A 55,861-nucleotide genomic window follows, 5' to 3' on the forward strand; every position below is an offset into this window, starting at 1 on the left:
GAAGTTCTCCGCGATGACCTGCGCGTCGCGGTACTGCTTGGGGTGGACGGTGAGGATCTCGTTCATCTCAGCGTGTGCCGTCGCCTTCGGGGTCTGGGGGGTGGGCTTGCGGAGCGGGGTGACCGTCGCGCGGGGCTGCTGCGGGGTCTGCTCGACCGGCGGGACCGGCTGCACCGGGGAGACCGGGGCGCGGTGAGCTGTCGCGGGAGCCGCCTCGACGGTCTCGGCACGCTCGTACTCGACCTCTTCGTCGGCGAGTCCGAGGTACACCATCGTCTTCTTCAGCGGGTTGGCCATCAGTGTCCTCCGTGTTGTCGTCGCACCCACAGCTGGGTCACGACGAGGCTACGGGCGGGCGGGCCGATTGCCGGTGATTGCCGACCCGATTCGCAGGTGTGTCGCACCCTCCGCGATCGCCTCGGCGAAGTCGTTCGACATGCCGGCCGAGATCGCGCTCGCCGCGGGGTCGATCGAGCGCACCCGCTCCGAGATCCCGCGCAGCCGCGCGAAGGCCGGGCGCGGCTCCTCGCCGAGCGGAGCGACGGCCATCACGCCGCGCAGGGCGAGCCCGGGAGCCGCGGCCAGGGCCTCCGCCAGCGGCTCGACCTCGTCGGGCGACGCTCCCCCGCGGTCGAGGTCGTCCGTCAGGTTGACCTGCAGGAAGACGTCGAGCGGCGACTGCCCGGGCTCCGGCACGCCGGCGTCGAGCAGCGGGACGAGCGCGAGCCGGTCGACCGAGTGGATCGAGCTCGCGTAGCGCCTCACCTGCCGCGCCTTCTTGCTCTGCAGCTGGCCGATGTAGTGCCAGCGCGCCGGAGTGCCGGCGAGCTCGGCCGACTTCTCCTGCGCCTCCTGGTGGCGATTCTCCCCGAAGTCGGCGACGCCGAGCTCGAGCAGATCGCGCAGGAGGGCGACGGGGTGGTACTTGGTGACCACGATCGTGGTCAGCTCGGAGGGGTCGCGGCCGGCCGAGCGCGCGGCCTCGGCGACCTGCTCGGTCACCGAGGCCCAGCGCTCGGCCAGCTCGCGATCCACCACGGCGGCGACTACTTGAGGAAGTCGGGGATGTCGAGGTCGCTCTCGTCGTCGTCGAACGACGGGTCGGCGACGGGAGCCGGCGCGGCGACCGGCGTACTCGACCAGATCGACCCGGCGGACGGAGCCGCGACCGGGGCCGGCGCGGGCTCGCTCGACGCCTCCGCGGGCAGGCTCTGCTGCGCGCGCGGCTGGGCGACGGCGGCCGGGCCGGTCGCGCCGGGCTCACCGCCGTCGAAGCCGGCCGCGATCACGGTCACGCGCACCTCGTCGCCGAGGGTGTCGTCGATGACCGCACCGAAGATGATGTTCGCCTCGGGATGCACCGCCTCCTGGACCAGGCGCGCCGCGTCGTTGATCTCGAAGATGCCGAGGTTCGACCCGCCCTGGATGGACAGCAGCACGCCGTGCGCGCCGTCGATGCTCGCCTCGAGCAGCGGGGACGCGACGGCCAGCTCGGCCGCCTTGATCGCCCTGTCCGCACCGCGCGAGGAGCCGATGCCCATCAGCGCGGAGCCGGCGCCCTGCATGACCGACTTCACGTCGGCGAAGTCGAGGTTGATCAGACCCGGCGTGGTGATCAGGTCGGTGATGCCCTGGACACCGGCGAGCAGGACCTGGTCGGCCGTGGCGAAGGCCTCGAGCATCGAGATGCCGCGGTCGCTGATCTCGAGCAGGCGGTCGTTCGGCACGACGATGAGGGTGTCGACCTCGTTCTTCAGGGTCGCGACACCCGCCTCGGCCTGGGTCTGGCGGCGCCGGCCCTCGAAGCCGAAGGGCTTCGTGACGACACCGATGGTGAGCGCGCCGATCGACTTGGCGATGCGCGCCACGACGGGCGCGCCGCCGGTGCCGGTGCCGCCGCCCTCGCCCGCGGTGACGAAGACCATGTCGGCGCCCGCGAGCACCTCCTCGATCTCCTCCGCGTGGTCCTCGGCGGCGCGGCGGCCGACCTCGGGGTCGGCGCCCGCGCCGAGTCCGCGGGTCAGCTCGCGGCCGACGTCGAGCTTGACGTCCGCGTCGCTGAGCAGGAGCGCCTGCGCGTCGGTGTTGATCGCGATGAACTCGACGCCGCGGAGGCCGAGCTCGATCATGCGGTTGACGGCGTTGACGCCGCCACCGCCGATGCCGACGACCTTGATCACGGCGAGGTAGTTCTGGTTTGAAGTCACGTGTCCGGCCTCCGGGCTGAACCTTAAACCTGTAGTTGAGGCTTAAAGTTATGCTGAGTATGCATTTGGGGTGTGGGGTCGACGGTAGGCGGAGTGCGCTCCGCCCCGCGCCAGACACGCCCGCAATCGGCAAAGAGCCGCGCGGATCCGTCCGGCGCGCCGCTCATCGCCGGGCGACGACGGCGGCCTGGGGCGAGGAGACGTCGTAGGAGGCGACGGTCGCCGGATCGGTCGCCGCCATCAGCTTCTCGAGGACGACCGCCTTGAGGGCCGAGTCGTCCGAGCCGCCCCAGAAGACGACCGCGCCGTCGGTGAGCGTCAGCGAGACGTCGTCCCCCGTGGTCGCCGCGGCCGAGGCGACCTGCCCCTCGAGCGACTCCGGCAGGGTCAGCAGCACCCGCGCCGTCGTGCGGAAGGCGGCGCCGGACGCCGAGCCGGTCGGCGTGCTGAGCAGCGGGTACCCCTCCTGGGCGGCCGGTGCGGTCTCGATGACGACGCCCGCCGGGTCGACGAGGTCGAACTCGGCCCCGTCGGCGATCACGCCGACAGGGGTCCGCTCGACGACGCTGACGATCAGGGTGCTGGGCGGCCGCGTCTGCACGGAGTAGCTCCGCACCAGGGGGTAGCTGCCGAGCACGCGCCCGACGGCGGCGCGGTCCACCAGCGTGAGCGGCACCCCGACCTGGTCCGAGAGCGAGTTCTGGATGTCCTGGGCGCTGACGCGCTGCGTGCCCGTGATCTCGATCGTCTTCACGGCCATCAGCGGCGAGTACGCCGCGACCGCGACGACCAGGGCGAGGAGGACCAGCGAGCCGGCCGTGACGAGGGCGATCGTGCGCCGGCGGCGGGCCCGACGGGTGAAGCGGCGGACCTCGCCGCGCTCGAAGCGCCGGCGCTCCCGCCCCGCCTTCGCGAGGGCGCGGCCCTCCGAGCCGGGCAGCACGAGGCGACGGAACGGGGTGCGTGGCGTCCGCTCCGACTCAGCGGCCCCGGCGGAGCGGGGCTTCGCGGGCTCGGCGCTCTCGGGCGTCGCCTTCTCGGGCGTCGTTCTTTCCGGCTTCGCTCTCTCGGGCCTCGCCTTCTCGGGCGTCGGAGCCGAGGCCTCCGGTACCGAGGGGGCTGCCTTCTCGGCCTTCTCCGCCCTCGCCGCCTTCTCCGCCTTCAGGCGCTCGGCCTGCAGCTTCCCGGCCGCGCTGCGGGGCGCGGACGGCACGCGCAGCGGCGACGGCGTCATGAGCCGGATCGGCTCGGTGGGGTGCTCGTCGCCACCGGACGGACGCCGACCCTCCGGACGAGGATCCGCGGGCGCGGGACCCACCGGACGTGCGGGCGCGGGACGCGCTCCACTCGGCGGCCGCACGCCGTCCGGCCGCTTCATCGTGCGACCGGCGCGACCTCGCTCGCGCCGAGCGACTCGAGCAGCTGGGGGATGATCCGGTAGACGTCGCCGCAGCCGAGGGTGATCACGAAGTCGCCCTCGCGCGCGATCTCGGCGGTGCGCCGGGCCGCGTCCTGCCAGTCGGCGAGGAACGAGACGTGCGACGGGTCGGCGAACCTCTCGCTGACGAGCGCCCCGGTGACGCCGGGCTCCGGGTCCTCGCGGGCGCCGTAGACGTCGAGGACGATGGTCTCGTCGGCGTGCTGCTCCAGCGCCTCGGCGAACTCGCGGGCGAAGAGCCGGGTGCGGCTGTAGAGGTGCGGCTGGTGCACGGCGATGATCCGGCCGGTGCCCACGACGGTCCTCGCGGCCGAGAGGGCGGCGGCGACCTCGGTGGGGTGGTGCGCGTAGTCGTCGTAGACGCTCACGCCGCGCACTGCGCCGTGCAGCTCGAAGCGGCGCTCGGTGCCGCCGAACCCGGAGATCGCGGCGAGTGCGGGCGCGGGCTCGAAGCCGAGACCGACGAGCACGGCGAAGGCGCCGGCCGCGTTGATCGCGTTGTGGCGGCCGGGGATGCGCAGCCGCGTCGTGTAGCGGCGGCCCTCGTACTCGACGGTGAAGCCGACCGGGCCGACCAGCTCGAGGTCGACGACGCGGACGTCCGAGCCCTCGGCCTCGCCGAACGTCAGGACCTTCGGGCCGTCGATGCGGCGGGTCACGCTGACGGCGCCGGCGTCGTCGGAGGAGATCACGACCAGCTCGCGCGCATTCGAGGTGAAGGTGACGAACGCCTCCTCGAACGCCTCGAGCGAGCCGTAGTGGTCGAGGTGGTCCGGGTCGACGTTGGTGACCAGCGACACCGCGGTGTCGTAGAGCAGGAAGCTGCCGTCGGACTCATCCGCCTCGACGACGAAGACCTCGCCGGAGCCGGCCGCGGAGGAGGTGCCGAGACCCTCGATGATGCCGCCGTTGACGAAGCTCGGGTCGGCGTCGAGACCGAGCAGACCGGTGACGATCATGCCGGTCGAGGTGGTCTTGCCGTGCGCGCCCGCGACGGCGACGAGGCGCTTGCCGCGGACGAGCCAGGCGAGCGCCTGCGAGCGGTGCAGGACGGGCAGGCCGCGCTCCTTCGCCAGCAGGTACTCGGGGTTGTCCGGCCAGAGCGCCGAGGTGACGACGACCGCCTCGGCGTCGCCGAGGTGGGCCGCGTCGTGCCCGATCGCGACGGGGATGCCGAGCTCGCGGAGCTGCTCGATCGGGTGCGACTCGCGCACGTCGGAGCCGGTGACGCGGTGACCGGCGCGGTGGAACAGCCGCGCGATCCCGCTCATCCCCGAGCCGCCGATGCCGATGAAGTGGACCGAGCCGAGCTCGTCGGGGACGGTGATGCCGAGGTCGGGCTTGATCACGGGGCTCTCGCTTTCGGATGGTCGGCGCGGCGTGCGGGGTGCCGCAGGCCGGACGAAGAAATCAGTTTAACCGCGGAGGGATCAGTGCGGACGGAGACCGGACCCGATGAGGTCGACCAGTCGGCCGGAACCGTCCCGCACGCCGACGGAGGCGGCGCGGCGGCCCATGTCCGCCAGTCGCGGGACGTCCTGCAGGAGCGGCACCAGGTCGCTCGCGACCCAGGCGGGCGTGAACGCCGCGTCCTCGACGAGGACCGCGCCGTCCGCGTCGACGACCCCGCGCGCGTTGAAGCGCTGCTCGCCGTTGCCGACCGGGTACGGGACGTAGACCGCGGGCAGCCCCAGCGCGCTGAGCTCGCTCACGGTGGCGGCTCCCGCGCGGGAGACGGCGGCGTCCGCGGCGGCGAGGGCGAGGTCCATCCGGTCGCAGTAGGCGAGGAGGTGGTAGCCGGGGACGCCGGGGTCGGTGATCTCGGCGCGGTCGCCGGTGATGTGCAGCACCTGGAACCCGGTCGCGACGAGCGCGGCGGCACTCGCGTGCACGGTCGCGTTGATCCGCCGGGCGCCGAGCGAGCCGCCGGTGACGAGAAGGGTCCGGCGCGCGGGATCGAGACCGAAGGCGGCCATCGCCTCGTCGCGTGCGGCCGCGCGGTCCAGCTGCGCGATCTCGCGGCGCAGCGGCATGCCGACGACCTGCGCGTTCCGCAGCGGCGTGCCCTCGAAGGCGACGCCCACGAACGGCGTGAAGCGGGCGCCGAGCCGGTTGGCCAGGCCCGGCCGGGCGTTGGCCTCGTGCACCACGAACGGGACGCCGGCGCGGCGGGCCGCGAGGTAGGCGGGGGCGGCCGCGTAGCCGCCGAAGCCGACGACCGCGTCGATCCGGCGCTCGCGGAGGGTGCGGACGATGCCGTCGATCGTCGCGCGGAGGGCCGAGGGGAAGCGCAGGGCGGCGCCGTTCGGGCGGCGCGGGAAGGGCAGGCGCGGGATGACCGACAGCTCGTAGCCGCGCAGCGGGACGAGGCGGGCCTCGAGCCCCTCGGCGGTGCCGAGCACGAGGACCTCGTCGTGAGGGTTCCGCGCGCGGATCTCGTCGGCCGTGGCCAGCAGCGGATTGACGTGGCCGGCGGTGCCGCCGCCGGCCAGGAGGAAGCGGGTCATCGGGCCGCGGCCTTCCGGGCGGCGCGCGCGGCGGCGCCGTCGCTCGGGGAGGTCTGGTTCCGCGCGAAGGAGAGCACGACGCCGATGGCGAGGAGCGAGCTGAGCAGGGCGGTGCCTCCGGAGGAGATCAGCGGCAGCGGCACTCCGAGCACCGGGAGCACTCCGAGCACCACCCCGATGTTGACGAACGCCTGGCCGATCAGCCAGACCATGACGGCACCGGTCGTGATGCGGACGAACGGGTCGGTGGACGCGTGGATGATGCGGAAGAACGCGATGGCGAGGACCACGAACAGCGCGAGGACCACGATCGCGCCGATCAGGCCGAGCTCCTCGCCGATGATCGCGAAGATGTAGTCGTTGTCGGCCGCGGGCAGCCAGGACCACTTGGCCTTGGAGTTGCCGAGGCCGACGCCGAAGATGCCGCCGGAGGCCATCGCCCAGGTGCCGTGCACGGGCTGCCAGCAGGAGGTCTCGTACTGCTCCGACCCCGAGCAGTCGCCGAGGAAGGACATGATCCGGGTCAGCCGGTTCTCGCTGGAGACCGCGAAGAGCACGGCGCCCACCGCGCCGACCAGCACGATCGGGACGAGCACCTTCATCTGCACGTTCGCGTAGAAGAGCGCGGCCAGCACGATGCCGGCGAGGATCAGGACGGTGCCGAGGTCGCCGCCGCCGAGGACGAGGCCGATCGAGCCGCCCGCGACGATCAGGACGGGCATCAGCGCGTCCTTCCAGTCCTTCGGACCGCGGTAGCGGCGCGCGAGCAGCAGACCGAGCCAGAGCGCGAGCGCGAGCTTGATGATCTCGGACGGCTGCATCGTGAAGCCGCCGATGCGGAGCCAGTTGCGGTTGCCGCCGACCTCCCAGCCCAGCGGGGAGAAGAGCACGAGCAGCTGCAGGAAGCAGCCGGCGCCGAGCAGGAGCGGCGTGGCCTTCTTCCAGAACCGGATCGGCACCCGCGAGACGACGAGCATCAGCGGCACGCCGAGCAGGGCGAACCCGCCCTGGCGGAAGAACCCGCCGAAGGAGTCGTCGCTGCGCACGTAGGACGTGACCGACGAGGAGGACAGCACCATGGTCAGGCCGAAGAGAACGAGGAACAGGGTGGTGCCGAAGAGCAGGAAGAAGTTGGGCGATCCCGAGGCGAGGACGCGGGCGAGAACGATGCGCGCGGTGCGGAGGCGACCGTGCTCCCGGCCCTGCTCGTCCCCGGGCGCCTCAGTGCGCGAGCGGCCCGGGCTGCGGTTCGTCGTCGGAGCGGTCATCGGCTCCCCCTCCCAGATACGTCGCCACGGCGGCCGCGAAGAAGCGGCCCCGCTCCGCGTAGTCGCGGAACTGGTCCATCGACGCCGCGGCGGGTGCGAGCAGGACGACGTCGCCCGTGCGGGCGAGCACCGCGGCGGCCTCGACGGCCGCCTGCATCACCGCCCCAGTGTCATCCGGGACCACCTCGGTCACGGGGAGGGCGGGCGCGTGTCGCCGGAATGCCTCGAGGACCTCCGCGCGGTCCGCGCCGATGACGACGGCACCGCGCAGCCGACCGGTGTGCGCGGCGACGAGCGCGTCGATGTCGACGCCCTTCAGCAGCCCGCCGACGAGCCAGACCACGGACGGGTAGGCCCGGAGCGAGGCGTCGGCGGCGTGCGGATTCGTCGCCTTGGAGTCGTTCACCCACACCACGCCGGAGCTCTCCGCAACCACCTGGATGCGGTGGGCGTCGAGCTCGAAGGTCGCCAGAGCGCGGCGGACGGCGCCCGGCTCGATCCCGCAGGCCCGCGAGAGCGCCGCGGCCGCGAGCACGTTCTGCACGATGTGCGGGGCGGCGAGTCCGCGGGCGGCGAGCTCGTCGACCGTGGCGATCTCGATCGCGCTGGTGGCGCGGTCCTCGAGGAAGGCCCGGTCGCAGAGGATGCCGTCGACGACGCCGAAGTCGCTCGGCCCGGGGACGCCGAGGCCGAAGCCGATGGCGCGGGCGCCCTCGATCACCTCGGCGTCGACGACCATCTGCTCGGTGACGGCGTCGGCGCGGTTGTAGACGCAGGCGACCCGCGTGTTCGCGTAGACATTCGCCTTCGCGTCGCGGTAGGCCTCGAAGGAGCCGTGCCAGTCCAGGTGGTCCTCGGCGATGTTGAGGCAGGCGCTCGCGAGCGGCTCGATCCGGCCCAGGTAGTGCAGCTGGTAGCTGGAGAGCTCCACCACCAGCACGTCGAAGCCCTGCGGATCGCGGACGGCGTCGAGCACCGGGATGCCGATGTTGCCGCACGGCGCCGCGCGCAGCCCGCCGGCGACGAGCATCGTCGCGGTGAGCTGGACGGTCGTGGTCTTGCCGTTGGTGCCGGTCACCAGCACCCAGTCGGCCGGAGTGCCGTCGGCCCGGACGACCTTGTCGCGCACGCGCCAGGCGAGCTCGACGTCGCCCCAGAGCGCGATGCCGGACTCCCCCGCCCACGCGACGATCGGGTGAGTCGGGGCGAAGCCGGGCGAGACCACCACGAGCTCGGGGGCGAACGACGCCAGCTCCTCCGGCACGCGGTCGAGCCGCTCGGCGCGGTGCAGGCGCGCGCCGATGACCTCGAGCAGGCGCTCCCGCTCCTCGTCGGTCCGGTCGGCCAGCACGAGGACCTCGGCGCCCAGCTCGGTCAAGGTGTCGGCGACGGAGAAGCCGGTGACGCCGAGCCCCAGCACTGCCACGCGGAGACCGCGCCAGTCGGAGTGCCAGCTGGTCAGGGAGTCGGGGCGGGCGGACTGCGCGGGATCGGTCATGCCAGGGAGAGCCATTCCAGGTAGAAGAGCCCGACGCCGGCCGCGACGAAGATGCCGGCGATGATCCAGAAGCGGACCACCACCGTGATCTCGGCCCAGCCCTTGAGCTCGAAGTGGTGGTGGAGGGGGCTCATCAGGAAGATGCGCTTGCCCCGGGTGAGCTTGAAGTAGATCCGCTGCACGATCACCGAGCCGGTGACGATCACGAACAGGCCGCCGATGAGGATGACGAGCAGCTCGGTGCGGGTGAGGATCGCGAGGGCGGCGAGCGCGCCGCCGAGGCCCAGCGAGCCGGTGTCGCCCATGAAGATCTGCGCGGGCGAGGTGTTCCACCAGAGGAAGCCCACGAGGGCGCCCGAGATCGCCGCCGCGATGATCGCGAGGTCGAACGGATCGCTCACCTGGTAGCACTTGTCGGCCACCTCGGGGTTCAGCTGCGCGTCGAAGCACCACTGGTTCGACTGCCAGAAGCCGATGATGACGTAGGAGCCGATCGCGAGGATCGACGAGCCGGTCGCCAGGCCGTCGAGTCCGTCCGCGACGTTGACGCCGTTGGACGTGCTCGTGACGATCACGCAGATCCAGAGCACGAACAGCCCGATGCCGATCCAGCCGAGCGTCGCGAAGTCGAACGGCAGGTCGCGGATGAACGAGATCGACGTCGAGGCCGGCGTCAGTCCGTTGGAGTCGCGGACCATGATCGCGATGACCGCGAAGGCCGCCGCGACGATGATCTGCCCGGCGATCTTCGCCCAGCCGCCGAGGCCGAGGCTGCGCTGGTTGCGGGTCTTCAGGAAGTCGTCGATGAATCCGACGAAGCCGAGCCCCACCATCATGAACAGCACCAGCAGCGCCGACGGCGCGAGCGCCCGGTTGCCGAAGAGCGAGCCGAGGAAGTATCCCGCCACAGTGGCGATGATGATGACGATGCCGCCCATCGTCGCCGTGCCGTGCTTGACGTGGTGCGACTTCGGCCCGTCCTCGCGGATGAACTGCCCCCACTGGAGGCGGTGGAACAGCCGGATGAACAGCGGCGTCAGCAGCAGCGTGAAGGCGCCGGAGAAGGCTCCGGCCAGAAGGAGTGCTCTCATCGGTGGCGCTCTCCCAGTCGGTCGCCCAGGAATCGCAGCCCGGCGGAGTTGGACGACTTCACCAGGACGGTGTCGCCGCTCCGAAGATAGCCGTCGAGGAGGTCGTAGGCCTCGTCCGCGGTCTCGACGAAGACGGACTCGCCGCTCCAGGAGCCCTCGCGCTCGGCGGCGACGTGGATCCGCCGCGCCTTGGCGCCGACCACGACGATCTGCGCGATGTTGAGCCGGACGGCGAGAAGGCCCACGCGGTCGTGCTCCTCGTCGGCCCACTCCCCCAGCTCGCTCATCTCGCCGAGGACCGCGACGGTGCGCCCCTCGGGCTTCGCGATCTGGGCGAGGGTCCGCAGGGCGGCGGCGGTGGAGTCGGGGCTGGCGTTGTAGGCGTCGTTGACGACCGTGACGTCGGCGCCGCCGAGCACCTGCATGCGCCAGCGCTCGGCGAGGGTGACCGTGCCGAGGGCGTCGACGACCGCGTCGAGCGGGACGCCGACGGAGAGCGCCGCGGCGGTCGCGGCCAGCGCGTTCATCACGTGGTGCTCGCCGAGGACGCGGAGGAACAGCTCGGCGCGGGCGGCCTCGCGGCCCTCCCCTGCGGCGACCTCGATGGCGAACCGGGTGCCCTCGGCCGTCGGCTCGATGTCGACGGCGCGGACGTCGGCCTGCTCGCCGTGGCCGAACCACAGCACGCGGGCGGCGGTCCTCGCCTGCATGGAGGCGACACGGCCGTCGTCGGCGTTGAGCACCGCGACGTCGTCCGCGGTGAGATCGGCGACCATCTCGGTCTTCGCCTCGAGCGTGCGCTCGATCCCGCCGAACTCGCCGGCGTGAGCGAGGCCCACCGCGAGGACGATCCCGACGTCGGGCTTGGCCATCCGGACGAGGCGGCGGATCTCGCCGACCGCGCTCGCACCCATCTCCGCGACCAGGTACCGCGTCGACGGCGACACCTTCAGCATCGTGATCGGCGCGCCGACCTCGTTGTTGAACGAGCCCTGCGGCGCGACGGTCTCGCCGTGGCGCTCGAGGATCGTGCGGAGCAGGTTCTTGGTGGTCGTCTTGCCGTTGGAGCCGGTGACGGCCAGGACGGTGAGGTTCCCGAGGGCGCGCACGCGGCGGACGACCTCGGTCGCGAGGGCGCCGAGCGCCTCGACGGAGTCGTCGACGAGCACCTGCGGCACGTCCAGGTCGAGCGGGCGCTCGACGATCAGCAGCGCGGCGCCGCGCTCGACGGCGACCGGAGCGAAGAGGTGGCCGTCGGTGTGCTCGCCGCGCTTGGCGACGAAGATCCCGCCGGGCGCGATCTCGCGGGAGTCGGTCTCGGTCGCGCCGTCGACGACGGTGCTCGCGTTCGCGGAGGAGCCGGCGAGGTGCAGCCGACCGGAGACGGCCGCGGCGATCTCGGTGAGGGTCAGGGCGATCATCTAGAGCCAGCCCGCCTCGCGCAGGGCCTGCCGGACGTCGTCTCTGGCCGAATACGGCATGTGCACTCCTGCAATCTCCTGGTGGTCCTCGTGGCCGGGTCCGGCGTAGAGGATCGCGTCGCCCTCGTCCGCGAGGGCGACGGCCGCCCGCACGGCGGCGCGCGGGTCGGGGATCTCGTGGATCTCCCGGCCGGGCACGGCCTCGGTCGCCGCGCCGACGAGGACGGCGCGGATCGCCGCCGGGTCCTCCCAGCGCGGGTGGAAGTCGGTCACGACGACGACGTCCGACAGCTCGGCGGCGATGCGCCCCATGTCGGCCCGCTTGGTGGTGTCGCGGTCGCCGTCGGCGCCGAAGACCATGATCAGCCGTCCCGGCGTCAGCGCCCGCAGCGCCTCGAGCGCGTTCGAGAACGCGTCCGGGGTGTGGCCGTAGTCGACGTAGACGCGCGGGCCGCGGTCGCCGGAGACGCGCTCGGCGCGCCCCGGGATGTAGACGTCGAGCGCGCCCTCCTCGAGGGTGTGCGCGATCGCCTCGAGATCGAAGCCCGACTCGACGAGCATGACGATCGCGAGCGCGGCGTTCGCCGCCATGTACCAGCCGATCAGCGGGATGCGCACCACGACGGAGCGGTTCTCCGGCCCCTCGAGGTGGAAGGTGGTGCCGTCCGCTGTTCCCTCGACGACCGTCATCGACCAGTCGGCCGGCGTCGTCGGTGCGACACCGACGACGGGCGAGCTGGCGAGCGTGGTCACGGGGATGCGGCTGCGCTCGACGAGCTCGCGGCCCCAGCTGCTGTCGACGGTGACGACGCCGCGGCGGGCGCGGTCCGGTCCGAACAGGTCCGCCTTCGCCTCGAAGTACTGCGCCATGTCGGTGTAGTCGTCGAGGTGGTCGTGCGTGAGGTTGGTGAAGCCGACGACGTCGAAGACGAGGCCGTCGATCCGGTGGCGGGTGAGCGCCTGGGCGGACACCTCGATCGAGACCGCGCGGACGGCGGCCTCGCGCATGCGCGCCAGCAGCCCGTGCAGCTCGCTCGCCTCGGGGGTGGTGAGGGCGCTGACGACGGCCACGTCGCCGATCCGGCGCTCGGCGGTCGAGCTGAGCCCGGAGACGACGCCGAGGCGGCGCAGCAGCGCGTCGAGGAGGTAGACGACGCTGGTCTTGCCGTTGGTGCCGGTCACGCCGAAGAGCGTCGGGGTGTCCTCGCGGGTGCGGTGGATCCAGGCGGCGACGGCGCCCAGGGCGGCCCGCGGATCGGGGGTGACCAGGACGGGCAGACCGCTGGCGGCGGCGAGCTCGGCGCCCTCGGGATCGGTCAGAACCGCGACCGCTCCTGCGGCGGCGGCACCGACGGCGAAGGCGGCGCCGTGCGCGGCGCGGCCGGCGACGCCGACGTAGAGGTCTCCCGGCTCGACGCAGCGCGAGTCGAGGGTGACCCCGCTGACCTCGACGCCCTCGACGCCGCGGACCGGGCCGAGCGAGAACTCGGCGACCAGCTGCGAGAGCGCGCGGGGCGCCGGGTGCTCGGGCCGGAGGGAGGTCTGCGGGCGAGTGTCGTGCAATGCCCGCCCTCTCTCTCCTGCTGGTGCTGTCTCTCGTGCCGGTGCTGTCTCTCGTGCCCGCGCCCGTGCTGGTTCTGGTCTGCTCGGTCGTGTCCCGGGGAGGGCGGTCACCACGTGGTGGGGTACTCCACCGGCGGGACCGTGGACGGCTCCACCCGGTTGGTCTTGAGCACCTGGGTCATGACCTGCTGGAACACGGGGGCCGTCGCCTGGGACGTGTTCATCTTAACCGGATCGGCGATGGTGACCGTCACGACGTACTCCGGGTCCTCCGCGGGCGCGAGGCCGGCCAGCGAGACGGTGTAGCTCGACGAGTAGCCGCCGTTGCCGTCCGGCTGCTGCGCGGTGCCCGTCTTGGTGGCGATGTTGTAGCCGTCGACGTGGATGTCGTTCGCGAGCCAGCCCTGGTTGTAGTGGGTCTGCAGCATGTCGACGACGTCCTTGGCCGCACCGGCGGAGACGACCTGGGTGCCGGTCGTGTCGGGCACGTCGATCACCGAGCCGTCCGGCGTCGTGCAGCCCTCGACCAGCTGCGCGGGCAGGCGGACGCCGCCGTTGCCGAGGGTCTGGTAGATGCCCGCGACCTGGACCGCGGTCGCCGAGACGCCCTGGCCGAACATGGTCGTGTAGTTCGTCTGGCCGTCCCAGTCCGCTGAGTCGGCGAGGAGACCGCCGGACTCGCCGGGGAAGTCGACGGCCGTCGAGGCGCCGAGGCCGAACTTCTTCAGGTAGTCGTAGCGCTGCGAGGCGGAGAGCTTGGAGCCCATCATCGCGATGCCGACGTTCGAGGAGTCCTTGAGGATGCCGGTCAGCGTGTAGTTCGTCGGCGTGTGCGCGAAGTCGTCGCTGAACGAGGCGCCGTCCTTCTCGAACGTGTCGGGGACGACGACCTGGCTGGTCGGGCTCGCGAGGCCCTGATCGATCAGCATCGCCGCGGTCATCGGCTTGAAGGTCGACCCGGGCTCGAACGGGCTCTGGAAGGCCCGCGAGCCGCGGTCGTCCGGCGCGCTGGCCGACACGTTGTTGGGGTCGACCGTCGGAGTCTCGGCGACGGTCAGGAGCTTGCCGGTCTTGACCTCCTGCACCACGACGATCCCGTAGCTGCCGCCCACCTCGGCCACGCGCTGAGCGAGCACCTGCTGCGAGTAGTACTGCAGATCGGCGTCGATGGTGAGCTCGAGCGTCCCGCCGTCGACCGCGGGGGTCTCGGCCACGGTGCTGCCGGGGATGCGGACGAAGTCGGCGCTGCGCTCGTAGCTCTCGGAGCCGTTGGCCCCGGCGAGGCAGGCGTTCTCGGCGTACTCCATGCCCTCCTGGGCGGCGCCGTCGCCGCCCACGTAGCCGACGAGGTTGCCCGCGACCGCGCCGTTCGGGTAGGTCCGGCCCTGCTGCGTCTCGAAGTAGGTCCACGGGATGTCGAGCGCGACGAGCTTCTGGTACGCCTCGAGGTCGAGCCCTTCGGAGAGGACCAGGTAGTTGGCCTTCGGGTCCTTCGCGACCGCGTCGCTCACCGCGGTCACGATCTGCGGGACGGTCTGCCCGGTGATCGCGCCGATCTCGGAGGCGGCCTGCTCGACGCTGACCACGACCTCCTGGCCGTCGGGCATCTCGCGGAGGAACTCCGCGACGTTCTTCGGCGAGGTCGTCAGCCGGTACCGCGTGGTGGCGTCGGCGAGCACCGTGCCGGAGCGGTCGACGATCGACCCGCGGGTGCCGTAGGTGATGACGCTGTTCGACTGGTTCTGCGCCGCCTCGTCGGTCAGCTCGTTGGCCCGGACGACCTGGATGTCGACCAGCTTGCCGATGAAGAGTCCGACGACGGCGGCGATGACGAGGAAGGTGACGGCGGTGCGTCGCCTGCTCGAACGGTGATGTCTCACGGCGCTAGGGGCCCTTCGGTGCGTGGTCGGAGCGGCTCAGTGCGTGCTCGAGTGGATCAGTGCGTGATCGGGGCGGGCAGCTCGCCCTGCAGCGGTGCGACGGCGGTCGCGGAGCCCGCGGCGGCAGCGGCCGCCGGCGGTGCGATCAGCGCGTTCGGCACCGCGGAGGCGGCCGCGGTGGTGCCGACCTCGCTCGCGGCGGCGGTGGCCGGGTCGCCCAGCACCGCGCCGTCGGAGAGGCGGAGGTAGACGGGAGCGGTGTTCGCCACCATGCCGAGACCCTGCGCGGCGGTGGCGAGGTTCTGCGGCGAGCTGAGCGTGTCGACCGCGTCCTGCTTCTCCGCGTTGCCCCGGGTCAACGTCTTCTGCTCGCCCTGCAGCGTCGCGATCTGGTACGCGCCCTCGGAGAGGCCGACGCTGACCAGCAGCTGGATCACGATGATCGCGAAGAGGCCGGCGACGGCGACGATCCCGTAGACGAGCTTCGGCCGGGCCTGGCGCTCGGGAGCGGGGACGGCCTCGATCCGGGGTCGCCGCGCCGGCTCGGCGGGCTGCGCCGGTCGTGCGGTGCTGCGGTCGATGACGGGGTCGATGACGGCGGTCGCGCTCATGCGGTGCTCCTGATCCTCTCGGCCGCGCGCAGACGCACGGGTGTCGCTCGGGGGTTGGCGGCCTTCTCGTCGTCCGAGGCGAGCTCGGCGCCGCGGATGACGAGTCGGAACTCTGGTCGGTGCTCGGGCAGCTCCATCGGCAGGCCGACGGGCGCCGTGGACGAGGAGGCGGCCTGCAGGGCGCGCTTGACGATGCGGTCCTCGAGCGACTGGTACGCCTCGACGACGATGCGCCCGCCGACGGCGATCCGGCCGAGCGCGGCGGGGATCGCCCGCTCGAGCACGGAGAGCTCCTGGTTGACCTCGATGCGCAGCGCCTGGAAGACGCGCTTGGCCGGGTGGCCGTTGCGCTGGATCGCGACCGGGGTCGCCGCCTGGATGATCTCGACGAGCCGGCCGGAGCGCACGATCGGCGCCGACGCGCGCGCCTCGACGATCTTCTTCGCGTAGCGGGCCGCGAGCCGCTCCTCGCCGTACTCGTGGAAGATCCGCCGGAGCGCGATCTCGTCGTAGTCGGCCAGGATGCTCGCCGCGGTGAGCGGCGCCGTCGCGTCCATCCGCATGTCCAGCGGGGCGTCCTTGGAGTAGGAGAAGCCGCGCTCGGTCTCGTCGAGCTGCAGCGAGGACACGCCGAGGTCGAAGAGGGCCCCGTCGATCGTGTCGATGCCGAGCTCGTCGAGGACGTCGGGCAGCTCGTCGTAGACGGCGTGCACCAGGTCGACCCGGGCGGAGTGCGCGGCGAGCCGGGCGCCGGCGAGCTGGAGCGCCTCCTGGTCGCGGTCCAGACCGACGAGGTGCAGGCGCGGGAAGCGCTCGAGCAGCGCGAGCGAGTGCCCGCCCATGCCGAGCGTCGCGTCGACCAGCACGGCGCCGTCGCGCTCCAGCGCCGGAGCCAGCAGCTCGACGCAGCGCTCGAGCAGCACGGGGAGGTGCCGCTCCTCGGTCGGGCGCGCGTCGGCGCGGGTCGTGTCGTCGGGGCGCACGTCGGCGCGGTGCGCAGGGGTGCTCTCGGTGTTCTCTGCCATGGCGGTCCCGCCGTCCCGTTCCTGCCGTCCGATCCCCATCCAGCTCACGACCGGACACCGGGGAAGGTGCGTCCGGGCGCCGAGTGGCTGGGAGTCGCGCGGCAGGAGCTAGAACAGGCCGGGGATCACCTCCTCCTCGGTGTCGGAGAACACGGACTCCTGCTCGGTCAGGTAGCTGTCCCAGGCGTCCTGGGCCCAGATCTCGGCGCGATTGCCCGCACCGATGACGGTGAGGTCGCGGTCGAGACCGGCGTAGGCCCGCAGCGGCGCCGGGAGGGTGATGCGGTTCTGCTTGTCCGGCGTCTCGGCGCTGGCGCCGGAGAGGAACACGCGCAGGAAGTCGCGGGCCTGCTTGCTCGTGACGGGCGCCTGGCGGATCTTCTCGTGCATCGCCTCGAACTCGCGCTGGCTGAAGACGTAGAGGCACCGCTCCTGGCCGCGCGTGACGACGACTCCGGAGGAGAGCTCGTCGCGGAACTTGGCGGGAAGGATGACGCGGCCCTTCTCGTCGAGCTTGGGGGAATGAGTGCCGAGGAACAACGGACTGCCCCCACTTCTCTCCGGCCAAGGTTGGTGTGGGCCCCACAGTACTCCACTTCCCCCCACCCACAACCCTCCCGACCGTCCCGGCGCGCCGCGATCGGGCCGTCGATCCGCGCCGTTGCAGGGATCGGCCGCGGTGGAGCGCAGTGGAGGGCAATCGCACTCGCGGGGAGCGTCCGGGCACGAAAAAAGGGCCGATCCGTGAGGATCGACCCTGGGGTGGTGCGGGGTGGAGGACCCGCGCCGTGGAGCTCTAGGAGCGGCCGTCGCCGCGGTTGTCCCACCGGTCGTTCAGACGGTCCATGAAGTTGGACCCCTGGCCGCCGCTCGCCGAGCGCGGCTTCGAGGGCCGGCCCGCCTCGGGGATGCCGGACGTGGTGGAGCCGCCGGGTGCCGGACGCATCGCGACGACGACGCCCGCGAGCATCAGCGCGAAGCCGCCGACGCCCACGAGGGGCTGTCGGACGATGACGCCGGTGACGAGCACGCCGAGGCCGACGATGGCGAGGAGGATGCCGAGCACGAGGGCCCGGTAGTTGGTGCCGCCCCGGCCCTTGCTGACCGCCGCGACGAAGTCGGCGTCGTTCTGATAGAGATTGCGCTCCATCTCGTCGAGGAGCCGTTGCTCGTGTTCCGAAAGCGGCATCGGGACCCCTTCAGGGAGTGGCGTCGACCCGGCGGGGACGGCACCGAGGTGGGCGGGCGGTCTGCTCGACCGGGCTGGTGGCGCTTCAGTGTAGACCGAGGCCCGCCGAGGCGCCAGGCGCCATCGGTGCATAGGCTGGTCGGGTGAACCACAGCACTCGTCTGGTCGATCGCGTCCAGTTCCGAATCGATGAATTCCTCACCGGGCGCACGCCAATTCTGCGCTCCATCGGAGAGGACGTCTCCGCCCTCGGCGACCTTTCGCGGGACTTTCTCAGCGGGGGCAAGCGCTTCCGGGCGCGCTTCTGCGAGGCGGGCTGGACGGCGGTCTCCGCGGTGCCGAGCGACGTCCACCGGAGCGCGTCCGATCCGATCGCGCGCGTCGGCGCGAGCCTCGAGCTCTTCCACGCCGCGGCGCTCGTCCACGACGACGTGATCGACAACTCCGACACCCGCCGGGGGGCGCCGGCGGCGCACCGCCGGTTCTCCGCGCTGCACGAGGACGGCGGCTGGTCGGGCTCGGCGGACGAGTTCGGCCGCTCCTCCGCGATCCTGCTCGGCGACCTGCTGCTGGTCTGGTCGGACGAGATCTTCGCGGACGCCGAGTGGGCGCTCGAGGACCGCACCGCGGCGGCGCGGGCCCGAGCGGAGTTCAACCTGATGCGCACGGAGGTGACGCTGGGCCAGTACCTCGACATCCTCGAGGAGAGCGCGTGGGTCCGCCACCCTGAGCACGAGCACCTCGAGCGCTCGGAGCGCGTGGTGGTCTTCAAGAGCGCCAAGTACAGCATCGAGGCGCCGCTCGCCATCGGCGGCTCGCTCGGTGGCGGCGACGACGCCCAGATCGACGCGCTGCGCGGATTCGGCCTGCCGCTCGGCATCGCCTTCCAGCTGCGCGACGACGTCCTCGGCGTGTTCGGCGACCCGGTCGTGACGGGCAAGCCGGCGGGCGACGACCTCCGCGAGGGCAAGCGGACCGTGCTGCTCGGCCTGGCCCGCGCCGCGGCGTCGTCGAGCGAGCGCGACGAGCTCGACGCCGTCGTCGGCCGCACCGACGCGAGCGCCGACGACATCGCCCGGGCTCAGGAGATCGTCGCCGGCTCCGGAGCGCTCGACCGGCTCGAGGAGCGCATCGCCCGCGAGGTGGCGGCGGCCCTGGCCGTGCTGCCCGACGCCCCGCTGCGCGAGGAGGGCGTCGCGGAGCTGCGCGAGCTCGCCGACCGCGTCACCGCGCGCACGGCGTAGGACCTGAGGTCGCGGGCGGCTCAGCCCTGTCCGGTCAGGCCAGCGCCTGGGCGACGCGGCGCACCTCGGCCTTGCGGCCGGCGAGCAGCGCCTGCACGGGACTGGTGCCGAGGCTGTCCTCGTCCGCGAGCAGCCAGTCGATCGCCTCGTCGTCCGAGAAGCCCTGGTCCGAGAGCAGGATCGCCGTGCCGCGGATCTCGCTCAGCGGCTCGCCGTCGCGGAGGAAGACGGAGGGGACGACGAGCCTGCCGTCGCGGCGCGTGCCGAGCAGGTGGCGCTCCTCGAGGAGGCGGCGCACCCGGCTGACGCCGAGACCGGTGACCTCGACCAGGTCGGGAACGGTCAGCCACTCGATCTCGGGAGTGGACGGGGAGGCGGAGGCAGCGGACGAGTCGGTCACCCGTCAAGAGTGCCACGAGCCGCCTCCGCGTTGCACGCCGGTTGTCCGGAGGGTCTTGCCTAGACTCGTCGCGTGACCACCAGCCAGCTCGACCCTCTCCTCGGCCGTCTCGTCGACGGCCGGTACGAGGTGCGCTCCCGCATCGCGCGGGGCGGCATGGCCACCGTCTACCTGGCGCACGACCAGCGCCTCGAGCGCCGGGTCGCCATCAAGGTCATGCACGGGCACCTCTCCGACGACGCGACGTTCAAGAACCGCTTCGTCCAGGAGGCGCGCTCCGCCGCGCGCCTGGCCCACCCGAACGTGGTCAGCGTCTTCGACCAGGGCCAGGACTCCGACATGGCCTACCTGGTGATGGAGTACCTTCCCGGCATCACCCTGCGCGACCTGCTCAAGGAGCGCGGACGGCTCACGGCCCAGCAGGTCGTCGACATCATGCACTCGGTGCTGTCCGGGCTCGCGGCCGCGCACCGGGCGGGGATCCTGCACCGCGACCTCAAGCCGGAGAACGTGCTGCTGGCCGACGACGGCCGGATCAAGATCGGCGACTTCGGCCTCGCTCGGGCCGCGAGCGCGAACACCGCGTCCGGTCAGGCGCTCCTCGGCACGATCGCCTACCTCTCCCCCGAGCTGGTGACCCGCGGCACCGCCGACACCCGCAGCGACATCTACGCCATCGGCATCATGATCTACGAGATGCTCACCGGCGAGCAGCCCTTCACGGGCGAGCAGCCGATGCAGATCGCCTACCAGCACGCCAACGACTCGGTCCCCTACCCCAGCGCGAAGGTGCCCTCGGTGCCGACCTCGCTCGACGAGCTCGTGCTCTGGGCGACCGAGCGGGACCCGGACATGCGCCCGCGCGACGCCGGCGTGATGCTGGCGCAGCTGCTCGAGGCCGAGCGCCTGATGGGCATCACGCCGACCGACCGCCGCGGCGCGGACACCCAGGCCGTCACCCCCCTTCCGGTGGCGGAGCCCGCCACCGCGCTGCTGTTCGACGAGGCCGTCACGGGGCACACCTCGGTGATCGAGGGACCGCCCGCGGAGCTCGAGCAGCGCGACGACGACGACGCGGTCGCCCGCCTCGCGACGAAGCGCCGCACGCGCCGCCGACGCGGCGTGCTGCTGACGGTGATCGTCCTGCTGCTCGCCCTCATCGGCGGCGGGACCGCCTGGTGGTACGGCGAGGGCCCCGGCGCGATCGTGAACGTGCCGGACGTGGTGAGCCGCTCGCAGGACGAGGCGACGGCCGCGCTGGTCAGCCAGGGCTTCGAGGTCTCGCCGCAGCAGGCGAACGACCTGACCGTCCCCGCCGGCACGGTGCTCAGCACCGATCCGCCCGGCGGCCAGGGACTGCACAAGGGCGACGTCGTCACCCTCGTCGTCTCGAGCGGCCCGCGGCAGCTGCCGGTGCCCGCGCTCGCCGGCGTCTCCGAGGAGGAGGCGACGGCCGCGATCCAGGCCGCGCCGTTCACAGTCGGCGACGTCACCCGGATCTTCGACGCCGACGTCCCCGCCGGCGTCGTCGTCTCGGCGTCGCTGCCCGACGGCGGCGAGCTGCCCGCGACGATGTCCGAGACCAGCACGATCGCCATGGTCGTCAGCCTGGGCGCGATCCCGAACGTCGTCGGCCTCACGGTCGACGAGGCGACGGCGGCCGCGAAGGACGCCGGGCTCGCCCTCGACCGCGAGCGAGAGGACTGGAGCGACACGGTCGCGGCCGGAGTGGTCCTCACGCAGATCAATCCCGAGGCGCCGGCGACCACCGGCGACACCGTCTCCGTCGTCGTCTCGAAGGGCCCGCAGCCGGTCGCCGTCCCCAACGTCGTCGGGATGACCCGCGACCAGGCGAAGGCCGCGCTCAGCGCCGTCGACCTGAAGTGGAGCTACGGCCTGACCACCCCGCTGATCGACCAGGTGCCGGACGAGGTGACGAAGGTGACCAACCAGTCCGACAAGGAGGGCGCCCTCGTGCAGCGCGGCACGACGGTGCAGCTCTCGATCACGATCTCCATCTGACCGCGGAGCGCTGCGGCCGAGCGCCGTCGGCACGCTGGTCGAGCAGCCCCGCAGGGGCGTATCGAGACCCGCCCGTCGGACGACGGTGGATCTCGATACGCCCGCTCCGCGGGCTCCTCGATCAGCATGCAGGTGCCCGCTCCGCGGGCTCCTCGATCAGCACGCAGGTGCCCGCTCAGGGGGCTCCTCGATCAGCAGGGAGCGTCCGCCGGCGAGCAGCGCGCGGCTCAGCGCTGGCGCAGCTCCTCGGCCACCAGGAAGGCCAGCTCGAGCGACTGCATGTGGTTGAGGCGCGGGTCGCAGACCGACTCGTAGCGGGTGGCGAGGGTCGCCTCGTCGATGTGCTCCGAGCCGCCGAGGCACTCGGTGACGTCGTCGCCGGTGAGCTCGACGTGGATGCCGCCCGGGTGCGTCCCTGCGGCGCGGTGCGCCTCGAAGAAGCCCTTGACCTCGTCGACCACGTCGTCGAAGCGACGGGTCTTGTAGCCGGTGGGCGTCGTCAGGCCGTTGCCGTGCATCGGGTCGGTCACCCAGAGCGGCAGCGCATCGCTCGCCTTGACCGCCTCGAGCAGCGGCGGGAGGGCGTCGCGGATCTTCCCGGCGCCCATCCGCGTGATGAAGGTGAGGCGCCCGGGCTCGCGGTCCGGGTCGAGCTTGTCGATCAGCTCGAGCATCGTCTCGGGGGTCGTCGACGGGCCGAGCTTGACGCCGATCGGATTGCGGACGCGCGAGAGGAAGTCGACGTGCGCGCCGTCGAGTTCGCGGGTGCGCTCGCCGATCCAGATGAAGTGGCTGGAGGTGTTGTACGGCGTGCCGGTGCGCGAGTCGATCCGCGTCATCGGGCGCTCGTAGTCCATCAGCAGGCCCTCGTGGCCGGTGTAGAACTCGGTGCGCTTCATTCCCTCGAAGTCGGCGCCGCAGGCCACCATGAACTTCACCGCGCGGTCGATCTCGCGGGCGAGCTGCTCGTAGCGCTGGTTCTGCGGGTTCTCGGTGAAGCCCTTGTTCCAGTAGTGCACGAGGCGGAGGTCGGCGAAGCCGCCCTGGGTGAAGGCGCGGATGAGGTTCAGCGTCGAGGCGGCCGTGTGGTAGCCCTGGACGATCCGGCGCGGGTCGGCGGTGCGCGACTCCGGAGTGAAGTCGTAGCCGTTGACGATGTCGCCGCGGTAGGCGGGCAGCGTCACGTCGCCGCGGGTCTCGAGGTCGCTCGAGCGGGGCTTCGCGAACTGGCCGGCCATGCGGCCCATCTTGATGACGGGCATGCTCGCGCCGTAGGTCAGGACGACGGCCATCTGCAGCACGGTCTTCACCCGGTTGCGGATCTGGTCGGCGGTCGCGCCGGCGAAGGTCTCGGCGCAGTCGCCGCCCTGGAGCAGGAAGGCCTCGCCGCGGGCCGCGGCACCGAGGCGCTCGCGCAGCTGGTCGACCTCGCCCGCGAAGACGAGCGGGGGCAGCGCCGCGACCTCGGCGGACGCGGCGGCGACCGCGGCGGCGTCGGGCCAGTTCGGCTGCTGCTTGATCTCGAGCTCGCGCCAATAGTCCAGGCCGGCGACCACGGAGGGGGCGGCGAGGACGTACGGTTCGTTCGGATCGATGACCACGAGGGTTCCTGGTTCTGACGGGCGCGCGGCGCGCGCAGTGATCGCCGCCCGGTCGGACGGCGACGGTTGACGAGCTTATCGGCTCGGCGGGGCCTTCTCCGGAGGTGCGCCCAGCCGGGAAGCCCGGTGGAGCAGGCTCAGCGCAGCAGGGCCGCGCGCTTCTCCTTGACCGAGGTCGCGTAGACGTCGAGATACTCCTGGCCGCTGAGCGCCAGCAGCTCGTACATGATCTCGTCGGTGATCGAGCGGAGGATGAAGCGGTCGCCCTCCATTCCCTCGAAGCGGCTGAAGTCGAGCGGCTCGCCGAAGACGATGCCGATGCGGCCGAGCTTCGGCAGCCGGCTGCCGATCGGCATGATGCGGGCGGTGTCGATCATCGCCACCGGGATGACGGGCACCCGCGCCTCGAGGACCATCCGCGCGACGCCGGTGCGGCCGCGGTACATCCGCCCGTCGGGGCTGCGGGTGCCCTCGGGATAGATGCCGAGGGCCTCGCCGCCGGCCAGGACGCGGAGCCCGGTGTTGAGCGAGGCCTCCGAGGCCTTGCCGCCCGAGCGGTCGATCGGGAGCATGCCGGTGGCCGTGAAGAAGAGCTTCGTCGCCCAGCCCTTGAGGCCCTTGCCGGTGAAGTAGTCGCTCTTGGCGAGGAAGACCATGTTGCGTTCGATCACCAGCGGGAGGAACACCGAGTCGATGAAGGAGAGGTGGTTGCTCGCGAGGATGACGCCACCGGTCGCCGGGACGCGGTCGGCGCCGACCACCCAGGGCCGGAAGATCGTCTTGAGCAGGGGCCCCGCGACGATGTGCTTCATGAACCAGTAGAACAAGGGGCGCTCCTCAGCGGTCCGCGACCGGGGTCACAGCGAGCTCGCGTGCAGGCGAGCGAGGTCGGCGGCGCCGACGACCCCCGCGTCGTTGACGAGCTCCGCGATGCGGAACTCGGGCTCGGGGTGGTACCCCCGGGCGGGCAGGTTGTCGAGGTAGGCCTGGCGGATCGGATCGAGCAGCAGGTCGCCGGCCTGCGCCACTCCCCCGCCGATCACGAACATCTGCGGGTCGAGCACCGCGCTGAGACTCGCCGCGGCCTCGCCGAGCCAGTGGCCGAGCTGTCGCAGGGCCGCGAGGGCGCCGAGGTCGCCGGCGCTGATCAGCTCGGCGATGACGCCGCCGTCGAGCTCGCCGCCGTTCTTCGCGCGCGCATCGGCGATGCCCTGGCCGATCCCGCCGGCGTCGGCCAGCTCGGCGGCGAAGCGCTGCAGCGCCCGGCCGGAGCCGTACTGCTCGATGCAGCCGCGGGCTCCGCAGCCGCAGGGCAGCCCGCCGGGGACGACCCGCATGTGGCCGATCTCCGCCGCCGCGCCGAAGCCGCCGCGCAGGAGCCGGTCGTTGATGACGATCGCGCCGCCGACGCCGGTGCCGATGGTGAGCATCAGCATGTCGCTGACGAGGCGTCCGGCGCCGTAGCGGAACTCGGCCCAGCCGGCCGCGTTGGCGTCGTTCTCGATGATGATCGGGAGGTCGATGCGCGCCGAGAGCTTCTCGCGGAAGGGCTCGTTGCGCCAGTTGATGTTGGGGGCGTAGTAGACGATCGACTGCGAGGCGTCGATGAAGCCGGCCGCGGCGACTCCCACGGCCGAGACGTCGCCGGCGGGGAGGCCCTCGCGCAGGCGCGCCACCATCTCGACGACGACGTCGACGATGAGCTCCGGGTGCCCGGCGGGCGTCGGCTGGCGGTCCTCGCGGACGATGCCGCCGAACTCGTCGACGAGCGCTCCCGCGATCTTCGTGCCGCCGATGTCGATACCGATCGCGTGCACGCGAACCGCCTTCCCCTCGCCTCCGGCGCCGCTGCGCCGCGGGTCCGCCCTGGAGCGGCGGCCACAACGAGTGTAGTGACCCGCCGAGAACCGACGTGCGGATCGTTATCCTGAGTGGATGCACAGTCGCGGAGCGCCGGTAGGCTGGACCCGACAATCATTCAGGTACCGAAGGAGTTGCCGTGGAGCAGTTCGATTCCCCCCTCGTGGTCGCGCCGGATCCGCAGGCCAACACGACGGCGCTGCTGCTCGACCGGGTGCGGGAGACCCCTGACCGAGCGCTCTTCGCCCTTCCCGAGGGCGGCGGCTGGCGCGACGTCACCGCCCGCGAGTTCCTCGACCAGGTGACCGCGCTCGCGAAGGGCCTCGTCGCGGCCGGCATCGAGCCCGGCGACAAGGTCGGACTGATCTGCAAGACCCGCTACGAGTGGACGCTGATCGACTTCGCCGTGTGGTTCGCCGGCGGCGTCCTCGTGCCGGTCTACGAGACCTCCTCCCCCGCGCAGGTGCAGTGGAACCTGTCCGACTCCGGTGCGCACGCCGTCATCGTCGAGACGGCCGAGCACTTCGCCCGCTTCGACGAGATCCGCGCGGACCTCCCCGACGTCCGGCTCGCCTGGCAGATCGGTCTGGGCGACCTCGACAAGCTCGCCGCCCGCGGGGTCGACGTGCCCGACGCCGAGATCGAGCGCCGCCGCTCGCTCGCCACCGGCGCGGACGTCGCGACGATCATCTACACCTCCGGCTCGACCGGCCGGCCCAAGGGCTGCATCATCCGGCACTCCAACTTCGTCGAGCTCAGCCGCAACTCCGCGGTCGCGCTGACCGAGCTGATCCACCAGCCGGGCGCGTCGACGCTGCTCTTCATCACGACGGCGCACGTCTTCGCGCGCTTCATCGCCATCCTCTGCGTGCACGGCGGGGTGAAGGTCGGGCACCAGGCCGACACGAAGCAGCTGCTCCCCTCGCTCGGCTCGTTCAAGCCGACGTTCCTCCTGGCCGTGCCGCGGGTGTTCGAGAAGGTCTACAACTCGGCCGAGCAGAAGGCCGAGGCGGGTGGGAAGGGGAAGATCTTCCGCCGCGCGGCCGATGTCGCCGTCGCGCACTCGATCGCGGTCGAGGCGGGCTCGGTGCCGCTCGCGCTGAAGCTGCAGTTCCTGCTGTTCGATCGGCTCGTCTACTCGAAGCTGCGCACCGCGATGGGCGGCAACGTCCGCTACGCGGTGTCGGGCTCCGCTCCGCTCGGCGACCGGCTCGGTCACTTCTTCCACAGCCTCGGCATCAAGATCCTCGAGGGCTACGGACTCACCGAGACGACGGCGCCCGCGACGGTCAACCGGACAGAGCGCTTCAAGATCGGCTCCGTCGGCCCGGCGATGCCCGGCTGCTCGATCCGGATCGCCGCCGACGGCGAGATCCAGGTGCGCGGCATCGACGTCTTCGGCGGGTACTGGAACGACGAGAAGGCGACGGCCGAGGCCTTCGACGGGGAGTGGTTCAAGACCGGCGACCTCGGCTCGCTCGACGAGGAGGGCTACCTCCGGGTCACCGGGCGGACGAAGGAGATCATCGTCACCGCCGGCGGCAAGAACGTCGCGCCGGCCGCGCTCGAGGACCCGATCCGCGCCAACCCGCTCGTCGGCCAGGTCGTCGTCGTCGGCGACCAGCGCCCGTTCATCGCGGCACTGGTGACCCTCGACCCCGAGATGCTGCCGACCTGGCTCGCGAACAACGGGCAGGACGCGACGCTCACGCTCGAGCAGGCGGCCGTGAACCCGGCGGTCCTCGCCGAGGTGCAGCGCGCCGTCGACGCCGCGAACGTCCGCGTCTCCCGCGCCGAGTCCATCCGCAAGTTCGTCATCCTGCCCACCGAGTTCACCGAGGCGAGCGGCCACCTCACCCCGAAGATGAGCATCAAGCGGAACGTCATCCTCGACGACTTCGCGGCGACGATCAGCAGCGTCTACAGCGCCGCCCCCGCCACGGAGGGCATCAGCCTCCGCTGACGACTCCGCCCACGCCGGCTCCGCGGGCTACTCGATCAGCATGATGCGCCAGCCAGCCAGAGGGCGATGGCCGAAGGCCGAGCCGTATCCGGGAAAGCGCGTCCCAGCGCTTTCCCGTCGGCGGACGCACGACGCTCTGCGGAACGCGGCCACCTCTGAGAGCCGACCGCGCCGAGCCGTGCAGGGACCGGCTCGGAATCAGCGCAGCCGTATCCGGCGAAGCGCGTTCCAGCGCTTCGACGTCGGCGGACGCACGACGCTCTGCGGAACGCGGCAACCCCAGGAGGCCGACCGCGCCGAGCCGGGCAGGGACCGGCTCGGCAATGGACTCAGAACCAGGAGCTCTCGCGGACTTCCTTCATGGCGGCCCGCCGGTCGTCCTTGGAGAGGCGGTCGAGGTAGAGGCGGCCGTCGAGGTGGTCGCATTCGTGCTGGAGGGCCTGGGCCATCAGGCCGTCGCCCTCGAGGACGACCTCGTTGCCGTCGAGGTCGGTGCCGCGGACCTTGGCGTGCGGGTAGCGGATCGCGGGGTACCAGAGGTTCGGCACGGAGAGGCAGCCCTCGTCGACAGGCTCGGGCTCGCCGCTGAGCTCGACGATCTCGGGGTTGAGGATGTAGCCGACGACCCCGTCGACGTTGTAGCTGAACGCGCGGAGGTTGACGCCGATCTGCGGTGCGGCGACGCCGGCGCGGCCGGGGGTGCGCACGCTGTCGACGAGGTCCTCGACCAGTCCGCGGATCCCGTCGTCGACGGTCTCGATCGGGGCGGACACCGTCTTCAGGACGGGATCGCCGAAGATGCGGATCTGGCGTTCGGTCATGCGGTGCGCTCCCTCAGTGCCTCCTCGGCGGAGAGGAGGGCGTTCTCGACGACTTCGCTCGCCGCGGGGTGCGGCCAGTACTGGCTGCGGGCGAGTCCGCGGATCCCGACCCCCGCACTGGCGGCCTGGACGAGCGGCTGAATGAGGATACTCGCCTGCGGGCCCATCAGGTGCGCGCCGAGCAGCTCGCCGTCGAGTCCGACGACGAGGGTGCAGACGCTGGAGTCGTCCTCCATGGCCCAGCCGTAGGCGGTGGAGCCGAACTCCTGGGTGACGGCGACGACGTCGATGCCGCGCTCCCCCGCCTCCCGCTCGGTGAGGCCGAAGTGCGCGATCTGCGGGTGCGCGAAGATCGCGCCGGGCACGGGCGCGAGGGTGTTCGAGAGCATCTCCTGCGGGTGCAGCAGGTTGTGCGCGACGAGCCGCGCCTCGTGGTTGGCGACGTGCTTGAGCTGCCACTCGGAGGAGACGTCGCCGAGCGCGAAGAGCCCTGGGACGACGCGGCCGCCGGAGAGGACGCGCTGCTCGTCGTCGACGACGACGCGGCCGTCGGGGTGCAGGTCGATGCCGACGGAGGCCGCGGCGATGGTGTCGCTGTTCGGGTCGCGCCCGGTGGCGACGAGGATCGTGTCGGTCTCGACGCGGGAGCCGTCGTCGAACGTGGTGACGAGCCCGCCTGGAGTGGCCTCGACGCTCTCGGCGGAGACGCCGGTGCGGACGTCCCAGCGCTCGCGCGCCAGCGCCGTGAAGCCGCGGGCGATGCCCTCGTCGAGCGAGCGGAGCAGCCGGTCGCCGCGGACCGCGACGGTGACCGCGGTGCCGAAGGCCGAGAAGATGTGCGCGAACTCGACCGCCACCGCGCCGCCGCCGAGGACGAGCATCCGCGCGGGGAGCTCGTCGATCCGCATGATCGAGTCGGAGTCGTGGATCCGCGGGTCGGGCTCGTAGGCCGCGAGGAGGGGGCGCGGACGCGAGCCCGCGGCGACCACGACCTGCGGGGCGCTGATCCGCAGACCGCTCGCGCTCACCAGCACGTGCGGCCGGACGCCGTCGCCGAGCGACTCGAAGCCGAAGCTCTCGCGCAGCACGGTGACGTTCTCGGAGCGGTTCGCCCGGTAGTCCAGCCCGCCGGCGCTGATCGCGTCGGTCCGTCCGAAGACGCGGTCGCGCACCTCGGCCCACTCGGGCCGGGCCACCCGGCCGTGAACGCCGACCCGGTCGCCCTGGTCGACGTCGGTCACGATGTCGGCGACGTGCACGAACATCTTCGTGGGGATGCAGCCGGCGTTGAGGCAGGTGCCGCCGAACCACTCCCCGTCGTCGAGGATCGCGACGCGGGAGCCGGCCCACTCGGGGCCGACGATCGAGTTGCCGGACCCGGCGCCGAGCACGATCAGGTCGAAGGCGAGGTCGTCGGCGATGCCGTCCACGACCGCCTCAGGCACGACGGACCGGGATGCCCTCGACGACGAGCGCGGCCAGCACGCGCGCCGCCTCCTGGGTCGCGGGGCGCAGCTGCTCCCACTTCACGACCGAGCCGGCGGCGAGCACCGGGTCGTACGGGATGCGGACGATGTCGCGCACCCGCGAGCGGAAGTGCGACTCGATCTCCTCGAGCTTCACCAGGCTGGTGCCCTGCGTCGCGGTGTTCAGCGCGACCACGGCGTTCCGGACGAGATCGCCGTAGCCGTTCGCGTCGAGCCAGGTGAGGGTCTCGGAGGCGAGGCGCGCCTCGTCGACGCTGCCGCCGGAGACGATCACCACGCTGTCCGCGCGCTGCAGCGTGGCGCGCATCACCGAGTGCACGATGCCGGTGCCGCAGTCGGTGAGCATGATCGAGTAGAAGCGCTCGACGAGGTCGGCGACGACGTTGTAGTCGTCCTCGTCGAAGGCCTCGGAGAGCTGCGGGTCGGTGTCGGAGGCGAGCACGTCGAGCCGGGTCTCGTCGCGCGAGACCATCGTGGAGAACTCGGTGAAGCCGGTGACTCCGGCGGCGCGGTTGACGACGTCGCGGACGGTGGAGCGGGTCTGCTTGGGGACGCGCTCGGCGAGAGTGCCGCGGTCGGGGTTGGCGTCGACCGCGATGATGCGGTCCTCGCGCGAGTCGGCGAGGGCCATGCCCAGGAGGGTGGTCACGGTCGTCTTGCCGACGCCGCCCTTGCGGGTCATCACCGGGACGAAGCGGGTGCCGCCCTCGAACTGGCGGCCGATCCGCTCGTCCATCGCCTTCCAGGCCTGGACCTTCGCGGAGTCGCCGAGGTTGACGGTGTGGAAGGTGAGGCTGTAGACGAAGCGGTTCCAGCCGCCGGTCGGCGCCGGCCGGGTCTTGCGGTTGACCTCGAGCAGGCGGTCCGGCGTGAGCATCGAGGCGGACTCGGGCGCCGACGACGTGCCGGCGGTGCCGGACTCGGCGCGGAGGCGGTCGCGGCGGGTGACCCCGGGACTCGACTCGGCGGCGGTGGCGACGGCGTCGGGCTCGCGCTCGGGCTCGGCGGCGGGCTCGGCCGGGCGCTGCTCGCCGCGGCCACGCGGTCGCTCGCCGGAGTCCTCGGGCAGCACGGACACCTCGTCGCGCGCGGCGATGCCGGCCGAGACGGGACGGACGGCGCCGGGGGCGTCGGGGATCCCGAGACGGCCGACGTCGACCGTGGGGTCCTCGACGGGCGCCGGGGCGCTCGAGCGGCGCCGCGCGGGCGCCGGAGACTCGAGCCGGATGCCGTCCGGGATGCGGGTGGGAGCGGTGTCGCTCGCGCGCGGGGCGTACTGCTCGGAGTCCCGCGCCGCGTCGAGCGCCGTCCGAGGAGTCGGGCCGGTATCGAGATCGGGCTGGTCGTCGTTGCGCTCATCCATGCGAACGAGCCTCCTTCCGCTTGCCGTCAGTGTATCGGCGGGCCCGGCGGCGCGCCCCGGGCTGCGATCCCGGCCGCGAGCCTGCTAGGCGGCGGTCGGACCCGTGTGCAGGGAACGGTTAGGTTCTCCCACCCGAGGGAAAGTAAAGTACTCAGCCATGCATGTACTCAGCGTGAGCTCCCTCAAGGGCGGCGTCGGCAAGACCACCGTGACGCTCGGCCTTGCATCCGCGGCGTTCTCGAAGGGCCTGCGAACGCTGGTCGTCGACCTCGATCCGCAGTCCGACGTCTCGACCGGGATGGACATCAACGTCGCCGGTCACCTCAACATCGCGGACGTCCTCACGTCGCCCAAGGAGAAGATCGTCCGCTCGGCGATCGCGCCCTCCGGCTGGACGAAGGAGCGCCAGGGCACGATCGACGTCCTGATCGGCAGCCCCTCCGCGATCAACTTCGACGGCCCGCACCCCAGCATCCGCGACATCTGGAAGCTCGAGGAGGCGCTCGCGAGCGTCGAGGCCGACTACGACCTCGTGCTGATCGACTGCGCGCCCTCGCTCAACGCGCTCACCCGCACCGCCTGGGCCGCGAGCGACCGCGTCGCCGTCGTCACCGAGCCCGGCCTGTTCTCCGTGGCGGCCGCCGACCGCGCGCTGCGGGCGATCGAGGAGATCCGCCGCGGCCTGAGCCCGCGGCTGCAGCCGCTCGGCATCATCGTGAACCGCGCCCGCGTGCAGTCGCTCGAGCACCAGTTCCGGATCAAGGAGCTGCGCGACATGTTCGGCCCGCTGGTCCTCAGCCCGCAGCTGCCCGAGCGCACGTCGCTCCAGCAGGCGCAGGGTGCCGCGAAGCCGGTGCACGTCTGGCCCGGCGAGAGCGCGCAGGAGATGGCGCACAACTTCGACCTGCTGCTCGACCGCGTCATCCGCACGGGGCGCATCGGCGAGCAGGCGGTGCCGGCGGCGACGAGCTAGCCGGCGAGGTCCGCGGACGGCGTCGCAGCTCCGGCTGCGGCGCCGTCGCTGTCTGCCGGGGCGGGTCCCGCCGGCATGGCGGCGTCGGACGGCGGGTCTGCAGGCGCGGCGTGGCGGGGACGGTGGGTCTCGATAGGCCCCTTCGGGGCTACTCGACCAGCAGGTGGTGCGGCCGCCGCGCGGCAGGGAGCGATCGACCGCGAGGAGGGGCGGGTCAGCCGACCTTGCGGGAGGCGCGGCGGCGGGCGAGCTCGTCGGCGGGGTCGACCGACTGGTGGTCGAGCTCGACGAGGCTGGTCTCGACCTCGCGGAGGACCTTGCCGACGGCGATGCCGAAGACGCCCTGGCCGCGGCTGAGGAGGTCGATGACCTCGTCGTTCGAGGTGCAGAGGTAGACGCTGGCGCCGTCGCTCATCAGCGTGGTCTGCGCGAGGTCGTCGACGCCGGACTCGCGGAGCTGGTTGACGGCGGTGCGGATCTGCTGCAGCGAGATGCCGGTGTCGAGGAGGCGCTTGACCAGCTTGAGCACGAGGATGTCGCGGAAGCCGTAGAGGCGCTGGGTGCCGGAGCCGGACGCGCCGCGCACCGTCGGCTCGACGAGCTCGGTGCGCGCCCAGTAGTCGAGCTGACGGTAGGTGATGCCGGCGGCCCGGGCGGCGACGGCGCCGCGGTAGCCCGCGTCGGCGTCGAGATCGGGCAGACCGTCGGTGAAGAGGACGAGGTCGCGCTGGCCGCTGACGTCGCGGCTGACTTCTCTCATCCCTGTGCCTTCCGGATACGAACGCCGGTCGCTCCGAACGCGCTCCCTAAGCTACCCACCCCGGGATGCCGAGTAAACGACATCCGCTCTTCCGGGAGGGCGTGTCGCCGGGCTCGGCCCCGCATCACGAGCGCGCGAGCCGTGAGAGCGCGCTGCGCACCATCGCCTCGCGGATGGTGCCGAGGTGCGCGGCGAGGCCGATCGCGTTCTCGGCGGCGCCGGCCGACCCGGAGGCCTCGCCGCGGCGGGCGCTCGAGGCGACGACGCTCTCGATGAGGGACATCTCGCGCTCGACGGCGATGCGCAGCGGGCGGAGGTGGCGCGGCTCGATGCCCGAGCGGCCGAGGTCGACGAGCGCCTTGAGCGTCGTGACCGCCTCCTCGCCGAAGACGTCGCCGCCGCGGACGAGACCGGCGGCGATCGCCTCGCGGACGAGCGCCGGGCTCGCGCCCGACTCGCTCGCGAGGCCGTCCCGGGTCAGCCGAGTGGCCGGGGCCAGCAGGGAGGGAGCGGCACCGCCCGCACCGGCGGGGAGGGACGGCTCACGGCCGGCGTCGACGTCGTCGAGGTAGCCGCGGATCACCTTGAGCGGCAGGTAGTGGTCGCGCTGCAGCGCGAGGATCATCCGCAGGCGCTCGACGTCTCCGGAGGAGAACTTGCGGTAGCCCGACTCGGTGCGGGCGGGTGACACGAGACCCTGCTCCTCGAGGAACCGGAGCTTCGACGGGGTGACGTCGGGGAACTCGGTGGTGAGGTGCGAGAGGACCTGGCCGATGCTCAGCAGAGCGGCCGAGCCGGACGGGAGTGCGCGGGCGGTCGAACGGCCCACGGCTACGCGTCCGGAGCGGCGACGAGGTCGGCGCGGGACGCGTAGAAGGTGAGGCGGAACTTGCCGACCTGCACCTCGGAGCCGTCGGTGAGGATCGCGGACTCGATCCGGACACCGTCGAAGTAGGTGCCGTTCAGCGAGCCCAGGTCGCGGACCTCGAACGAGGTGCCGCGGCGGACGAACTCGGCGTGACGGCGCGAGACCGTGACGTCGTCGAGGAAGATGCCCGCATCGGGGTGACGACCGACCGTCGTCGAGTCGGTGTCGAGCAGGAACCGGGCCCCGGTGTTGGGCCCGCGCCGCACGACGAGCAGCGCCGAGCCGGAGGGCAGGGCGCCGACGGCCTCGGCCTCCTCGCGGGACGCCCGGTTGTCGAGCGCCGCCAGCTGGGCGCCGATGTCGTCGGTGAACGTGAGGGTCGTCTCCGTCGACGGCTCGACGGGAACGGACGGATCTGCGGATGACGCTCCGCGCACGGACTCGACCAAGACGTACCTCCTCGCTATCCCCTCAGCGTATCGGAATCGGAGGGCCCGCCGGTCGCCGGGAACGCTCCGTCGACCCCCCAGACGAGGTCCCGGGTCTGCACGGCGTAGACGATCCCGGCCCACCAGTAGAGGAACGCCCCCCAGAGCGCGAAAGCCCAGGCGATCGGGAGCGACGCCGGCGCGAGCGCGGGGAACGCCTGGCCGAGCATGATCAGCGGCAGCGCGTAGAACAGGCAGAACGTGGCGAACTTGCCCAGGTGGTGCACCGGCAGCGGTCCGTAGCCGTGGTTCGCGAGGATCACGGCCAGCACCAGGAGCATCAGATCGCGCGCCACCAGCACCGCCACGAGCCACCAGGGCACCAGCTCGCGGACGGCCAGGCCGATCACCGTCGCGAAGATGTAGAGGCGGTCGGCGGCCGGATCGAGGACGGCGCCCAGGCGCGTGATCTGGTCGAAGCGGCGCGCGATCCAGCCGTCGAGGTAGTCGGTGAGGCTGGAGAGCACGAGGGTCAGCAGGGCGAGCGCGTCCTCCCCCTCGACGATCAGCAGCAGGAAGACCGGCACCAGGGCGAGCCGCACCATGCTGAGGATGTTCGGAACCGTCCAGATGCGGTCCTCCGCCGCGCGCGTCATGCCGGGAGCCCTCCTCAGCGCTTGTCGCGCCAGACCCGCTCGAACGGGAGCCGCCACGCGTGCGGGGCGATCAGCTGGTGGATCGCGTTCGGACCCCACGAGCCGGGCGCGTAGAGGCGCACGGGCGGCGGGTCCTGCAGCAGCGGCGCCGAGACCTCCCAGAGGCGCTCGATGCCCTCGGCCGTGGTGAACAGCGTGTGGTCGCCGCGCATCGCGTCGAGGATCAGCCGCTCGTAGGCCTCGAGGGCGTCGCCCGCGCGGTCGGTCTCCTGCAGCGCGAACTGCATGCTCAGCTTGTCGAGCCGCATGCCCGGCCCCGGGCGCTTGCCGTAGAAGGACAGAGACACCTTGGAGGCGTCGGCCAGATCGAAGGTGAGGTGGTCGGGGCCGTGGGCGCCGACTCCGGACCCCTGCGGGAACATGCTCTTCGGGGGCTCGCGGAAGGCGATGGAGATGATGCGCTGCCCCTCCGCCATCCGCTTGCCGGTGCGCAGGTAGAACGGGACGCCGGCCCAGCGCCAGTTGTCGATCTCGCACTTGAGGGCGACGAAGGTGTCGGTCTCCGAGTCGGGGGCGACGCCCGGCTCCTCGCGGTAGCCGATGTACTGCCCGCGGACGACGTTCTCGGGGTTGAGCAGTCGCATCGAGCGGAAGACCTTGTTCTTCTCCTCGCTGATCGCCTTCGGCTCGAGGGCGGTCGGCGGCTCCATCGCCATGAAGGCGAGGACCTGGAAGAGGTGGGTGACGACCATGTCCTTGTAGGCGCCGGTCGACTCGTAGAACTCGGCGCGGCGGTCGAGGGTGAGCTTCTCGGGGATGTCGATCTGGACGTGGTCGATGAAGTTGCGGTTCCAGATCGGCTCGAAGAGGCCGTTGGCGAAGCGGAAGGCGAGGATGTTCTGCGCGGGCTCCTTGCCGAGGAAGTGGTCGATCCGGAAGATCTGCTCCTCGTCGAAGGTCTCGTGCAGCTCGGCGTTGAGGACGACGGCGCTCTCGAGGTCGACGCCGAAGGGCTTCTCCATGATGATCCGCGAGCGCTCGACCAGGCCGGCCTCGGCGAGCATGCGGACGACCGAGAGGGCGGCGCGCGGCGGGACGCTGAGGTAGTGCAGGCGGCTGACGTCCGGGCCGAGCACCTTCTCGGCGTCGGTGACCGCCTTCGCCAGCGCCGCCGGGCCGGCGGACTGCGGCACGTAGCGGAGCTTGGAGGCGAACTCGTCCCACTGCGCGGGGGTCAGCGAGCGGCTGCCGAACTCGTCGTAGGCGAGCTTGGCGAAGGCGCGGAAGGACTCGTCGTCGTGCTCCTCGAGCGAGGTGCCGACGATCTGGAGGTCGGGCGCGAGCGAGGACAGCGCCAGGTGAGCCATGCCCGGGATGAGCTTGCGCCGGGACAGGTCGCCCACGGCACCGAAGAGGACGACGACGTGGGGGGCGGCCTGCTCGGTCTGGACGGCGGGGGTGGGAGGTGCAGCGGTCACGGTCACCCCTCGATCATTCCATTCCGCCGCGTGACAGTGGCGTCATCCGCCGGACACGCGCCGCCGCTAAGGTCGTGCCGTGCCTCCGATCTCCGACGCGCCAGCCGCGACCGCAGCACCCGCCTCCTCCGCCCCCACCGCCGACGGGACCGTCGCGCCGCCGATGGACGACCGCATCCGCGGCGACGTCCACCTGCTCGGCGAGCTCCTCGGCCAGGTGCTGCGGGAATCGGGCGACGACAGCCTCTACACCGACGTCGAGCAGCTCCGCGCCCTCACGATCGGCGCCTACGACAGCGGGCACCCGGACGAGCTGGCCGCGGCGGAGGAGTTCGTCGCGTCGCTGACCGCCGAGCGCGCGGAAGAGGTGGCCCGGGCCTTCACCTGCTACTTCCACCTCGTGAACGTGGCGGAGGAGTTCCACCGCGTGCGGGTGCTCCGCCGCCGCGACGCCGACGCCGGCACCCAGCTGCCCGAGGACTCGATCATCGCGTCGATGGCGACCCTGACCGCCGAGCTCGGCGAGGAGGAGGCGTTCGAGCGCCTCTCCCGCCTCGAGTTCCGCCCGGTCCTCACCGCGCACCCGACGGAGGCGCGCCGCCGGGCGATCTCCTCCACCATCCGCCGCATCAGCGCCCTGCTGGAACAGCGGGACGACCCGCGCACGGGCGGCGTCGTGCTGGTCGAGAACCGCCGGCGACTGCTCGCCGAGGTCGACACGCTCTGGCGCACGGCTCCGCTGCGCGAGTCGAAGCCCAGCCCGCTCGACGAGGTGCGCACCGCGATGAGCGTGTTCGACGAGTCGCTGTTCTCGGTGCTGCCGCGGGTCTACCGCCGGCTCGACGACGCGCTGCTCGGCGACGCCTCCGGGACCCGCACGCCGATCGCCCCCGCCTTCGTGCGCCTGGGCACCTGGATCGGCGGCGACCGCGACGGCAACCCGTTCGTCACCGCCGCGACCACCCTCGAGGCCGTGGACATCGCCGCCGAGCACGTGCTGATCGGCCTCGAGCGCGTCGCGCGCCGCGTCGGCCGCTCCCTCACTCTCGACGCTGGGACCACTCCCCCGTCCTCCGCCGTCGAGGCGCTCTGGGCGGAGGGCGTCGAGAAGGCGCCCGAGCTCGCGGCGGTCATCGCCGAGCGCTCGCCGAGCGAGACCCACCGCCGCGTCCTGCTGTTCATGGCCGACCGGCTCGCGGCGACCCGCTCCGGCGGCGCCCTGGCCTACGGCTCCGCGGCCGAGCTGCTGGCCGATCTGCGGACCCTGCAGGACTCGCTGGTCGAGGCGGGCGACGTCCGCTCGGCCTACGGCGACCTGCAGGACCTGCTCTGGCAGGTGGAGACCTTCGGCTTCCACCTCGCCGAGATCGAGGTGCGGCAGCACTCGAAGGTCCACCGCGAGACCCTCGCCGCGGTCCGCGCGGGCGGGGAGCTCGACGAGCGCAGCGTGGAGGTCCTCTCGGTCTACCGCGCGATCGCGACGATCCAGGAGCGCTTCGGCACCGACGCGGCCCGCCGCTACGTCGTCTCGTTCACGCAGTCGGCCGAGGACCTCAAGACGGTCTTCGACCTGGCCGAGGCGGCGACCGACGGGAAGCCGCCGATCATCGACGCGGTCCCGCTGTTCGAGACGTTCGCCGACCTGGACGCCTCGACGGACATCCTCGCCGAGATGATCCGGCTGCCCCAGGTGCGGGCGCGCCTCGCGGAGACCGGGAACCGGCTCGAGGTCATGCTCGGCTACTCCGACTCCTCGAAGGACGTCGGGCCGGTCTCGGCCACGCTCGCGCTCTACGACGCGCAGGCGCGCATCGCGAAGTGGGCCGAGGACGAGGGCATCGTGCTCACGCTCTTCCACGGCCGCGGCGGCGCGCTCGGCCGCGGTGGCGGACCGGCGAACCGCGCGGTGCTCGCGCAGCCGCCCGGCTCGGTCGACGGCCGCTTCAAGCTGACGGAGCAGGGCGAGGTCATCTTCGCCCGCTACGGCAACCCGGACATCGCGACCCGGCACATCGAGCAGGTCGCGGGGGCGACGCTGCTCGCCTCCTCCCCCTCGATCGGCGACCGCAACGCCGGCGCCGCCGACCGCTTCCGCGACGTCGCCGCGACGATGGACCGCGAGTCGCGCCGCCGCTTCTTCGAGCTGGTGAAAGCCGACGGCTTCGCGCCCTGGTTCGCCCGGGTCACCCCGCAGGAGGAGGTCGGCCTGCTCGCGCTCGGCTCGCGACCGGCCCGCCGCGGTCTCTCGGTCGAGTCGCTCGAGGACCTCCGGGCGATCCCGTGGGTGTTCGCCTGGACGCAGGCCCGCGTCAACCTGACCGGCTGGTTCGGGCTCGGCAGCGCGCTCGAGGCGGTCGGCGACCTGGACGAGCTGCGCGAGGCGTACGCGACCTGGCCGCTGTTCACCACGATGATCGACAACGTCGAGATGTCGCTGGCGAAGACGGACGAGGGCATCGCCCGCCGCTACCTGGCGCTCGACTCCCGCGACGACCTCGCCGGTCTCGTGCTGGACGAGATGGAGCTCACCCGCCGCTGGGTGCTCTCGATCACGGGCGAGGAGAGCCTGCTCACCGGGCACCGCGTGCTCGGGCGGGCCGTGCGCCTGCGCACGCCCTACGTCAACGCGCTGTCGCTGCTGCAGCTTCGCGCGCTCCGGGCGCTGCGCACCGACCCGGGCGGCTCGGGGACCGAGCAGAACCAGCGGCTGCTGCTGCTGGCCGTCAACGGCGTGGCCGCGGGCCTGCAGAACACGGGCTGATCGGGCCCTCGCTCGAACGACGGAACCCCCGGCGGCCTGAGCGGCTGCCGGGGGTTCCGTCGTCGTGCGGGTCGTGCACGGGAGGCGGTGCGGATCAGATCTGCGCGCCGTGGTCGAACTGCTGGGGGGCGCCGGACTCCTGCGCGGCCTTCGCCTCGTCGTACTGCTTGCGGACGGCGACCATGTCGAGGCCGCGGACCTGCTCGAGCAGGGCGTCGAGAGCCGGAGCGGGGAGGGCGCCGGGCTGCGCCATCAGCGGGATGCCGTCGCGGTAGACGACGAGCGTCGGGATGGACGAGATGCCGTAGCTGCCGGCGAGCTGCTGCTGGTCCTCCGTGTCGACCTTCGCGAAGGTCACATCGGGGTTCTTCTCGCTGGTCGCCTCGAAGACGGGGGCGAACTGGCGGCACGGGCCGCACCACTCCGCCCAGAAGTCGATGAGGACGATGCCGTCGGAGACGGTCTGGTCGTGGGTGTCGAGAGTCATCGCTGTCGTGGCCATGAGGGATGCAACCGGCCCGATCCGCGCGCTATTCCCGGGCGGCGGGCGGGGCGGCGTCGAGCAGGTCGAGCAGGGTGCGCGGGCCGAGTGCCGCGGCGCCGAGCTCCTCGATGCGCGCGATCAGGCCGCGGTCGGCGGTGACGACGCGGGCGGAGGCGCCGAGCGCCGCGACGCGCTCGACGATCGCGTCGTCGCCCGATCCGGCGGCGTGCTCGACGCTCAGGCGCGCACGGGGAGCCGCCTGGACGGCCTCGGCGGTGCGCGCCCCTCGGGCATCGCCCTCGAGCACGACGGCGATCCGCGGCCAGACGGTGTCGGCGTCGACGGCGAACACCGATCCGGGGACGCCGAGGGTCGCGAGCCGCTGGAGTCCCGCGACCAGGCGCTCCGCGGCGCCGGCGCGGTCCCGCCACCAGCCGTCCGGGCGCGAGCCGACGACGTTGGCCGCGTCGACGACGAGGACGCACGGCTCGGTGTCGACGGTGCGCAGCTCCTGCCAGGAGCCGGCGAAGCCGGGGTGCAGCGGGAGCGCGTCGACCTCGGCCGGCGGGACCCAGCGCAGCTCCTGGCTCTCGGCGTCGGCGATCCTCGGCGCGAAGTGCTCGAGCGCCTGCGCGACGACGGTGGTGTAGCTCCACGGGCCGATCGTGACGACGCGGGAGAGGACGGGCACGACGATCCCGTCGGGCACTCCCGCCTCCTCGACGGATTCGCGCAGCGCGCCCTCGAAGGCGGTCTCCTCGGGGTGGCGGGCACCGCCCGGCAGACCCCAGGTGTCGCCGAAGTGGCTCCAGGTGGCGCGGTGCTGGAGCAGGACGCGGCCGTCGGGGTCGCGCAGCAGCAGGCCGGCGGCGCCGAAGCGGCCCCAGAAGCGGCGCCCGTCGCCGATCTCGACCCAGCCGTCGCCGAGCGCGGCGTCGAAGGGGTGGCGCGGAAGCGCTCCGCCGTCGGCCGGGCCGTCGCTCGTCATGCGCTCCAGCCTTCCACATCGCACCGGGCGCTCCGGACGGGGCGCCGCGTCGCGCGGATCCCGCCACCTGGCAGAATCGACGGATGCGCCGCTCGAGGATCCTCCTGCCCGCGACGCTGGCGTACCTCGGAGTGGTCGCGCTGATCACCCTGACTCCCGCTCCCTACCCGGCCGGTCAGCCGTCGGCGATCGTCCGCGCGATCATCGCGTTCCTCGCCTCGACGCCGGCGACCGCCTGGTTCACCTTCGACGTGGCCGAGTTCACGGCGAACGTGCTGATGTTCGCTCCGCTCGGCGCGCTGGTCGCGGCGCAGCTGCCGCGGCGGCGCCGGCTCCTCGCCGCGCCGATCGGCCTCGGCGTCTCGGTCCTGATCGAGACGATCCAGCTGCTCGCACTGCCCTCGCGCGTCGCGGACGTGCGCGACCTGTTCTCCAACGGCACCGGTGCGCTCCTCGGGGCGCTGCTGGTCGTCGTCCTCGCCCGTCTCCCGCTCCGCCCCCGGAAGGACCGCACCGCCCATGCCCGCTGAGACCCTCGTCGTCCTCACCCGCCCCTCGCTCGACGCTCCGGCGCACGACGGCCCTCCGGACGGCACGATCGACGTCACCGATCTCGGCTTCACCCGCGGTGACGGGATCTTCGAGACGATCAACCTGGTCGAGGGGCGGCTGCAGGCCCTCGACGCGCACCTGGACCGCTTCGAGCACTCGGCGCGGATGCTGGATCTGCCGCACCCGGACCGGACCGCGTGGCGCACGGCGATCGACGAGGCCGTCGACGCCCACCCGCGGGTGCCGGAGGCGATGGTGAAGACGATCCTGAGCCGCGGCGTCGAGGGCGACGGGCGGCCGACGGGCGTCGTCTTCGTGCAGACGAGTCCCGACTTCGGCCCGGCCCGGCGCGACGGCGTGCGGGTCGTGCTGCTCGATCGCGGGCTGCGCTCCGACGTCCAGCGCACCTCGCCCTGGCTCCTCGTCGGCGCGAAGACGCTCTCCTACGCCGTCAATCGCGCCGCCTCCCGCGAGGCCGTGCGGCGCGGAGCGGACGACGCGCTGTTCGTCTCGAGCGACGGGTTCCTGCTCGAGGGGCCGACCGCGAACCTGGTGCTGCTGACCGCGGGCGAACTGGTCACTCCGCCGCCCAGCCTGGGACTGCTGCCGGGGACGACGCAGGCGGACCTCTTCGCGCTGGCCGGCGGGCTCGGGCTCGGCACCGCGGAGCGCCCGCTGCGGGCCGAGGACCTCGCGGCGGCGGAGGCGGCGTGGCTGGTCTCGAGCGCGAGGAACGCCGCGCCGATCCGCGCGGTGGACGGGCAGGAGCGCCGCGTCGACCACGAGCTCACTGCCCGGATCAACGCGGCGCTCCTCGCGCGCTAGCGGCGGCCGCTCGGAGCCGACCGCTCAGACCCGGCCGCTCAGACCTGGTCCTCGATGTCGGCCGTGCCGTGGTGCATGAGGCCGCCGCGGGTGTAGTCGAGCGCCGGGTCGGGGCTGCCCTGGACGCGCTGGTCGGCCGCCTCGTCGTTGATCACGGCGGAGACGATGCCGCGCCAGTCGGTGCCCTCGGCGACCGCCTCGTCGGAGCCGACGCGGCGGGTGACGAAGACCGCCTCGCCCTCCTCGCCGCTGTGCGAGATGATCGCGAGGACACCGACCGCGCGGCCCTCGGGGTGGCGGACCTGCCACTCCTCGTGGCCGGACGGCACCAGCGAGAACTCGAGCCCGGCGTGCGGGAACGGGCTCTCGCGCAGCTCGGACGGCGAGCCGCTGTGCTCGGGGGCGCCGCGGGTGGGGACGCCCTCGCCGGTGTCCTCGCCGTAGCTGTGGTACGTGCTCATGGTGAACCTCCTCGGTCGGCGGCCGGTCGGGCCGTCGGTCCTTCGTCGATGGGACTGCGCCCATCATGGCTTCGTAGACTGGACGGATGCAGATCCCGGTGACCGGCTCCGTCCGCGTGGACGCGTGGCTGTGGGCCGTCCGCGTGTACAAGACGCGCTCCGCCGCGACGACGGCCGCCCGGGCGGGTCACGTCCGGGTGAACGGCGAGCGGGCGAAGGCGGCGCAGACCGTGAGGGTCGGCGACGAGGTCCGGGCCCGGATCGGCGGCTTCGACCGGGAGCTGGTGGTCCGCGGCCTGATCGTGAAGCGGGTCGGCGCACCCGTCGCGGCCGAGTGCTTCGAGGACCGCACTCCCCCGCCGCCGCCGCGCGAGGCGGCCCCCGCGATCATCGAGCGCGACCGCGGCGCCGGCCGCCCGACCAAGCGCGATCGGCGCGAGATCGAGCGGCTCCGCGGGTTCTGACGGCGTGCTCCGCGCGACTCAGGGAGCCAGCGCGCGCGCCCGCTCGAGGAGGTCCTCCGCGACCTCGTCGAGGAAGCGCTGCTGGAGTGCGTCGCCGACCTGGACGAAGGCGATGTCCGTGAAGCCGGCCTCGATGAAGGGGACGACGCTCTGCGCGAGCTCGTCGAGGTCGGGACCGCAGGCGATCGACTCGGCGACGTCCTCGGGGCGGACGAACTGGCTGGCCCCCGCGAAGCCGGCCGGGGTCGGCAGGTCGGCGTTGACGGACCAGCCGCCGGCGAACCAGCGGAACTGCTCGTGCGCCAGGGCGACGCCCTGCTCCTTGTCGGGCGCCCAGCAGATCGGGATCTGCCCGATCGAGCGCGACGGGGCGGCGTCGGCGCCGCGGACGGCGGTCCACTGCGAGATCAGCTCGGCCTCGGGCTCGGTGGTGATCAGGTGGTCGCCGAGCGGGGCGAAGCGCTCGATCGACTTCTCGCCCGAGACGGCGAGTCCGATCGGCACAGCCTTGTCCGGGAGGTCCCAGATCCGGGCGGAGTCGACGCGGAAGTAGTCGCCCTCCCACGTGACCAGCTCGCCGGTGTGCAGGGCGCGGATGATGTGCACCGCCTCCTCGAGCATGTCCTGGCGGGCGGCGACCGCGGGCCAGCCCTCGCCGACGACGTGCTCGTTGAGGTTCTCGCCCGAGCCGAGTCCGAGGAGGAAGCGGTCGTCGGAGAGGATCGCGAGCGTCGCGGCCTTCTGCGCGATCACGGCGGGGTGGTAGCGGATGGTCGGCGCGGTCACGTAGGTGGCCAGCTCGATGGTCGAGGTCGCCTGCGCGACGGCGCCGAGCATCGTCCAGGCGTAGGAGGCGTGCCCCTGCTCGGTCAGCCAGGGCGAGTAGTGGTCGCTCGAGACCGCGAACTCGAAGCCGTGGCGCTCCGCGTCGACCGCGTAGCCCACCAGCTGCTTCGGTCCGCTCTGCTCGGTCATCAGGGTGTAGCCGAATCGCACCATCGTCCGCCTCGTTCCGTTCGTCGTCGTCGCCGTGCCGGAGGGCAGGCGTCCATCGTTCGGCTCCATCGTCGGGCGGGGACGGGTGGCGCCGACAGCCCCTTGCCCGCCGGGCGGAGCCGGGCTAGCGGCGCCGCGCGTCAGACGAAGCGGACGCGGTTCTGGACGCGGGTGCGGACGTTCGCTGGGCGACACCGCGAGACGGGCCGGGACGATCGAGTACCTTCGCGCACTGCCCTCCCCGCCTCGCTCTCCGTCACCCACGTCAGCACCCACCGGCCAGACGACACTGTTCATCGATGAGAGCAAGAGCCGTCACTACGTCCTGGCGGCGGCAGAGGTCTCCCGAGAGGACTTCGCGGCGCACCGGGCCGAACTGCGATCGCTCGTCCTCCCTGGGCAGCGCCGCCTGCACTTCGCCAAGGAGAGCGACCCTCGACGCCGCGCCGTCCTGACCGCTCTCACCCGGCTCTGAGTGCGCGTCCGCGTCATCGAATCGATCATGAAGAGGGAAGCACTGGCTCGCGAGGACTGCCTGGTGACACTGATCGACGGGCTTCGAGCCCGAACCGCCATCGGCCTGGTCCTCGAGCGGGACGCCTCGATCGAACGCTCCGATCACCGGATCCTCTATCGGGAGCTGAGCACGCGGGGTCTGCGCGATCACGTCGAATACCGCCATGAGGATCCGCACCGAGAGCCACTGCTGTGGATACCGGACGCGGTCGCGTGGTGCTGGACGCGCGGCGGGGACTGGCGGCGACGCATCGCTGCGCTGCTCGACGACGGCCCGCATCGAACGCGAGACTCGGCCCACCCACCGTCCGGAAGGCTGCCGAGTCCACTTCACACCGCTACTGCAGCGTGCGATTCGAGAATACGCGACAGCGACCGAACCGCGAAGCCGCTGGCGCGCCGCGCGTCAGACGAAGCGGACGCGGTTCTGGACGCGGGTGCGGACCTCGAAGGACTCGCCGTAGCCGCCGAGGCGGGGGTCGTCGGTGCCGGAGCGCAGCAGCTGCGGGAGGAGCGAGCGCCGGATCAGCACGTCGCCCGCGTGGCGGCCGCGCTCGACCTGCTCGTAGGGCTGCTCGAGCGCGTCGTCGGGGACGACGATCACGCTCGCGGAGAAGCGGACGCCGAGCTCGCGGCCGAGGCGGCGGGCGGCCTTCGAGAGCGAGGCGAGGGGCTTCTCGTCCTCGGCCAGACCCGCTCCCTCGACCTCGCCCTTGCGCAGGCGGACGGGCTCGCCCCAGTCGGCCGAGGTGAGGGCCAGGAGGCCGGACGGGCCGAGGACGAGGTGGTCGATCTTGACGCCGCCGTCGCCGACCGCGACGTCGTTCCAGATCGTGAAGGCGATGCCGAGGGCGCCGACCAGCGACGCGGTGGCCTCCTCGGCCTGCGCCTTCGCCAGCCAGGAGCGGACCTCGCGCGGGGCCGAGCGCACGAGCGCAGGGTCGAACGGGTCGTCGATCTCGACGCCGCGGCCGACCCACTCGCGGACGAGGCGGAGGTAGTACTCGCGGGCGGCGCCGCCCGGGTGGCCGTAGGAGCGGGCGCGCACCGAGGACGCGGTCTGCTGGCGGGGCGAGCCGGTGTAGGGCGCGTGCGAGGAGGCGCCCGGGGCGGGGGCCCCGCGGTCGTAGTCGCCGCGGGCGCCGGCGCTGCCGATGCGCTCCCAGGCGACCTGCACGGCGTGGAACGAGGCCGCGTCTCCCCCGGTGTCGGGGTGCGTCTCGCGGAGCAGGCGGCGGTAGGCGCGCTTGAGCTCGTCCTCCGAGGCGCTCGCGGGGACGCCCAGCACCTCGTAGGGGGTGCGGGCGGCGTGGCTGTCTGGCATGGGCTTCCGGAGGGTCGGGGGCGGCGGGTGAACGCCCGGTCTCCGAGCATATCGACGCCGCCCGGGCGCCCGGTGGGAGCGCGCAGTGCGCGCGCTCCACAGCGCCCGGGGCCCGGCTGCGGGTCAGCGCTCGGCGAGCAGCTCGCGGACGCGCGGGATCACCTGCGTGCCGTAGAGCTCGATGTTGCGCATGATCGCGGCGTGCGGCAGGGTTCCGGCGCTGTACTTGAGATCGAAGCGGTCGATGCCCAGGGCGCCGACCGTGCTCGCGATCTTCCGGGCGACCGTCTCGGGAGAGCCGAGGTGGAGCGCGCCGTCGGGGCCGGCCTCCTCGGCGAAGCGCTCGCGGGTGAGCGGGGCCCAGCCGCGCTCGCGGCCGATCGAGTCGAGCATGCCCTTGTAGTGGCCGAAGTACAGCTCGTGCGCCTCCTCGTCGGTGTCGGCGATGAAGCCGGGCGAGTGCACGGCGACGGGCAGGCGCGGCTGCTCGAGCTGGTCGAGGGCGCGGCCGAAGAGGTCGACGTAGGGGCGGAACCGGGCGGGAGCGCCGCCGATGATCGCGAGGACCAGCGGGAAGCCGAAGCGCGCGGCACGGACGACCGACTCGGGGCTGCCGCCGACGCCGATCCAGGTGCGCAGGCGGCGCTCGCCCTCCATCGTCGGGTAGACGCTCTGCTCGGTCAGCGCCGGGCGGACCGTGCCCTTCCAGGTGACGGGGCCGCCCTGGACGAGCTCGTGGAAGAGCTCGAGCTTCTCCTCGAAGAGGACCTCGTACTGGGAGAGGTCGAGACCGAAGAGCGGGAACGACTCGGTGAAGGAGCCGCGGCCGAGGATGACCTCGGCGCGGCCGTTCGAGAGGCCGTCGAGGGTGGCGAAGCGCTGGTAGACGCGCACGGGGTCGTCGGAGGAGAGCACGGTGACGGCGGAGCCGAGGTGGATGCGCTCGGTCTTGGCGGCGATCGCGGCGAGCACGACGTCGGGCGCGCTGACGGCGAAGTCGGCGCGGTGGTGCTCGCCCACGCCGAAGAAGTCGAGACCGACCGCGTCGGCGAGGACGCCCTCCTCGACCACGTCGCGCAGGACCTGGCCGTGCGAGTGGAGCGTGCCGTCGGCCGCGGCCGTGACGTCACCGAAGGTGTCGACACCGAACTTGATTTCATGCGTACTCATGGACTTTGCAACCTCCGAGGGTCGGGGACTATTCCGGCCGCGACGGCCGGCTCGCGGTAGGCCAGCCCGAGCGACGCGACGGTGTCGTGCGCGTTCAGGCCGCTGGGATTCGGGAGGACCCAGAGCGGCGCCCCGGCGATCGGCTCCTCCTGGCGGCCCTGGCGGGCGCTCTTCCGGGCGAAGGCGGCGCGGTAGGCGGTGATGCCGACCATTGCGACGGCGGCGGGGCGGACCCGCTCGACCGTGCGGACCAGGCGCTCGGCGCCGGCGCGGAGCTCCTCGGGCGTGAGCTCGTCGGCGCGCGCGGTGGCCCGGGGCGCGAGGTTGGTGATGCCGACGCCGCGGTCGGCGAGGGCGCGGCGGTCCTCCGCGGTCATCCCCTCGGAGACGCGGAGCACGCGGTCGAGGATGCCGGCGGCGGCGAGGGCCGGGTAGAAGCGGTTGCCGGGGTGCGCGAAGTGCGCGCCGGTCGCGGCCGTCCAGAGCCCGGGGTTGATGCCGACGAAGAGGAGGCGGACGTCGCCGTCGAGCAGGTCCTCGACGGTGCGGTCGCGGTACGAGGCGAGCTCGGCGCGGGAGAACGGCATGCGGCCATCCTGCCGTGCCTGCCGCCTGCCCTGCGCGAGGGGCCGACGGTGGCAGCATGGGGGCATGACGAACGCATCGCAGGACCACCCGATTCAGCACGGCAGCGACGACGCACCCCTGGACGAGAAGCTCCGCGGCATCCTGCTGCAGGTCGCCGGCGACGCCGAGCTCCGACCCGAGGAGGACGTCGAGGCCCTGCTGCGCCAGCGCCTGCGCGACACGCGCATCGAGATCGCGGAGGAGCACATCGCGGGGCTGGCGAAGCGGATCCCTGGGCTGACCCAGCGCGGCGGCGGCGACCTGAGCCCCGGCGCGCACTGAGTTCCGGCGTGCTGTGAGCGCGCCGCGTCACTCCGGGAGCGCCGGTCCCTTCCTGTGGTGGTCGAAGACGAGGCTCGTCCTCGTCGAGGCGACCGCCGGGTGCGCCGAGAGGTTCGACACCACGAAGTCGCGGATGTCGTTCGAGTCGCGCACGGCGACGTGCAGGAGGAAGTCCTCCGAACCGCCCAGGAAGAACAGCTGGACGACCTCGGGCAGCGCGCGGATCTCCTCGGCGAACCGCGTGATCGCCTGGCGCTGACCGGCGCGGATGTTGACGCTGATCAGCGCCTGCAGGGTCAGCCCCAGGGCCGCGGGGTCGAGCTCGGCGGTGAAGCCGGTGATGATGCCCCGATCCACGAGCGAGCGCACCCGCGAGACGCAGGTCGAGGGAGCGATGCCCGCCCTCTCGGCGAGGCGGCTGTTCGGCGTGCGCGCATCGGCGCGCAGCTGTCGGACGAGGGTGCGGTCGATCGGATCGAGATCGCCCAGGTCGTGCAGATCATGCGGTCTCACGGCGGCGCCGCCCTTCTCGATCGCGGATCCTGCGGCTCGCACTGCGAATACCGACGATCCTGCGGATGTTCTCCCGTTCGAAACATGATCTTCGCACGATAGGGGCAGTCCACCGCGAAGGAGCAGTCATGCGCATCGGCATCCCCACCGAGATCAAGAACAACGAGAACCGCGTCGCCGCCACGCCCGCCGGCGTGCACGAGCTCGTGCGGCGCAGGCACGAGGTGCTGGTCGAGGCGGGCGCCGGGCTGGGCTCACGGGTCTCGGACGAGGACTTCGCTGCCGCCGGCGCCCGGATCGCCGCGGGGCCGGACGAGGTCTGGGGCGAGGCCGACCTGGTCCTCAAGGTCAAGGAGCCGATCGAGGCGGAGTACCCGCGGATGCGCTCCGGGCAGATCCTCTTCACCTACCTGCACCTCGCCGCCTCCCGCGCATGCACGGACGCGCTGCTCGCCGCCGGCACCACCGCGATCGCCTACGAGACGGTGCAGCTGCAGGATCGCCACCTGCCCCTCCTCTCGCCGATGAGCGAGGTCGCCGGGCGGCTCTCGATCACCGTCGGCGGCTACCACCTGATGCGCGCGGCCGGCGGGCGCGGCACCCTGCTCGGCGGGGTCCCTGGAACGCCGAAGGCGAAGGTCGTCGTCATCGGCGGCGGCGTGGCCGGGGAGCACGCGGCCGCGAACGCGCTCGGCATGGGCGCCGACGTCACCGTGGTGGACCTGTCGATCCCGCGGCTGCGCGAGCTCGAGGCGCGCTTCGACGGGCGAGTCCAGACCCGCGCCTCCTCGGCGTACGAGATCGCCGCGCAGGTGGCGGAGGCGGACCTGGTGATCGGGTCGGTGCTGATCCCCGGTGCGCGGGCGCCGAAGCTCGTCACGGACGAGATGGTGGCGACCATGAAGCCCGGATCGGTGCTCGTCGACATCGCGATCGACCAGGGCGGCTGCTTCGAGGGATCGCGGCCGACGACCCACGACGACCCGGTCTTCTCGGTGCACGACAGCGTCTACTACTGCGTCGCCAACATGCCCGGCGCGGTGCCCGAGACGTCGACGCGGGCGCTGACGAACGCGACGCTCCCCTACGTCGTCGCCCTGGCGGATCGCGGGTGGAAGGCGGCGCTCGCGGCGGATCCGGCGCTCGCGAAGGGGCTCAGCACGCACGACGGGCAGGTCGTGAACGCGGCGGTCGCCGAGGCGTTCGGGCTGCCGGCGGCGAGCCTCGAGGCGCTGCTGAGCTAGGCGGCCTGCAGGCCGAGGGTCGCGACGATCTGCGCGATCTCGTCCTCTGGCGCTGCGGCGAGATCGACGGTGACGTGCCGCTCGTCGTCGCCGAGCGGCTCGAGGGCCTCGAACTGCGAGTCGAGCAGGGCGGGCGGCATGAAGTGGCCGGTGCGCGCGCCGAGGCGGTCGGCGATGAGCTCGCGCGTGCCGGCGAGGTGCACGAAGGCGAGGTCGTCGCGACGGAGGACGTCGCGGTAGCGCCGGCGCAGGGCGGAGCAGGTGACGACGACGGGGTCGCCGGCGCTGACGAGGGTGTCGATGCGGGCGGAGATCGTCTCGAGCCAGGGGGCGCGGTCCTCGTCGGTGAGGGGGGTGCCCTCGGCCATCTTCGCGACGTTCGCGGCGGGGTGCAGGTCGTCGCCCTCGACGAACGTCCAGCCGAGGCGATCGGCGAGCAGCCGGGCGATCGTGGACTTGCCGCTGCCGGAGACGCCCATGACGACGAGGGCGCGGACGGGAGCGGCGGCGGGGGTGGCCGGTTCGATCATGGCTTCGATTATGTCGGACGAATAGCTGGCCGGGCGAGGCCCCCCGCCGGAATACTGAGGGCATGGACGGACCGCGCTCGCTGCACGAGGCGGTGCTCGACGAGCTGGGGGCGCAGATCGTGCAGGGGGCGCTCGCGCCGGGCAGCGTCTTCAGTGCCGACGAGCGGGCCGAGCGCCGCGGGGTGTCGCGCTCGGTGATGCGCGAGGCGGTGCGGGTGCTGGAGTCGCTCGGGCTGGTGGTGTCGCGGCGGCGGGCGGGCACGCGGGTGCAGCCTCCCGAGTGCTGGAACGCGCTGGATCCGCGGGTGATCGGCTGGAGCCTCGACGGACCGGACCGGCAGGCGCAGCTGCATCGGCTGAGCCAGCTGCGGCTCGGCGTGGAGCCGCTGGCCGCCCGGCTCGCGGCGGGGCAGGCGTCGAGCGAGCAGGCGGCCGCGCTCGTGGCGGCGGCGGGTGGGATGGCGGAGCACGCGCGGGCGGCGGACCGGGCGGCGTACCTCGCCTCCGACACGGCGTTCCACCGGACGCTGCTGGCCGCCTCGGGGAATCCGCTGCTCGCGCAGCTGGGCGATCTGGTCGCGGAGGTGCTCGCGGGGCGCACGCGGCATGCGCTGATGCCTCACGAGGCGGACTCGGAGGCGGTCCGGCTGCATCGGGCCGTAGCGGCAGCTGTGGTGGAGGGCGATGGCGGAGCGGCGGAGGCGGCGATGCGCGCGATCGTCGAGGAGGCGGACCGGGCGGTGCAGGCGGGGTGAGTGCGGGGGGCTGATGGTTGGCGGGGTGGGTCTCGATACGCCCTGCGGGCTACTCGACCAGCATGCAGGTCCGGTACTCCTGCGCGCTCGCCGCGCTGCGCCGAGCCATGCCGATCGAGTAGGCCGAGGAGCGGGCGTGGGGAGGGCGCGCTTCAGAGAGGGGGCGGCGCTGCATGCTGATCGAGTAGCCCTCGCAGAGGGCGTATCGAGATCCACTGGCGTCAGAACGGTGCGGGTATGTCGTCGAAGCGAGGCTTCGACGGCGGGTCCGGCGGGCGGCCCGGGAGCGGGGGTGGTCGGTTGCTGATCCGCCGGCCGGTCGGGCTCGTCCAGACGAGGGTCCCTCGGTGGTCGATCCTGTCGTAGCTCCACTGCTCTCCGTGCCGCAGGTGGTGGTGCGACGTGCACAGCATGACGAGGTTCTCGAGGGAGGTCTCGCCACCGTTGCGCCACTCGGCGGTGTGGTCCGCCTCGGCCGTCGAGGCGGGGCGGGTGCAGCCGGTGAAGCGGCAGGTCTGGTCCCGGAGCTGAAGGTGCAGGCGCATCCGTGCCGGTGGGAGGCGCTGGGTGCGTCCGACGGAGACGACAGCGCCGATGTCCGGGTCCGTGAGGACGCGAGTGAAGGAGGCGGCGGTCCGGATGAGCTCGCGGGCGACGTCCGCGGGGACCGGGCCGTAGCCGTCGAGGTCGGCGGGCGCGTCGTCGAGACCGACGGCGGTGGAGGCGGCGAGGGTGAGGCGGACCTCGGCGCGGACGCCGGGGACGAAGGTCGGGCCGGTGCTCGGCGTTCGGGGTGGTGCCGGCGATGTCGCCGTCGCAGAGGAGCTCGACGGCCGCGTCGGCGCTCAGCTGCTGCAGGGTGCGCGGATCGCCCTCGTCGCGGAGGGTGCGGGCGATGCGGCGCAGGCGGTCGTAGGCGCCGGAGACGGCGGGCGCGGGAGCAGAGAGGCAGAGCGTCGCCATGCCGTCCACGTCCGGGGTGACCCACACCCCGCGGTCCTCGCGGGCTCGGGCGTGCCGCTTCGCGAGGGGCTGCTCGTGCAGGTCCTCGCGCCAGCGGCCGAGGGCTCGGCGCAGCTGCGTCGTCGTCATCGTGAGGGCGGCGTCGGCGGCGCGCTCGTCGAGAGCGGCGCGGGAATCGGCGGGCAGGCTGCTCGCCGTCGCGCAGATCGCCTCGGCGGTCTCCCAGTAGATGCGGGCGCCCGCGAGCAGGGCACGTGTGAGGGGGAGGTGCTCGATCAGGAGCTGCGCCTGCTCGAGGAGGCGCGAGGCGTCCCGCTCGGACAGGAGCATCGCGGCGGCGAGCTTCTGCGGGGCGGCGGCACGGGTGCGAGCAGCGGCGCGGTCGAAGCAGGCCTGCACGTGGGCCAGTGCGTCGTCGTCCGCTCCGTGGTCTGTCATACGCGTATTGAAGCAGGGGCCACTGACACCGAGACCCGGAGCCGGAGTCAGGTGGGGAAGGAGGGAGGGGAATCGGGATGTGGAGGAGGCATCCGGCCGCGCATATGGCGATGGGGGTCTCGATACGCCCTTCGGGCTACTCGACCAGCACGCACGGGGAGCGACGTACGGTGGTGGGTCTCGATACGCCCTTCGGGCTCCTCGACCAGCATGGGTCGAGCTGCTCCATCGGCGTGGCTCGGGGGCTCGATCGGCAGGGGCGGTGGGCTGCGAATCGGGTGGGGCGGGTTGCTGCGGGGGCGGGTGGGGCGCACAGTGGAGGGATGGTCGAGGGATACTCCTCCGCGCAGGTGCGGGCCGCCGAGGCGCCGCATCTGGCGCGTCGAGAGCCGCTGATGCAGCGGGCCGCGGACGGGCTCGCGCGCGAGCTGCGGGCCGCGCTCGGCACGCGGAAGGACCGACGCGGTGCGGGCAGCGTGCTCGTGCTGGTCGGGCCGGGGAACAACGGCGGGGACGCGCTCTACGCGGCGGCCGAGATCTCCTCCTCCGGCAGCGACGTGTCGCTCGTGCTGACCGCCGACCGGGCGCACCAGCGCGGGCTCGCCGTCGCGCTCGACGACGGCTGCGGCCGCGTCGCCGCCGACGACCCGGCCGCCCTCGCGGCGGCGGTCGCCCGGGCGGACGTGATCGTGGACGGGATCCTCGGCATCGGCACGGCGCAGCCGGCGCTGCGCGGGCGGCCGCGCGAGGTGGTGGCGACCGTGATCGAGGCGCTCGGACGCCGCGAGGACGCGCCCGTCGTGGTCGCCGTGGATCTGCCGAGCGGGATCGGGCCGGACGACGGCGCCGTGCCGGACGAGACCGTCCTGCTCGCCGACGTGACGGTGACGTTCGGCGCGATCAAGGCGGGGCTGCTGCTCGAGCCGGCGCGCTCCTACGTCGGGCGGATCCGGCTCGTGGACATCGGGCTCGGGCCCGACCTCGCCGGGGTCGAGCCGATCGTCAGGACGTAGGCGAGCGGATCGGGCCGGCGCAGGTCAGGACTGCGCGCCGCGGGTGAGCAGATGCGCCCGCTCGGGGTGCTGGTCGAACCACTGCCCGACGTACCAGCACATCGGCACGATGCTGCGGCCGCTCGACGCCTCGATGTCGTCGACGGCGAAGGCGACCAGCTCGCCGGCCAGCCCCTGGCCGCGGTGCGGCGGCGAGGTGAAGGAGCGCACGAGCGAGACGCTCTCGGCGTTCTCGTGGTAGTCGAGGACGCCGACGAGTGCGCCGTCCTGATGCAGTTCGTAGCGGGACGCGTGATCCGCCCGGCGGAAGTCCTTGGCCATCTCCCCAGGGTAGGCCGCCTGCACGTCCGATGGTCGGACGGGTCAGGATCCGTCGCCGAGGAGCTCGCCGTCGACGTAGTACCAGCGGCCGTCCTCGCGGAGGAAGCGGCTGCGCTCGTGCACGAGACCCGGCCCCTCGGAGGAGCGGTAGGAGGCGCGGAACTCGACGAGCCCCTCCGCATCCGCCTCGCCGCCGAAGGAGGTGTCGACGATCTGCAGGCGCCGCCAGCGGACGTCGTCGTCGAGGTCGACGCGCTTCGGCCGGGTGGAGGGGTGCCAGCTGGAGAGCAGGTAGCCGGCGCTGCCGAGCACGTTCGCGCTGTAGCGGCTGCGCATCAGGCGCTCCGCGGTCGGCGACGGCGTCTCGCCGAGATGGGCGGGGCGGCAGCAGTCGGCGTAGTGGCGGCGGCTTCCGCACGGGCAGGCGTCGGCGGGGTGCATCCGGCCAGTCTCGCAGGGCTCGGGACCCGCCACTCGTCCGCTACTCCCCCGCTCCCGCCACCAGCGACACCGCGAGCAGATCGCCCGTCGGCCCGGCGCCGACGGCGTGCAGCGAGAACTCGACCAGGCCGTCCTCGCCCGTGGACGGGGTGATCGCGTAGTCGGCCTCGATCTTCACGTCGAGCGTTCGGACGGTGAGCGGCTCGCCCAGCGGGCGCCCGTCGATCCGGATCTCGTGCTCGCCGCCGCCGTCGCGGAGCCGGACCCGGAGCACCGCGGCCCGCTGCTCCGGGTCGACGAGGGTGTAGCCGAACCAGCCGTCCGGGCCCTCGGCGCTGCGCCAGTGCCGGCCGTCGGCGCCGCCGGCCCGGCTGCGGTGCCCGACGAAGGCGTGGTCCGACTCGGGCTGCTGCTCGCCCGCGGTGACGGAGTCGATCACCGCGGCGGAGGCGTCGGCCTCGCGGTCGAGCGCGGCCAGCTCGACCCGGCGCGCGGCGGCGTCGGAGCCGGTCGGCCAGTAGAGCGTGTACCGGCTGTCGTGCAGTCCCGCGAACGGCTCGAGGCGCACCGGGCCGGCGTCGGTGGTCAGCTCGGCGGTCAGGGTCGCGCGGTCGAGGAGGGCGACGGCGCCGACTCCCCCGGTCACCACCGGGGTCGCGGCGAGGTCGCGGAGCGGGCCCGCGGCGACGTGCGCCATCCGCCGGCCGTCGGCGATCAGGCCGTCGAGGTCGGCGCCGTCGGTCCGTGCCGCGAGCACGACGGGGCCGTAGGAGAACGCGGACCAGGCGGAGCCGTCGGGCAGCGGCTCGGCGCGGAACGCGAGCGAGAAGCCGACCCGGATCTCGTGCCGGCCGGGCGCCAGGACCGCGGTGCGGACGACGCCGTCGACGGCTGCGGTGTCCAGCGCGGCTCCGTCGACCGTCACCGTCATCGACTCCGCCCAGGCCGGCCGGCGGAGGAGCACGGCGCCGGGGCGCTCCAGATGCACCGTGATCGTCGCGTCGTCCGCGTGCGGGAACGCGGTGTCGATCCGCGCGCGCAGGCCGTGCTCCGGGGAGTCGAGGGTCGAGGGCAGGTAGAGGGCGATCAGCAGGTCGTCGCCGTCGTGCGCGTCGTCACCGGCTCGGACATCGTCACCGATGAGGGCGTAGATCAGCTCGCCGTAGCGGGCGTGGTTCTCCAGTCCCGTGCCGACGCAGCACCACATGCCCTCGTGAGGCGCCGAGTAGACCCGGTAGTGCGCAGGCCGGAGCGGGGTGAAGTAGACGAAGCCGCCGTCCGGGTGCTGCGAGGAGAGCAGGTGGTTGTACTGCGCGCGCTCGACGTAGTCGAGATAGCGCTCGTCGCCGCTCGCCTCGAAGAGGACGCCGCTCAGCTCGATCATGTTGGCGGTGTTGCAGGTCTCGGGGCCCTCGCGGTCGAGGATCATCGGGGTGAAGTCGCTCGACCGGTGGAAGTGCTCGCGCACGCTGTTGCCGCCGATCGCGACCGTGCGCTCGCGGGTGACCTGCTCCCAGAAGAAGCGCGCGGCCGGCAGCAGCTCGCCGCCCAGGCGCGCGTAGCCGACGGCCTTGGGGATCTGGGTGTTCGCGTGCAGTCCGTCGAGCACGTCGCGGTGCTCGAGCAGCGGGTCGAGGAGCGCGCGGTGCGAGAAGCGCGCGGCCTCGGCGCGGTAGGCGGCGGCCCGCTCGGGGTCGGCGGCGGCCACCTGCTCCGCCAGATCGGCGAACGCCTCGTTCATCCCGCCGAACTCGGCGTGCAGCATCGCCTCGAACGCCTCGTCGTCGAGACCGGCGGACACGCCGAGCCACCAGTCGGCGAAGCGCACCGCCATCGCGAGCGCCCGCTCCGAGCCGCCGGAGGACGCGGCGTCGAGCAGTCCCGAGAGCGTCTTGTGCAGGTTGTAGAGCGGCACCCAGCGGCCGTTGAGGGTGAACAGGTCCGCGTCGACCTCGCCCCGCGCGAGCTCCTCCCCCAGCGCCCGCCCGCCGGGGACGCCGCCGAGGTAGCCGGTGCCGACCGCGTCCTGGGCCCGCTCGAACCCGTCGAGGAGGGTCTCCATCCGCTCGCGCGCGGCCTGGTCGCCGGTCGCCGCGAGCATCAGCGCGCTGGCCGAGAGCGCGTGCCCGCCGACGTGCCCGTCGAGCCCGTCCGACTCCCAGTTGCCGTAGCCCTCCGCCGCGGGCAGACCGGCCTCGCGCAGGAACGGTGCGAGCAGGCGGTCGGGGTCGAGCGCGAGGAGGTAGCGCAGGCCCGTGGCCTGGGCGTCGGCGAAGGCGCTCGGCAGCAGACGGACGGAGCGCAGCGGGAAGCGGCGGACGGTGCGGGGCAACGGGAGACCTCTCAGCCCTTGACGGCGCCCGCGACGAGACCGCGGACGTAGTACTTCTGGATGGCGGCGTAGAGCAGCAGGCACGGGATCATCAGCAGCACCGCGCCGGCGATGACGTAGCCGAAGTCGGTCTGGCCGAAGGCGCCGGAGGAGATGTTCTGGATGGCGACCGGCAGCGTGAAGAGGTCCTGCCGGGTGAGGAAGGTCAGCGCGCCGAGGAAGTCGCTCCAGGCGCCGAG

55 protein-coding genes (2 of these 55 running past the window's edge) are annotated in these 55,861 nt (G+C 72.7%); 12 read left to right on the top strand and 43 right to left on the bottom strand.

The window, feature by feature from the left end:
* The 16 genes from HRK28_RS18330 to HRK28_RS18405 all read right to left on the bottom strand — a co-directional run.
* A protein-coding gene (locus tag HRK28_RS18330) for a cell division protein SepF (protein ID WP_160089985.1) crosses the window boundary here: on the bottom strand, positions 1–297 show its 5' portion. The gene continues 219 nt to the left of window position 1, outside the view; only the first 297 of its 516 coding nucleotides appear in the window; it begins with the start codon at positions 295–297; the stop codon falls past the left edge of the window.
* A 48-nt stretch (positions 298–345) separates the two neighbouring features.
* Positions 346–1,038, bottom strand: a complete 693-nt coding sequence (locus HRK28_RS18335) for a YggS family pyridoxal phosphate-dependent enzyme (RefSeq protein WP_367948473.1) — start codon at positions 1,036–1,038, stop codon at positions 346–348.
* 8 nt (positions 1,039–1,046) lie between these two features.
* Positions 1,047–2,207, bottom strand: a complete 1,161-nt coding sequence (ftsZ, locus tag HRK28_RS18340) for a cell division protein FtsZ (protein ID WP_160089987.1) — start codon at positions 2,205–2,207, stop codon at positions 1,047–1,049.
* Positions 2,208–2,370: 163 nt separating this feature from the next.
* Positions 2,371–3,441 (bottom strand): FtsQ-type POTRA domain-containing protein, encoded by a 1,071-nt coding sequence (locus HRK28_RS18345; RefSeq protein ID WP_173252611.1) that lies wholly within the window; start codon positions 3,439–3,441, stop codon positions 2,371–2,373.
* Between the two features lie 140 nt (positions 3,442–3,581).
* A complete protein-coding gene (gene murC, locus HRK28_RS18350; RefSeq protein ID WP_173252612.1) occupies positions 3,582–4,994 on the bottom strand; it encodes a UDP-N-acetylmuramate--L-alanine ligase in 1,413 nt (470 codons plus the stop codon).
* 81 nt (positions 4,995–5,075) lie between these two features.
* On the bottom strand, positions 5,076–6,152 hold the full coding sequence (locus tag HRK28_RS18355) for a glycosyltransferase (protein WP_160089994.1): 1,077 nt from the start codon (positions 6,150–6,152) through the stop codon (positions 5,076–5,078).
* On the bottom strand, positions 6,149–7,420 hold the full coding sequence (ftsW, locus tag HRK28_RS18360; RefSeq protein ID WP_160089996.1) for a putative lipid II flippase FtsW: 1,272 nt from the start codon (positions 7,418–7,420) through the stop codon (positions 6,149–6,151). The genes HRK28_RS18355 and ftsW overlap by 4 nt, the downstream gene beginning before the upstream one ends.
* The gene (murD, locus tag HRK28_RS18365; RefSeq protein ID WP_173252613.1) at positions 7,374–8,918 is read right to left on the bottom strand and encodes a UDP-N-acetylmuramoyl-L-alanine--D-glutamate ligase; all 1,545 of its coding nucleotides are present in this window, start codon (positions 8,916–8,918) and stop codon (positions 7,374–7,376) included. The genes ftsW and murD overlap by 47 nt, the downstream gene beginning before the upstream one ends.
* Positions 8,915–10,009 (bottom strand): phospho-N-acetylmuramoyl-pentapeptide-transferase, encoded by a 1,095-nt coding sequence (gene mraY / locus HRK28_RS18370; RefSeq protein WP_123732994.1) that lies wholly within the window; start codon positions 10,007–10,009, stop codon positions 8,915–8,917. The genes murD and mraY overlap by 4 nt, the downstream gene beginning before the upstream one ends.
* Entirely contained in the window at positions 10,006–11,430 is a 1,425-nt protein-coding gene (murF, locus tag HRK28_RS18375) for a UDP-N-acetylmuramoyl-tripeptide--D-alanyl-D-alanine ligase (RefSeq protein WP_160090000.1), read from the bottom strand. Before murF ends, mraY begins: the two co-directional genes overlap by 4 nt.
* Positions 11,431–12,993, bottom strand: coding sequence for a Mur ligase family protein (locus HRK28_RS18380; protein ID WP_173252614.1), 1,563 nt, complete (start codon positions 12,991–12,993; stop codon positions 11,431–11,433).
* Positions 12,994–13,100: 107 nt separating this feature from the next.
* Positions 13,101–14,873: a peptidoglycan D,D-transpeptidase FtsI family protein gene (locus tag HRK28_RS18385; RefSeq protein ID WP_367948474.1), complete on the bottom strand. Its 1,773-nt coding sequence runs from the start codon at positions 14,871–14,873 to the stop codon at positions 13,101–13,103.
* A 56-nt stretch (positions 14,874–14,929) separates the two neighbouring features.
* Positions 14,930–15,484, bottom strand: coding sequence for a hypothetical protein (locus tag HRK28_RS18390; protein WP_160090004.1), 555 nt, complete (start codon positions 15,482–15,484; stop codon positions 14,930–14,932).
* Positions 15,481–16,509: a 16S rRNA (cytosine(1402)-N(4))-methyltransferase RsmH gene (gene rsmH, locus HRK28_RS18395; RefSeq protein WP_217274887.1), complete on the bottom strand. Its 1,029-nt coding sequence runs from the start codon at positions 16,507–16,509 to the stop codon at positions 15,481–15,483. The genes HRK28_RS18390 and rsmH overlap by 4 nt, the downstream gene beginning before the upstream one ends.
* Before the next feature lie 108 nt (positions 16,510–16,617).
* A complete protein-coding gene (gene mraZ, locus HRK28_RS18400; RefSeq protein ID WP_123446130.1) occupies positions 16,618–17,049 on the bottom strand; it encodes a division/cell wall cluster transcriptional repressor MraZ in 432 nt (143 codons plus the stop codon).
* A gap of 256 nt (positions 17,050–17,305) precedes the next feature.
* Positions 17,306–17,698 (bottom strand): DUF3040 domain-containing protein, encoded by a 393-nt coding sequence (locus HRK28_RS18405; protein ID WP_160090008.1) that lies wholly within the window; start codon positions 17,696–17,698, stop codon positions 17,306–17,308.
* Between the two features lie 143 nt (positions 17,699–17,841).
* Here HRK28_RS18405 and HRK28_RS18410 point away from each other — a divergent pair, with 143 nt between their 5' ends.
* A complete protein-coding gene (locus tag HRK28_RS18410) occupies positions 17,842–18,942 on the top strand; it encodes a polyprenyl synthetase family protein (protein WP_173252616.1) in 1,101 nt (366 codons plus the stop codon).
* 34 nt (positions 18,943–18,976) lie between these two features.
* Here the strand turns inward: HRK28_RS18410 and HRK28_RS18415 are convergent, their stop codons facing one another.
* On the bottom strand, positions 18,977–19,342 hold the full coding sequence (locus HRK28_RS18415) for an Rv2175c family DNA-binding protein (RefSeq protein ID WP_244231629.1): 366 nt from the start codon (positions 19,340–19,342) through the stop codon (positions 18,977–18,979).
* Between the two features lie 72 nt (positions 19,343–19,414).
* Here HRK28_RS18415 and pknB point away from each other — a divergent pair, with 72 nt between their 5' ends.
* On the top strand, positions 19,415–21,364 hold the full coding sequence (pknB, locus tag HRK28_RS18420; RefSeq protein ID WP_173252617.1) for a Stk1 family PASTA domain-containing Ser/Thr kinase: 1,950 nt from the start codon (positions 19,415–19,417) through the stop codon (positions 21,362–21,364).
* A 227-nt stretch (positions 21,365–21,591) separates the two neighbouring features.
* Here pknB and HRK28_RS18425 read toward each other — a convergent pair whose 3' ends face one another.
* From HRK28_RS18425 to HRK28_RS18435, 3 genes are all read right to left on the bottom strand, one after another.
* Positions 21,592–22,920 carry a class II 3-deoxy-7-phosphoheptulonate synthase gene (locus tag HRK28_RS18425; protein WP_160091366.1) on the bottom strand — a complete coding sequence of 443 codons (1,329 nt, stop codon included), beginning with the start codon at positions 22,918–22,920 and terminating at the stop codon, positions 21,592–21,594.
* Between the two features lie 182 nt (positions 22,921–23,102).
* Positions 23,103–23,792 carry a 1-acyl-sn-glycerol-3-phosphate acyltransferase gene (locus HRK28_RS18430; protein WP_160090014.1) on the bottom strand — a complete coding sequence of 230 codons (690 nt, stop codon included), beginning with the start codon at positions 23,790–23,792 and terminating at the stop codon, positions 23,103–23,105.
* A gap of 30 nt (positions 23,793–23,822) precedes the next feature.
* Positions 23,823–24,782, bottom strand: a complete 960-nt coding sequence (locus HRK28_RS18435) for an ROK family glucokinase (RefSeq protein ID WP_160090025.1) — start codon at positions 24,780–24,782, stop codon at positions 23,823–23,825.
* A gap of 182 nt (positions 24,783–24,964) precedes the next feature.
* Between HRK28_RS18435 and HRK28_RS18440 the strand changes: the two genes are divergently transcribed.
* A complete protein-coding gene (locus tag HRK28_RS18440; RefSeq protein WP_173252618.1) occupies positions 24,965–26,788 on the top strand; it encodes an AMP-dependent synthetase/ligase in 1,824 nt (607 codons plus the stop codon).
* Between the two features lie 329 nt (positions 26,789–27,117).
* On the opposite strand, the gene def is transcribed toward HRK28_RS18440, so the two are convergent.
* The 3 genes from def to HRK28_RS18455 are packed head-to-tail and all read right to left on the bottom strand — an operon-like array spanning position 27,118 to position 30,459.
* A complete protein-coding gene (def, locus tag HRK28_RS18445) occupies positions 27,118–27,609 on the bottom strand; it encodes a peptide deformylase (protein ID WP_123446123.1) in 492 nt (163 codons plus the stop codon).
* Complete coding sequence (locus HRK28_RS18450) at positions 27,606–29,054, bottom strand: mycothione reductase (protein WP_367948475.1); 1,449 nt, start codon at positions 29,052–29,054, stop codon at positions 27,606–27,608. Before HRK28_RS18450 ends, def begins: the two co-directional genes overlap by 4 nt.
* Positions 29,047–30,459: a MinD/ParA family protein gene (locus HRK28_RS18455; protein ID WP_160090029.1), complete on the bottom strand. Its 1,413-nt coding sequence runs from the start codon at positions 30,457–30,459 to the stop codon at positions 29,047–29,049. The genes HRK28_RS18450 and HRK28_RS18455 overlap by 8 nt, the downstream gene beginning before the upstream one ends.
* A gap of 157 nt (positions 30,460–30,616) precedes the next feature.
* Between HRK28_RS18455 and HRK28_RS18460 the strand changes: the two genes are divergently transcribed.
* Complete coding sequence (locus tag HRK28_RS18460) at positions 30,617–31,432, top strand: ParA family protein (protein WP_123446122.1); 816 nt, start codon at positions 30,617–30,619, stop codon at positions 31,430–31,432.
* 214 nt (positions 31,433–31,646) lie between these two features.
* Here the strand turns inward: HRK28_RS18460 and HRK28_RS18465 are convergent, their stop codons facing one another.
* The 5 genes from HRK28_RS18465 to zwf form a co-directional block, all read right to left on the bottom strand.
* Positions 31,647–32,192, bottom strand: coding sequence for a MerR family transcriptional regulator (locus tag HRK28_RS18465; RefSeq protein ID WP_160090031.1), 546 nt, complete (start codon positions 32,190–32,192; stop codon positions 31,647–31,649).
* Between the two features lie 124 nt (positions 32,193–32,316).
* Positions 32,317–33,021 (bottom strand): MerR family transcriptional regulator, encoded by a 705-nt coding sequence (locus tag HRK28_RS18470; protein WP_160090033.1) that lies wholly within the window; start codon positions 33,019–33,021, stop codon positions 32,317–32,319.
* Positions 33,022–33,023: 2 nt separating this feature from the next.
* Positions 33,024–33,497, bottom strand: coding sequence for an FHA domain-containing protein (locus HRK28_RS18475; protein ID WP_160091368.1), 474 nt, complete (start codon positions 33,495–33,497; stop codon positions 33,024–33,026).
* Between the two features lie 26 nt (positions 33,498–33,523).
* The gene (locus tag HRK28_RS18480; RefSeq protein WP_173252619.1) at positions 33,524–34,144 is read right to left on the bottom strand and encodes a CDP-alcohol phosphatidyltransferase family protein; all 621 of its coding nucleotides are present in this window, start codon (positions 34,142–34,144) and stop codon (positions 33,524–33,526) included.
* 14 nt (positions 34,145–34,158) lie between these two features.
* The gene (gene zwf / locus HRK28_RS18485) at positions 34,159–35,622 is read right to left on the bottom strand and encodes a glucose-6-phosphate dehydrogenase (RefSeq protein ID WP_160090037.1); all 1,464 of its coding nucleotides are present in this window, start codon (positions 35,620–35,622) and stop codon (positions 34,159–34,161) included.
* 163 nt (positions 35,623–35,785) lie between these two features.
* Between zwf and HRK28_RS18490 the strand changes: the two genes are divergently transcribed.
* Positions 35,786–38,383: a phosphoenolpyruvate carboxylase gene (locus tag HRK28_RS18490; RefSeq protein ID WP_173252704.1), complete on the top strand. Its 2,598-nt coding sequence runs from the start codon at positions 35,786–35,788 to the stop codon at positions 38,381–38,383.
* Between the two features lie 94 nt (positions 38,384–38,477).
* Here the strand turns inward: HRK28_RS18490 and trxA are convergent, their stop codons facing one another.
* A complete protein-coding gene (trxA, locus tag HRK28_RS18495) occupies positions 38,478–38,885 on the bottom strand; it encodes a thioredoxin (RefSeq protein WP_160090039.1) in 408 nt (135 codons plus the stop codon).
* A gap of 28 nt (positions 38,886–38,913) precedes the next feature.
* Positions 38,914–39,855, bottom strand: coding sequence for an NUDIX hydrolase (locus tag HRK28_RS18500; protein ID WP_160090041.1), 942 nt, complete (start codon positions 39,853–39,855; stop codon positions 38,914–38,916).
* A gap of 83 nt (positions 39,856–39,938) precedes the next feature.
* Between HRK28_RS18500 and HRK28_RS18505 the strand changes: the two genes are divergently transcribed.
* Both HRK28_RS18505 and HRK28_RS18510 read left to right on the top strand, forming a co-directional pair.
* A complete protein-coding gene (locus HRK28_RS18505) occupies positions 39,939–40,385 on the top strand; it encodes a VanZ family protein (protein ID WP_173252621.1) in 447 nt (148 codons plus the stop codon).
* Positions 40,375–41,232 (top strand): aminotransferase class IV, encoded by an 858-nt coding sequence (locus HRK28_RS18510; protein WP_173252622.1) that lies wholly within the window; start codon positions 40,375–40,377, stop codon positions 41,230–41,232. Before HRK28_RS18505 ends, HRK28_RS18510 begins: the two co-directional genes overlap by 11 nt.
* Before the next feature lie 38 nt (positions 41,233–41,270).
* Here the strand turns inward: HRK28_RS18510 and HRK28_RS18515 are convergent, their stop codons facing one another.
* Entirely contained in the window at positions 41,271–41,693 is a 423-nt protein-coding gene (locus HRK28_RS18515) for a hypothetical protein (RefSeq protein ID WP_160090047.1), read from the bottom strand.
* Positions 41,694–41,779: 86 nt separating this feature from the next.
* Between HRK28_RS18515 and HRK28_RS18520 the strand changes: the two genes are divergently transcribed.
* A complete protein-coding gene (locus tag HRK28_RS18520; RefSeq protein WP_160090049.1) occupies positions 41,780–42,157 on the top strand; it encodes an RNA-binding S4 domain-containing protein in 378 nt (125 codons plus the stop codon).
* Between the two features lie 18 nt (positions 42,158–42,175).
* On the opposite strand, the gene HRK28_RS18525 is transcribed toward HRK28_RS18520, so the two are convergent.
* The 5 genes from HRK28_RS18525 to HRK28_RS20325 all read right to left on the bottom strand — a co-directional run bounded on the left by HRK28_RS18525 (position 42,176) and on the right by HRK28_RS20325 (position 46,750).
* Positions 42,176–43,156, bottom strand: a complete 981-nt coding sequence (locus HRK28_RS18525) for a TIGR03557 family F420-dependent LLM class oxidoreductase (protein WP_173252623.1) — start codon at positions 43,154–43,156, stop codon at positions 42,176–42,178.
* A 262-nt stretch (positions 43,157–43,418) separates the two neighbouring features.
* A complete protein-coding gene (locus HRK28_RS18530; RefSeq protein WP_173252624.1) occupies positions 43,419–43,835 on the bottom strand; it encodes a hypothetical protein in 417 nt (138 codons plus the stop codon).
* Between the two features lie 240 nt (positions 43,836–44,075).
* The gene (locus tag HRK28_RS18535) at positions 44,076–44,993 is read right to left on the bottom strand and encodes a J domain-containing protein (RefSeq protein WP_173252625.1); all 918 of its coding nucleotides are present in this window, start codon (positions 44,991–44,993) and stop codon (positions 44,076–44,078) included.
* A gap of 123 nt (positions 44,994–45,116) precedes the next feature.
* Entirely contained in the window at positions 45,117–46,163 is a 1,047-nt protein-coding gene (locus tag HRK28_RS20320) for an LLM class flavin-dependent oxidoreductase (protein ID WP_173252626.1), read from the bottom strand.
* Positions 46,160–46,750, bottom strand: coding sequence for a mismatch-specific DNA-glycosylase (locus HRK28_RS20325; protein WP_173252627.1), 591 nt, complete (start codon positions 46,748–46,750; stop codon positions 46,160–46,162). Before HRK28_RS20325 ends, HRK28_RS20320 begins: the two co-directional genes overlap by 4 nt.
* A 64-nt stretch (positions 46,751–46,814) precedes the next feature.
* Between HRK28_RS20325 and HRK28_RS18550 the strand changes: the two genes are divergently transcribed.
* Entirely contained in the window at positions 46,815–47,072 is a 258-nt protein-coding gene (locus HRK28_RS18550) for a hypothetical protein (RefSeq protein ID WP_160090059.1), read from the top strand.
* A 27-nt stretch (positions 47,073–47,099) separates the two neighbouring features.
* On the opposite strand, the gene HRK28_RS18555 is transcribed toward HRK28_RS18550, so the two are convergent.
* Positions 47,100–47,585, bottom strand: coding sequence for an Lrp/AsnC family transcriptional regulator (locus HRK28_RS18555; RefSeq protein WP_160090061.1), 486 nt, complete (start codon positions 47,583–47,585; stop codon positions 47,100–47,102).
* Positions 47,586–47,713: 128 nt separating this feature from the next.
* Between HRK28_RS18555 and ald the strand changes: the two genes are divergently transcribed.
* The gene (gene ald, locus HRK28_RS18560) at positions 47,714–48,829 is read left to right on the top strand and encodes an alanine dehydrogenase (protein WP_173252628.1); all 1,116 of its coding nucleotides are present in this window, start codon (positions 47,714–47,716) and stop codon (positions 48,827–48,829) included.
* On the opposite strand, the gene HRK28_RS18565 is transcribed toward ald, so the two are convergent.
* Positions 48,826–49,359 carry a gluconokinase gene (locus HRK28_RS18565; RefSeq protein WP_173252629.1) on the bottom strand — a complete coding sequence of 178 codons (534 nt, stop codon included), beginning with the start codon at positions 49,357–49,359 and terminating at the stop codon, positions 48,826–48,828. The genes ald and HRK28_RS18565 overlap by 4 nt on opposite strands.
* Before the next feature lie 62 nt (positions 49,360–49,421).
* Here HRK28_RS18565 and HRK28_RS18570 point away from each other — a divergent pair, with 62 nt between their 5' ends.
* Complete coding sequence (locus HRK28_RS18570) at positions 49,422–50,114, top strand: FadR/GntR family transcriptional regulator (RefSeq protein ID WP_160090067.1); 693 nt, start codon at positions 49,422–49,424, stop codon at positions 50,112–50,114.
* A 221-nt stretch (positions 50,115–50,335) separates the two neighbouring features.
* Here the strand turns inward: HRK28_RS18570 and HRK28_RS18575 are convergent, their stop codons facing one another.
* Positions 50,336–50,659: an HNH endonuclease signature motif containing protein gene (locus HRK28_RS18575; RefSeq protein ID WP_173252630.1), complete on the bottom strand. Its 324-nt coding sequence runs from the start codon at positions 50,657–50,659 to the stop codon at positions 50,336–50,338.
* Positions 50,660–51,838: 1,179 nt separating this feature from the next.
* Here HRK28_RS18575 and HRK28_RS18585 point away from each other — a divergent pair.
* The gene (locus tag HRK28_RS18585) at positions 51,839–52,528 is read left to right on the top strand and encodes an NAD(P)H-hydrate epimerase (protein ID WP_173252631.1); all 690 of its coding nucleotides are present in this window, start codon (positions 51,839–51,841) and stop codon (positions 52,526–52,528) included.
* A gap of 24 nt (positions 52,529–52,552) precedes the next feature.
* Here the strand turns inward: HRK28_RS18585 and HRK28_RS18590 are convergent, their stop codons facing one another.
* The 4 genes in view from HRK28_RS18590 to HRK28_RS18605 are tightly spaced (at most 42 nt apart) and all read right to left on the bottom strand, a layout consistent with a single transcriptional unit that may run on beyond the window.
* Complete coding sequence (locus HRK28_RS18590; protein ID WP_160090073.1) at positions 52,553–52,849, bottom strand: GNAT family N-acetyltransferase; 297 nt, start codon at positions 52,847–52,849, stop codon at positions 52,553–52,555.
* A gap of 42 nt (positions 52,850–52,891) precedes the next feature.
* Positions 52,892–53,290, bottom strand: a complete 399-nt coding sequence (locus tag HRK28_RS18595) for a YchJ family protein (protein ID WP_173252632.1) — start codon at positions 53,288–53,290, stop codon at positions 52,892–52,894.
* A 40-nt stretch (positions 53,291–53,330) separates the two neighbouring features.
* On the bottom strand, positions 53,331–55,622 hold the full coding sequence (locus HRK28_RS18600; RefSeq protein WP_173252633.1) for a beta-L-arabinofuranosidase domain-containing protein: 2,292 nt from the start codon (positions 55,620–55,622) through the stop codon (positions 53,331–53,333).
* 11 nt (positions 55,623–55,633) lie between these two features.
* Positions 55,634–55,861 carry the 3' portion of a carbohydrate ABC transporter permease gene (locus tag HRK28_RS18605; RefSeq protein ID WP_160090079.1) on the bottom strand. The gene runs 627 nt beyond the window's last position, so the window shows 228 of its 855 coding nt (coding positions 628–855); its start codon lies off the right edge, out of view; the stop codon is at positions 55,634–55,636.

This window comes from Rathayibacter sp. VKM Ac-2835 (assembly GCF_013266705.1).
Classification (GTDB): domain Bacteria; phylum Actinomycetota; class Actinomycetes; order Actinomycetales; family Microbacteriaceae; genus Rathayibacter.

Coding starts and splice junctions, on each gene's coding strand:
- HRK28_RS18565 (WP_173252629.1), bottom strand. CDS start 49,359: ATGATCGAACCGGCCACCCCCGCCGCCGCTCCCGTCCGCGCCCTCGTC.
- HRK28_RS18535 (WP_173252625.1), bottom strand. CDS start 44,993: ATGCCAGACAGCCACGCCGCCCGCACCCCCTACGAGGTGCTGGGCGTC.
- HRK28_RS18355 (WP_160089994.1), bottom strand. CDS start 6,152: ATGACCCGCTTCCTCCTGGCCGGCGGCGGCACCGCCGGCCACGTCAAT.
- murF (WP_160090000.1), bottom strand. CDS start 11,430: ATGATCGCCCTGACCCTCACCGAGATCGCCGCGGCCGTCTCCGGTCGG.
- HRK28_RS18390 (WP_160090004.1), bottom strand. CDS start 15,484: ATGAGCGCGACCGCCGTCATCGACCCCGTCATCGACCGCAGCACCGCA.
- ald (WP_173252628.1), top strand. CDS start 47,714: ATGCGCATCGGCATCCCCACCGAGATCAAGAACAACGAGAACCGCGTC.
- HRK28_RS18530 (WP_173252624.1), bottom strand. CDS start 43,835: ATGGCGGTATTCGACGTGATCGCGCAGACCCCGCGTGCTCAGCTCCCG.
- mraY (WP_123732994.1), bottom strand. CDS start 10,009: ATGAGAGCACTCCTTCTGGCCGGAGCCTTCTCCGGCGCCTTCACGCTG.
- HRK28_RS20320 (WP_173252626.1), bottom strand. CDS start 46,163: ATGAGTACGCATGAAATCAAGTTCGGTGTCGACACCTTCGGTGACGTC.
- def (WP_123446123.1), bottom strand. CDS start 27,609: ATGACCGAACGCCAGATCCGCATCTTCGGCGATCCCGTCCTGAAGACG.
- HRK28_RS18570 (WP_160090067.1), top strand. CDS start 49,422: ATGGACGGACCGCGCTCGCTGCACGAGGCGGTGCTCGACGAGCTGGGG.
- HRK28_RS18585 (WP_173252631.1), top strand. CDS start 51,839: ATGGTCGAGGGATACTCCTCCGCGCAGGTGCGGGCCGCCGAGGCGCCG.
- HRK28_RS18575 (WP_173252630.1), bottom strand. CDS start 50,659: ATGCGCCTGCACCTTCAGCTCCGGGACCAGACCTGCCGCTTCACCGGC.
- rsmH (WP_217274887.1), bottom strand. CDS start 16,509: ATGGCAGAGAACACCGAGAGCACCCCTGCGCACCGCGCCGACGTGCGC.
- HRK28_RS18590 (WP_160090073.1), bottom strand. CDS start 52,849: ATGGCCAAGGACTTCCGCCGGGCGGATCACGCGTCCCGCTACGAACTG.
- HRK28_RS18505 (WP_173252621.1), top strand. CDS start 39,939: ATGCGCCGCTCGAGGATCCTCCTGCCCGCGACGCTGGCGTACCTCGGA.
- ftsW (WP_160089996.1), bottom strand. CDS start 7,420: ATGACCGCTCCGACGACGAACCGCAGCCCGGGCCGCTCGCGCACTGAG.
- HRK28_RS18510 (WP_173252622.1), top strand. CDS start 40,375: ATGCCCGCTGAGACCCTCGTCGTCCTCACCCGCCCCTCGCTCGACGCT.
- murD (WP_173252613.1), bottom strand. CDS start 8,918: ATGACCGATCCCGCGCAGTCCGCCCGCCCCGACTCCCTGACCAGCTGG.
- trxA (WP_160090039.1), bottom strand. CDS start 38,885: ATGGCCACGACAGCGATGACTCTCGACACCCACGACCAGACCGTCTCC.
- HRK28_RS18455 (WP_160090029.1), bottom strand. CDS start 30,459: ATGGATGAGCGCAACGACGACCAGCCCGATCTCGATACCGGCCCGACT.
- HRK28_RS18515 (WP_160090047.1), bottom strand. CDS start 41,693: ATGAGCACGTACCACAGCTACGGCGAGGACACCGGCGAGGGCGTCCCC.
- HRK28_RS18460 (WP_123446122.1), top strand. CDS start 30,617: ATGCATGTACTCAGCGTGAGCTCCCTCAAGGGCGGCGTCGGCAAGACC.
- HRK28_RS18465 (WP_160090031.1), bottom strand. CDS start 32,192: ATGAGAGAAGTCAGCCGCGACGTCAGCGGCCAGCGCGACCTCGTCCTC.
- HRK28_RS20325 (WP_173252627.1), bottom strand. CDS start 46,750: ATGCCGTTCTCCCGCGCCGAGCTCGCCTCGTACCGCGACCGCACCGTC.
- HRK28_RS18525 (WP_173252623.1), bottom strand. CDS start 43,156: ATGGTGCGATTCGGCTACACCCTGATGACCGAGCAGAGCGGACCGAAG.
- HRK28_RS18500 (WP_160090041.1), bottom strand. CDS start 39,855: ATGACGAGCGACGGCCCGGCCGACGGCGGAGCGCTTCCGCGCCACCCC.
- HRK28_RS18480 (WP_173252619.1), bottom strand. CDS start 34,144: ATGACGCGCGCGGCGGAGGACCGCATCTGGACGGTTCCGAACATCCTC.
- HRK28_RS18490 (WP_173252704.1), top strand. CDS start 35,786: ATGGACGACCGCATCCGCGGCGACGTCCACCTGCTCGGCGAGCTCCTC.
- HRK28_RS18345 (WP_173252611.1), bottom strand. CDS start 3,441: ATGACGCCGTCGCCGCTGCGCGTGCCGTCCGCGCCCCGCAGCGCGGCC.
- HRK28_RS18405 (WP_160090008.1), bottom strand. CDS start 17,698: ATGCCGCTTTCGGAACACGAGCAACGGCTCCTCGACGAGATGGAGCGC.
- HRK28_RS18550 (WP_160090059.1), top strand. CDS start 46,815: ATGACGAACGCATCGCAGGACCACCCGATTCAGCACGGCAGCGACGAC.
- HRK28_RS18520 (WP_160090049.1), top strand. CDS start 41,780: ATGCAGATCCCGGTGACCGGCTCCGTCCGCGTGGACGCGTGGCTGTGG.
- HRK28_RS18595 (WP_173252632.1), bottom strand. CDS start 53,290: ATGCACCCCGCCGACGCCTGCCCGTGCGGAAGCCGCCGCCACTACGCC.